Source organism: Bowmanella yangjiangensis, from assembly GCF_017255015.1.
In the GTDB taxonomy this organism is placed as follows: domain Bacteria; phylum Pseudomonadota; class Gammaproteobacteria; order Enterobacterales; family Alteromonadaceae; genus Bowmanella; species Bowmanella yangjiangensis.
In genome coordinates this window covers 1-43,141 of the sequence record NZ_JAFKCS010000027.1, presented here as the reverse complement: position 1 = coordinate 43,141, position 43,141 = coordinate 1, and the positions used below count along the sequence as shown (strand labels likewise).

At 48.2% G+C, this 43,141-nt stretch carries 47 protein-coding genes and 1 other RNA gene; 29 read left to right on the top strand and 19 right to left on the bottom strand.

Going from position 1 to position 43,141, the window contains the following annotated elements; translation table 11 throughout:
* Positions 1 to 425: 425 nt before the first annotated feature.
* The 7 genes from ychF to lolB form a co-directional block, all read right to left on the bottom strand.
* Positions 426 to 1,517 (bottom strand): redox-regulated ATPase YchF, encoded by a 1,092-nt coding sequence (gene ychF / locus J0A65_RS19310; protein ID WP_206595978.1) that lies wholly within the window; start codon positions 1,515 to 1,517, stop codon positions 426 to 428.
* Positions 1,518 to 1,531: 14 nt separating this feature from the next.
* Positions 1,532 to 2,116 (bottom strand): aminoacyl-tRNA hydrolase, encoded by a 585-nt coding sequence (gene pth / locus J0A65_RS19305; RefSeq protein ID WP_206595977.1) that lies wholly within the window; start codon positions 2,114 to 2,116, stop codon positions 1,532 to 1,534.
* Between the two features lie 5 nt (positions 2,117 to 2,121).
* Positions 2,122 to 2,748 (bottom strand): 50S ribosomal protein L25/general stress protein Ctc, encoded by a 627-nt coding sequence (locus J0A65_RS19300; RefSeq protein ID WP_206595976.1) that lies wholly within the window; start codon positions 2,746 to 2,748, stop codon positions 2,122 to 2,124.
* 162 nt (positions 2,749 to 2,910) lie between these two features.
* Positions 2,911 to 3,288 (bottom strand): hypothetical protein, encoded by a 378-nt coding sequence (locus tag J0A65_RS19295; protein WP_206595975.1) that lies wholly within the window; start codon positions 3,286 to 3,288, stop codon positions 2,911 to 2,913.
* Positions 3,289 to 3,425: 137 nt separating this feature from the next.
* Entirely contained in the window at positions 3,426 to 4,373 is a 948-nt protein-coding gene (locus J0A65_RS19290) for a ribose-phosphate pyrophosphokinase (protein WP_206595974.1), read from the bottom strand.
* Between the two features lie 152 nt (positions 4,374 to 4,525).
* Positions 4,526 to 5,383: a 4-(cytidine 5'-diphospho)-2-C-methyl-D-erythritol kinase gene (ispE, locus tag J0A65_RS19285; protein WP_206595973.1), complete on the bottom strand. Its 858-nt coding sequence runs from the start codon at positions 5,381 to 5,383 to the stop codon at positions 4,526 to 4,528.
* The gene (gene lolB, locus J0A65_RS19280) at positions 5,368 to 5,958 is read right to left on the bottom strand and encodes a lipoprotein insertase outer membrane protein LolB (RefSeq protein ID WP_206595972.1); all 591 of its coding nucleotides are present in this window, start codon (positions 5,956 to 5,958) and stop codon (positions 5,368 to 5,370) included. Before lolB ends, ispE begins: the two co-directional genes overlap by 16 nt.
* Before the next feature lie 127 nt (positions 5,959 to 6,085).
* Between lolB and hemA the strand changes: the two genes are divergently transcribed.
* From hemA to J0A65_RS19235, 9 genes are all read left to right on the top strand, one after another.
* Positions 6,086 to 7,342, top strand: a complete 1,257-nt coding sequence (gene hemA, locus J0A65_RS19275) for a glutamyl-tRNA reductase (RefSeq protein WP_206595971.1) — start codon at positions 6,086 to 6,088, stop codon at positions 7,340 to 7,342.
* 15 nt (positions 7,343 to 7,357) lie between these two features.
* On the top strand, positions 7,358 to 8,446 hold the full coding sequence (gene prfA, locus J0A65_RS19270) for a peptide chain release factor 1 (RefSeq protein ID WP_206595970.1): 1,089 nt from the start codon (positions 7,358 to 7,360) through the stop codon (positions 8,444 to 8,446).
* Positions 8,436 to 9,290 (top strand): peptide chain release factor N(5)-glutamine methyltransferase, encoded by an 855-nt coding sequence (prmC, locus tag J0A65_RS19265; protein ID WP_206595969.1) that lies wholly within the window; start codon positions 8,436 to 8,438, stop codon positions 9,288 to 9,290. The genes prfA and prmC overlap by 11 nt, the downstream gene beginning before the upstream one ends.
* A gap of 88 nt (positions 9,291 to 9,378) precedes the next feature.
* A complete protein-coding gene (locus tag J0A65_RS19260; protein WP_206595968.1) occupies positions 9,379 to 10,938 on the top strand; it encodes a DUF3369 domain-containing protein in 1,560 nt (519 codons plus the stop codon).
* A 156-nt stretch (positions 10,939 to 11,094) separates the two neighbouring features.
* Positions 11,095 to 11,472 (top strand): SirB2 family protein, encoded by a 378-nt coding sequence (locus J0A65_RS19255; protein ID WP_206595967.1) that lies wholly within the window; start codon positions 11,095 to 11,097, stop codon positions 11,470 to 11,472.
* Positions 11,473 to 11,520: 48 nt separating this feature from the next.
* Positions 11,521 to 12,333, top strand: coding sequence for a SirB1 family protein (locus tag J0A65_RS19250; protein WP_206595966.1), 813 nt, complete (start codon positions 11,521 to 11,523; stop codon positions 12,331 to 12,333).
* Between the two features lie 45 nt (positions 12,334 to 12,378).
* A complete protein-coding gene (locus tag J0A65_RS19245; protein WP_206595965.1) occupies positions 12,379 to 13,626 on the top strand; it encodes a DUF819 family protein in 1,248 nt (415 codons plus the stop codon).
* Positions 13,623 to 14,474 (top strand): 3-deoxy-8-phosphooctulonate synthase, encoded by an 852-nt coding sequence (gene kdsA, locus J0A65_RS19240; RefSeq protein WP_206595964.1) that lies wholly within the window; start codon positions 13,623 to 13,625, stop codon positions 14,472 to 14,474. Before J0A65_RS19245 ends, kdsA begins: the two co-directional genes overlap by 4 nt.
* A 110-nt stretch (positions 14,475 to 14,584) precedes the next feature.
* Positions 14,585 to 15,040, top strand: a complete 456-nt coding sequence (locus J0A65_RS19235) for a hypothetical protein (RefSeq protein ID WP_206595963.1) — start codon at positions 14,585 to 14,587, stop codon at positions 15,038 to 15,040.
* A 102-nt stretch (positions 15,041 to 15,142) separates the two neighbouring features.
* On the opposite strand, the gene J0A65_RS19230 is transcribed toward J0A65_RS19235, so the two are convergent.
* Positions 15,143 to 15,409: a hypothetical protein gene (locus J0A65_RS19230; protein WP_206595962.1), complete on the bottom strand. Its 267-nt coding sequence runs from the start codon at positions 15,407 to 15,409 to the stop codon at positions 15,143 to 15,145.
* Positions 15,410 to 15,613: 204 nt separating this feature from the next.
* On the opposite strand from J0A65_RS19230, the gene J0A65_RS19225 reads away from it, so the two are divergent.
* From J0A65_RS19225 to rlmM, 4 genes are read left to right on the top strand one after another with little or no spacing between them, the layout of a single operon-like run.
* A complete protein-coding gene (locus J0A65_RS19225) occupies positions 15,614 to 16,522 on the top strand; it encodes a transcriptional regulator GcvA (RefSeq protein ID WP_206595961.1) in 909 nt (302 codons plus the stop codon).
* Positions 16,509 to 17,123, top strand: coding sequence for an alpha/beta family hydrolase (locus J0A65_RS19220; RefSeq protein ID WP_206595979.1), 615 nt, complete (start codon positions 16,509 to 16,511; stop codon positions 17,121 to 17,123). The genes J0A65_RS19225 and J0A65_RS19220 overlap by 14 nt, the downstream gene beginning before the upstream one ends.
* Entirely contained in the window at positions 17,120 to 17,494 is a 375-nt protein-coding gene (locus J0A65_RS19215; protein ID WP_206595960.1) for a DUF423 domain-containing protein, read from the top strand. The genes J0A65_RS19220 and J0A65_RS19215 overlap by 4 nt, the downstream gene beginning before the upstream one ends.
* Positions 17,494 to 18,555 (top strand): 23S rRNA (cytidine(2498)-2'-O)-methyltransferase RlmM, encoded by a 1,062-nt coding sequence (gene rlmM / locus J0A65_RS19210; RefSeq protein WP_206595959.1) that lies wholly within the window; start codon positions 17,494 to 17,496, stop codon positions 18,553 to 18,555. The genes J0A65_RS19215 and rlmM overlap by 1 nt, the downstream gene beginning before the upstream one ends.
* Positions 18,556 to 18,557: 2 nt before the next feature.
* On the opposite strand, the gene J0A65_RS19205 is transcribed toward rlmM, so the two are convergent.
* The 4 genes from J0A65_RS19205 to J0A65_RS19190 all read right to left on the bottom strand — a co-directional run bounded on the left by J0A65_RS19205 (position 18,558) and on the right by J0A65_RS19190 (position 23,063).
* Positions 18,558 to 20,567, bottom strand: coding sequence for a transglutaminase TgpA family protein (locus J0A65_RS19205; protein ID WP_206595958.1), 2,010 nt, complete (start codon positions 20,565 to 20,567; stop codon positions 18,558 to 18,560).
* Position 20,568: 1 nt separating this feature from the next.
* Positions 20,569 to 21,507, bottom strand: a complete 939-nt coding sequence (locus J0A65_RS19200; RefSeq protein WP_206595957.1) for a DUF58 domain-containing protein — start codon at positions 21,505 to 21,507, stop codon at positions 20,569 to 20,571.
* A gap of 26 nt (positions 21,508 to 21,533) precedes the next feature.
* A complete protein-coding gene (locus J0A65_RS19195; RefSeq protein ID WP_206595956.1) occupies positions 21,534 to 22,451 on the bottom strand; it encodes an AAA family ATPase in 918 nt (305 codons plus the stop codon).
* 219 nt (positions 22,452 to 22,670) lie between these two features.
* Positions 22,671 to 23,063: an H-NS family histone-like protein gene (locus J0A65_RS19190; RefSeq protein WP_206595955.1), complete on the bottom strand. Its 393-nt coding sequence runs from the start codon at positions 23,061 to 23,063 to the stop codon at positions 22,671 to 22,673.
* A 640-nt stretch (positions 23,064 to 23,703) separates the two neighbouring features.
* Between J0A65_RS19190 and J0A65_RS19185 the strand changes: the two genes are divergently transcribed.
* The 11 genes from J0A65_RS19185 (at position 23,704) to J0A65_RS19135 (ending at position 33,990) form a co-directional block, all read left to right on the top strand.
* Positions 23,704 to 25,632 carry an ATP-dependent DNA helicase gene (locus tag J0A65_RS19185; protein WP_206595954.1) on the top strand — a complete coding sequence of 643 codons (1,929 nt, stop codon included), beginning with the start codon at positions 23,704 to 23,706 and terminating at the stop codon, positions 25,630 to 25,632.
* Complete coding sequence (gene tsaB / locus J0A65_RS19180) at positions 25,629 to 26,312, top strand: tRNA (adenosine(37)-N6)-threonylcarbamoyltransferase complex dimerization subunit type 1 TsaB (protein WP_206595953.1); 684 nt, start codon at positions 25,629 to 25,631, stop codon at positions 26,310 to 26,312. The genes J0A65_RS19185 and tsaB overlap by 4 nt, the downstream gene beginning before the upstream one ends.
* Positions 26,313 to 26,428: 116 nt before the next feature.
* Positions 26,429 to 26,746 (top strand): hypothetical protein, encoded by a 318-nt coding sequence (locus J0A65_RS19175; RefSeq protein WP_206595952.1) that lies wholly within the window; start codon positions 26,429 to 26,431, stop codon positions 26,744 to 26,746.
* A gap of 162 nt (positions 26,747 to 26,908) precedes the next feature.
* Complete coding sequence (locus tag J0A65_RS19170; protein ID WP_206595951.1) at positions 26,909 to 27,520, top strand: Slp family lipoprotein; 612 nt, start codon at positions 26,909 to 26,911, stop codon at positions 27,518 to 27,520.
* Between the two features lie 137 nt (positions 27,521 to 27,657).
* The gene (locus J0A65_RS19165) at positions 27,658 to 28,509 is read left to right on the top strand and encodes an alpha/beta fold hydrolase (protein ID WP_206595950.1); all 852 of its coding nucleotides are present in this window, start codon (positions 27,658 to 27,660) and stop codon (positions 28,507 to 28,509) included.
* A gap of 115 nt (positions 28,510 to 28,624) precedes the next feature.
* On the top strand, positions 28,625 to 30,280 hold the full coding sequence (gene fadD, locus J0A65_RS19160) for a long-chain-fatty-acid--CoA ligase FadD (RefSeq protein WP_206595949.1): 1,656 nt from the start codon (positions 28,625 to 28,627) through the stop codon (positions 30,278 to 30,280).
* A 109-nt stretch (positions 30,281 to 30,389) separates the two neighbouring features.
* Positions 30,390 to 31,520 carry a ribonuclease D gene (rnd, locus tag J0A65_RS19155; RefSeq protein WP_232850050.1) on the top strand — a complete coding sequence of 377 codons (1,131 nt, stop codon included), beginning with the start codon at positions 30,390 to 30,392 and terminating at the stop codon, positions 31,518 to 31,520.
* Between the two features lie 51 nt (positions 31,521 to 31,571).
* Positions 31,572 to 31,865, top strand: a complete 294-nt coding sequence (locus J0A65_RS19150) for a YcgL domain-containing protein (protein WP_206595947.1) — start codon at positions 31,572 to 31,574, stop codon at positions 31,863 to 31,865.
* Positions 31,855 to 32,856, top strand: coding sequence for a lytic murein transglycosylase (locus tag J0A65_RS19145; RefSeq protein ID WP_206595946.1), 1,002 nt, complete (start codon positions 31,855 to 31,857; stop codon positions 32,854 to 32,856). Before J0A65_RS19150 ends, J0A65_RS19145 begins: the two co-directional genes overlap by 11 nt.
* Positions 32,834 to 33,502 (top strand): fumarylacetoacetate hydrolase family protein, encoded by a 669-nt coding sequence (locus J0A65_RS19140; protein WP_206595945.1) that lies wholly within the window; start codon positions 32,834 to 32,836, stop codon positions 33,500 to 33,502. The genes J0A65_RS19145 and J0A65_RS19140 overlap by 23 nt, the downstream gene beginning before the upstream one ends.
* Positions 33,496 to 33,990: a YcgN family cysteine cluster protein gene (locus tag J0A65_RS19135; RefSeq protein ID WP_206595944.1), complete on the top strand. Its 495-nt coding sequence runs from the start codon at positions 33,496 to 33,498 to the stop codon at positions 33,988 to 33,990. The genes J0A65_RS19140 and J0A65_RS19135 overlap by 7 nt, the downstream gene beginning before the upstream one ends.
* Positions 33,991 to 34,077: 87 nt before the next feature.
* On the opposite strand, the gene J0A65_RS19130 is transcribed toward J0A65_RS19135, so the two are convergent.
* Both J0A65_RS19130 and J0A65_RS19125 read right to left on the bottom strand, forming a co-directional pair.
* Complete coding sequence (locus tag J0A65_RS19130; RefSeq protein WP_206595943.1) at positions 34,078 to 34,473, bottom strand: DUF3718 domain-containing protein; 396 nt, start codon at positions 34,471 to 34,473, stop codon at positions 34,078 to 34,080.
* 142 nt (positions 34,474 to 34,615) lie between these two features.
* Positions 34,616 to 35,674, bottom strand: coding sequence for a sulfite exporter TauE/SafE family protein (locus J0A65_RS19125; RefSeq protein WP_206595942.1), 1,059 nt, complete (start codon positions 35,672 to 35,674; stop codon positions 34,616 to 34,618).
* A 410-nt stretch (positions 35,675 to 36,084) separates the two neighbouring features.
* On the opposite strand from J0A65_RS19125, the gene J0A65_RS19120 reads away from it, so the two are divergent.
* Positions 36,085 to 36,549 carry a DUF6491 family protein gene (locus tag J0A65_RS19120; RefSeq protein ID WP_206595941.1) on the top strand — a complete coding sequence of 155 codons (465 nt, stop codon included), beginning with the start codon at positions 36,085 to 36,087 and terminating at the stop codon, positions 36,547 to 36,549.
* A 147-nt stretch (positions 36,550 to 36,696) separates the two neighbouring features.
* Here the strand turns inward: J0A65_RS19120 and ssrA are convergent.
* Both ssrA and smpB read right to left on the bottom strand, forming a co-directional pair.
* Positions 36,697 to 37,056: a transfer-messenger RNA gene (gene ssrA / locus J0A65_RS19115) on the bottom strand.
* 94 nt (positions 37,057 to 37,150) lie between these two features.
* A complete protein-coding gene (gene smpB, locus J0A65_RS19110) occupies positions 37,151 to 37,630 on the bottom strand; it encodes an SsrA-binding protein SmpB (protein WP_206595940.1) in 480 nt (159 codons plus the stop codon).
* A 104-nt stretch (positions 37,631 to 37,734) separates the two neighbouring features.
* Here smpB and J0A65_RS19105 point away from each other — a divergent pair, with 104 nt between their 5' ends.
* Positions 37,735 to 38,169 carry a type II toxin-antitoxin system RatA family toxin gene (locus J0A65_RS19105; RefSeq protein ID WP_206595939.1) on the top strand — a complete coding sequence of 145 codons (435 nt, stop codon included), beginning with the start codon at positions 37,735 to 37,737 and terminating at the stop codon, positions 38,167 to 38,169.
* Positions 38,162 to 38,512 carry an RnfH family protein gene (locus J0A65_RS19100; RefSeq protein ID WP_206595938.1) on the top strand — a complete coding sequence of 117 codons (351 nt, stop codon included), beginning with the start codon at positions 38,162 to 38,164 and terminating at the stop codon, positions 38,510 to 38,512. The genes J0A65_RS19105 and J0A65_RS19100 overlap by 8 nt, the downstream gene beginning before the upstream one ends.
* Positions 38,513 to 38,712: 200 nt before the next feature.
* On the opposite strand, the gene J0A65_RS19095 is transcribed toward J0A65_RS19100, so the two are convergent.
* The 3 genes from J0A65_RS19095 to nadK form a co-directional block, all read right to left on the bottom strand.
* On the bottom strand, positions 38,713 to 39,063 hold the full coding sequence (locus tag J0A65_RS19095) for an outer membrane protein assembly factor BamE (RefSeq protein ID WP_206595937.1): 351 nt from the start codon (positions 39,061 to 39,063) through the stop codon (positions 38,713 to 38,715).
* 228 nt (positions 39,064 to 39,291) lie between these two features.
* Positions 39,292 to 40,959, bottom strand: a complete 1,668-nt coding sequence (gene recN, locus J0A65_RS19090) for a DNA repair protein RecN (protein ID WP_206595936.1) — start codon at positions 40,957 to 40,959, stop codon at positions 39,292 to 39,294.
* A 100-nt stretch (positions 40,960 to 41,059) separates the two neighbouring features.
* Positions 41,060 to 41,941 (bottom strand): NAD(+) kinase, encoded by an 882-nt coding sequence (gene nadK / locus J0A65_RS19085; protein WP_206595935.1) that lies wholly within the window; start codon positions 41,939 to 41,941, stop codon positions 41,060 to 41,062.
* Between the two features lie 188 nt (positions 41,942 to 42,129).
* Between nadK and grpE the strand changes: the two genes are divergently transcribed.
* Positions 42,130 to 42,720, top strand: a complete 591-nt coding sequence (gene grpE / locus J0A65_RS19080; RefSeq protein ID WP_206595934.1) for a nucleotide exchange factor GrpE — start codon at positions 42,130 to 42,132, stop codon at positions 42,718 to 42,720.
* Positions 42,721 to 42,838: 118 nt separating this feature from the next.
* Positions 42,839 to 43,141: Hsp70 family protein (locus J0A65_RS19075; RefSeq protein ID WP_206595933.1), on the top strand; the 303-nt coding region annotated here is incomplete at its 3' end.

The window sequence follows — 43,141 nt, the reverse complement described above, 5'->3', positions numbered from 1 at the left end:
ATGAGTGCTGTGCTCTAACCAGCTGAGCTACGTAGCCATCTTCGGTACTCGTCTTGAGTGGCGCGTATTATGCTGATCCTCCCTTTTAGCGTCAACCCCTTTTTTGACAGCTTTGTATCGAATGCTCAGTATCTGTTCAGATTGATGGGAAATCACTGCATAACGATGAAAATATCAGCGAAATCAACAGAGTTTTAAGTAATTAAACAGGGGAATGGGTACCAATGGCCGGACATAATTATCCTGCAAGAGTAGGGCTGTTAATACTAAGTGGAGAAAAATTCGCCGGTTGGAACGCCCATATCTACTGTGCATCGGCTAAATTTATAAAAAAATAACGTCGCACATAGAGATCTGTGTCTGGATCCGGCACAACGTAAATTTGCGGCAATAAAAAAGCCCGGGTAAACCGGGCTCTTTTCGTCTTAAACGTTGAAACGGAAGTGGATAACATCACCGTCTTTGACGATGTAGTCCTTACCTTCCAAACGCCACTTACCGGCATCTTTGGCACCGGCTTCGCCTTTGAATTCAACAAAGTGATCAAAGCCAAAGACTTCGGCGCGAATAAAGCCTTTCTCAAAGTCGGTGTGGATTTTACCCGCTGCTTGAGGCGCGGTTGAACCGATAGGGAAGGTCCAGGCACGGACTTCTTTTACACCGGCAGTAAAGTAAGTGTTGAGGCTGAGCAAGCTGTAACCGGCACGGATCACACGGTTAAGCCCTGGCTCTTCCAGACCCATATCAGCCATAAACTCAGCGCGCTCATCGTCTTCCAGTTCGGCAATTTCGGACTCAATAGCCGCACATACTGCAACCACTACGGCATTCTCCGCCGCAGCAATGTCACGCACCTTGTCCAAGTAAGGGTTATTCTCAAAACCATCGTCATTCACATTGGCAATATACATGGTGGGTTTGAGGGTCAGGAAATTCATATAGGCAATGGCTGCCAGTTCTTCTTTTTCCAGCGCAACCATACGCAGCATTTTGCCTTCGTCCAGGTGGGGCTTAATTTTCTCCAGCACCTGCATCTCAAATTTGGCGTCTTTATCACCACCTTTGGCGCGCTTACCTACGCGCAACAGTGCTTTTTCACAGGTTTCCAGATCGGACAGGGCTAATTCGGTGTTGATCACATCAATATCACCGGCCGGGTCAACTTTACCGGCAACGTGCACGATATTGTCATTATCAAAACAACGCACGACATGGCCAATGGCATCGGTTTCACGGATGTTAGCCAGGAATTTGTTACCCAATCCTTCACCTTTGGACGCGCCTTCAACTAAACCGGCGATATCGACGAATTCCATGGTGGTCGGGATGACGCGCTGCGGATTGACTATTTTGGCCAAGTCGTCCAAACGTGTATCTGGTACAGGTACCACCCCAGTGTTGGGTTCGATGGTACAAAACGGGAAATTGGCCGCTTCAATGCCAGCTTTAGTCAGCGCATTGAACAGGGTAGATTTACCGACGTTGGGTAAGCCAACGATGCCACATTTAAAACCCATGGTGATTCCTCAAGTTATTCCGCTTTAAACGAATGCAGGCGATTCATCGCCTTAGTCATCCCGTCTTTTAATAGTATTTCCGTGCAACGAATGGCTTCGTCGATAGCCGCATCGATCAATTGCTGCTCTTCTGCACGTGCTTTACCCAGCACGTGCCCGGTGACCTTATTTTTGTCTCCCGGGTGACCAATACCAATCCGCAAACGGTGAAAATCTTTATTGTTGCCCATTTTGGCGACGATATCCCGAATACCGTTTTGACTAGAGCTGCCACCGGTTTTGAGTTTGACAATACCAGGAGGTAAATCCAATTCGTCAAACGCCACCAGTAGGTTGGCAGGTTCAATACGGTAGAAGTTCGTCATGGCTCCCACAGCTTGACCGCTGCGGTTCATAAATGTCATGGGAATAAGCAGGCGCACGTCGTGACCGGCAATGTTGCCGCGTCCGGTAAGGCCAGAGAATTTATTATCCAGACTCAGGGATATGCCATATTGGCGGGCGAGGGCAGTAACAAACCAGGCACCTGCATTGTGCCTGGTTTTTTCGTACTCGGGGCCCGGATTTCCCAGGCCCACGATCAGCTGGATATCAGCCAAGAGGATTATTCCTCAGACTTGGCTTCGTCCTCACCAGCAGCAGCGCCGCCTTTAGCAGCCTTGATGGTCACAACAGCTTGGTCGTGATCGGCACCTTTGGCCAGCTCTACCAGGGTTACACCCTTAGGCAGTTTCAGGTCAGACAAGTGCAGGGTTTGACCCAGTTCAACAGCAGTCAGATCTACCTCGATGAACTCAGGCAGGTTAGCTGGCAGACAGCTGATTGCTACGTCAGCAACGTGGTGCTCTGCGTGACCACCTTGGGTCTTGATAGCTGGAGCTGAATCTTCGTTGATGAAGTGCAAAGGTACGTGAGTAGTCAAAGCTTGCTTAGCATCAACGCGCAAAAAGTCGATGTGAGTCACTTTTGGCTTGAATGGGTGACGCTGCATGTCTTTAACCAGGGCTTCTACTTTTTTACCAGCGATGTTCAGAGTCAGAACGTGGCTGTAGAAAGCTTCGAATTCCTGAGCTTGCAGTACTTTGTTGTGCTCAAGAGTCAGAGATACTGGCTCTTCACCGGCACCGTACAGGATTGCAGGTACTTTGTCTTCACGACGCAGGCGGCGGCTCGCACCTTTCCCCAGGTCTGTGCGGACTTCTGCATCCAGATTAAAAATCGCTTCAGACATAATTTACTCCAAAATATTAAGTAGGTGAGATTTCGCGACCAAAATCCCACAAGAATTATCTACCCTTCAAAAAAGGGCGGCGAATTCTAACACCGGGGGCGGGGTGACACAAGACGTTAGCTATTGAGTCGCCGATGATTTATTGTCCGGTCTAACCTTGGATTACTGCTCGTTGCCTTTTTGGCTTACCTGAGTGTCGTCAATAATCCGAATAGACAGAATTTTAATCGGCGTACCATATTGTTGGATAGTCATTAGGTCTGTTATGGCTTGGGCTTCTACCGCGACAATCAGGCCATCACGACGGTATTCTTTAGCCAGTCCCATTGGGTGATACTTCTCACCATTTTGCGCATCAATAGCGTAAAAGCCGCCTTCAAAGCTTTTGTATTTGACCGTGCCCTGAAACACCAAACTGGTTTGTTTTTCATCTTTGGATGACATGGCTGGCTCCTGCTTGATAGTGGCGGCAGTGGTTTGACTTTCGGTCTGACAGCCTGCCATCAGGCCGATTAATAATAAAGCGGGTAGAGCGCGCATAAGCATCCTTGTAAAAGCTGTAGCATTATTGTCCAAGGTAGGGCTGAATCCAGTCTGAATCAAGTCGTTAGAATACGGGGCTACCCCTAAAATAAAAAAGCCGCTGTACTAGAGCGGCTTTTTGAAACGCATTCAGACTAGTATTCGAACATAGCCGAGATGGATTCTTCGTTGCTTACCCGACGAATCGCTTCTGCGAGCATGTTCGACAAGCTTAGTTGCTTAACCTTGTCTAATGCCTGAATTTCGGCAGACAGCGGGATACTGTCGGTTACAACAATCTCGTCAATGACAGACTCTTTAAGATTTTGCGCAGCATTCCCGGAGAAAATCGCGTGGGTAGCGTAAGCGAAAACTCGCTTAGCGCCGTGCTCTTTTAACGCCAGCGCTGCTTTACACAAAGTGCCGCCGGTATCAATCATGTCGTCTACAATGATGCAGTCGCGATCCTGCACGTCACCAATAATGTGCATAACCTGAGAGACGTTAGCCTTAGGGCGACGTTTGTCGATAATGGCCAAGTCCAGATCGTTCATTACTTTGGCCAGGGCGCGGGCACGGACTACACCACCGATATCAGGAGACACGACCACAGGGTTGTCAAACTGACGCTGGCGCATATCCTCCAACAGAATCGGCGTGCCGAAGGCATTATCCACTGGTACATCAAAGAAGCCCTGAATCTGCTCGGCGTGCAGGTCAACGGTCAGTACGCGGTCAACACCAACGTTAGACAGAAAATCCGCCACTACTTTTGCTGTGATAGGTACGCGGGCGCTGCGAACACGGCGGTCCTGACGGGCATAACCAAAGTAGGGCAGTACTGCCGTAATACGGCCTGCCGATGCACGACGTAGGGCATCGATCATCACGATCAATTCCATTAGATTGTCATTGGTCGGGGCGCAGGTCGACTGGATAATAAAGACATCAGAGCCGCGTACATTTTCATGAATTTCGACGCTGATTTCGCCGTCGCTGAATCGTCCTACACTGGCATGGCCCAGTTTGGTGTAGAGTCGATCGGCGACTTTCTGGGCGAGTTCTGGAATGGCGTTTCCAGCAAATAGCTTCATATCCGGCACAGTAGGATCCTCAGTAGGCTATCAATTACAAGGTTCAAAAAAATGGGGTCAGGGTAAAATTAACGCATTCACAGGTGTTTATTGAAAATCCCGGCTGTGTAATTTTACCCTGACCCCATTCTTCTGTATGGCAATAGGAACGTTTATCTAGTCTAGTCCGTTTTGCGCTGCTCAAGTTGACTGTGCAGAGGAGAGATGTTGACCCCTTGAGCGACAAACCCCATAAACTCATCAGGCAAGGTATCGAGCACCTTTAATGCCTGTGATTGGTCTGCAAAAACGGCAAAGACACTGGAACCCGTGCCCGTCATTCGCGACGGCGCGTATTCTAACAACCAGTGTAATAGCTTTGCAACTTTCGGATGGTATCGACAGACCAATTCCTGGCAGTCATTGGTTGTGTTGTCAAAAGTATAATCCTGCCAATTCATGACTGGTGTTTGTCTGGGCAGCTCAGGATGGCGAAAGATATCGGCGGTTGCGATATGTACACCCGGCGTGGCGACTAAGAACCAATGTTGTGGTTGCGGTGCATCGACAAACTGCTCGCCGACGCCACTGGCAAAGGTTGTGCGGCCATGCACAAACACTGGGACATCTGCGCCAAGTTGTAAGCCAAGTTGTTCAAGCTTTTGCAACGAGAGATTGCATTGCCACAGACTATTTAACACCAGCAAGGTGGTGGCCGCATTGGAGGAACCACCGCCAATACCGCCCCCCATAGGTAAGCGTTTATCCAACCAGATTTTGCAACCCGCATTGTCGGCAGCGAAGGGCTGCAGCAATCTGGCGGCCTTAACGATGAGATTATCTTCATCGGGCACACCGACCAAAGGCGTCATCAAGGCGATTTGATGATCTTCTGTGGGCTCGAAGGCCAGCCTGTCCCCGCAATCCAGTAATTGGAAAAGGCTCTGAAGATTATGATATCCGTCTTCCCGTCGTCCGGTGATATGCAAAAACAAGTTGAGTTTGGCCACGGACGGCCACCACGTTAGTTCACTAGCCATTTATCTACTCGAATTTTTATCAAATCACTGGGGGTTTTCAGTTCTAGCTGATAGGGCAGAATGTAGTTCTGGGTTTGCCGATAATCACTCAGATTCACTAGCCAGCCTTCCTTGGTGCGTATTTGTTGTAGTAAACCATTTTCAGCAAATATAGCCTGGTTATTAGCTGATACCTGACCCTTTAGCCAAGCCGGAATTTGCTCAACTGGAATGGACCAACCTGTCAGGTCATACAGCAAGGCACTGGCGTCATGGTGCTGATAAGTACGATCTTCGTACTCAAGGCTAATTTGCTCATCAGACCTTTGCAGCGTCAGTATACGGGTGCCGATAAAGCTGCTCAGACCCAGCGAATAGTCTTCACGCTGTTGTTGCCAGTTGAGTGTGGCGCTGAAGCGCTCTTTCTCACCCCGATAGGCGAGCTTGCCGTTGATACGCCAATTCTGAAGTTGTGCTAATTGTTGCTGGTGCTGACGGGCGTTAACCGAATATTCCACTGTGGGGGGGGTTGCGCAGGCGCTGAGTAAGCTAACGATCAACAGGTAGCCAAACAGGCGCATACGGGTGAAAGGCATGATGTGTATCCAAAGCTTGAATGGCGGCTATGGGAACACAAAATGCCGGACGCTTTCAATAGGTTTGGCTTTTGCGTACAATGCGACGCCGTAATCCTTGGCATATCTGAAATAACTCGACAACCACATGGCCTTACTCGCACTCGGTATCAATCACAACACGGCTCCTGTGGAAGTCCGAGAGAAAGTGGCGTTTTCGGCCGATGCGCAGCTGGAAGCTTTGTTGTCCTTACAAAGTGAACTGGGCAGCCAGGAATCCGTGATTCTCTCCACCTGCAACCGAACGGAAATCTATACCCAATCGGAAAATCTCACCCATCCGGCGTTAATGGCCTGGTTGGCGCAATTTCATAGCGTTGAGCAACATACCTTGCAATCCAACAGCTATATATATGAAGAGCAGGATGCCATTCGCCATTTGATGCGGGTAGCCAGTGGTCTGGATTCTCTGGTACTGGGGGAGCCTCAGATTCTGGGGCAGGTTAAGCAGGCTTTTGTTTGTGCCAAAGACAGTGGCATGGTGGGAAGCCGTTTTGAACGGTTGTTCCAGCAAACTTTCTCGGTAGCCAAGAAAGTTAGGTCTGATACGGACATCGGCGCCAATGCGGTGTCGGTGGCGTATGCCTCAGTGCAACTGGCCAAACACATATTCTCATCACTGGACAAAATCAATGTACTGTTGATTGGTGCAGGAGAAACCATCGAGTTGGTGGCCCGGCATCTTAGTGAGCAAAAGGTACAGAGCATGATGGTGGCCAACCGAACGTTGGCAAGAGCACAGGAACTGGCGGCCCCTCTTGGCGCAAAAGTGCTAACCCTGGCGCAGATCCCCGAGCATCTAGCCGAAGCCGATATGGTCATCAGTTCTACTGCCAGCCAATTGCCTATTTTGGGTAAAGGGGTGGTTGAACGGGCATTAAAAAATCGTCGTCATCAGCCCATGTTTTTAGTCGATTTGGCTGTTCCCCGGGATATAGAGGCTGAAGTCGCCGAATTGGACGATGCCTACCTTTATACCGTGGATGATTTGCAGCAAATCGTGCAGCAGAATTTGGCGTCCAGGCAAAGTGCGGCAGAAAAAGCCGAAGCCATGATTGATGTTGCCGTACGTGATTTTGTCCAGTGGCATGACGCACAGGCGTCCATGGATTTGGTGCGGGACTACCGTGCGCAAAGTGAAGCGAATAAGCAAAAGTTACAAGAGCGGGCGCTCAAACAGTTGGCGGATGGCAAGAACCCTGAGGAGGTAATTGTTGAGCTGGCCAATAAGCTGACCAACAGCTTGATCCATGCGCCTACCCAAGCCATTAAAGAGGCCGCCCTTAGTCAGGACAATAACAGCCTCAGCCTGTTGCAACGGGCCTTGGGATTGGAAAAGATCTAGGAAAATTAAAACATTATGAAACCATCCGTATTAGCAAAACTGGAATCCCTGATGGAGCGTTTTGAAGAAGTTCAAGCGCTGTTGGGCGAAGCCAGTATCATTTCCAATCAAGAAAAGTTCCGCAACTTGTCCAAGGAATACGCGCAACTGGAAGAATTAGTGAAATGCTTCCGTGCCTTCCGCCAGGCCCAGGACGATATGCAAAGCGCCCAGGAAATGCTTAAGGAAGATGACGCCGAGATGCGTGAGATGGCGGAGGAAGAAATTAAAGCGGCTAAGCAAAGTCTGGCCAGCCTGGAAACCGAATTACAACTGCTGCTGCTTCCCAAAGACCCCAACGATGAGCGTAACTGCTTTTTGGAAATTCGCGCCGGCGCCGGCGGTGATGAAGCGGCGATTTTTGCCGGTGACCTGTTCCGCATGTACTGCCGTTATGCCGAAGGGCGTCGCTGGCGGGTAGAGATTGTCAGTGCTAACGAAGGTGAGCATGGCGGTTACAAAGAAGTCATTGCTAATGTTATAGGCGACGGGGCATACGGTGTACTTAAGTTTGAGTCAGGTGGCCACCGTGTACAGCGTGTGCCTGAAACCGAATCTCAGGGGCGTATTCATACTTCGGCCTGTACGGTGGCTGTGTTGCCCGAGTTACCTGAGTCAGAAGCCATTACTATTAACCCGGCAGAGCTGAAGATTGATACCTTCAGAGCCAGCGGAGCCGGTGGTCAGCACGTTAACAAAACCGATTCGGCTATTCGTATTACCCACTTACCAACTGGCTTGGTGGTGGAGTGTCAGGATGAACGTTCGCAGCACAAGAACCGCGCTAAGGCTATGTCGGTATTACAGGCCAGACTTAACCAAATTGAGCAGGATAAACGTGCATCTGAAGAAGCCAGCACCCGGCGTAATTTGGTCGGCAGCGGCGATCGCTCTGAACGCATTCGCACCTACAATTTCCCGCAGGGCAGGGTAACGGATCACCGCATTAATTTAACCTTATACAAGCTAGATGAGATTGTAGAAGGTGACCTGAACGGTATTCTGGATCCTATTCGTCAGGAACATCAGGCTGATTTGTTGGCTTCTCTGTCAGATGAGGCTTGATTCTCCGACTATCCAGGATGCATTGCAGTGGGCCAGGTCAGAGCTGACCTGTTCCGACTCTGCCAGCCTGGATGCCAGAGTGTTACTCTGCCATTGTTTGCAGGTGTCGGCGGTTTACCTGCACACCTGGCCGGAAAAATTATTAGACGAAAACACCTGGCAACAATTCCAAGACCTGATTCGTAAGCGCGTTCAAGGTCTTCCTGTTGCCCACCTGACCGGAACCCGGGATTTTTGGACCTTAAGTCTGACGGTCAACGAGCATACCCTGATCCCACGTCCAGAGACCGAATTACTGGTTGAAACGGCGTTATCCTTGTTTGACGATACACCAATAGATGCGTTGGATCTTGGTACCGGCACCGGGGCCATTGCCCTGGCGCTGGCTAGTGAGAGGCAAAGCTGGACAGTAACCGGCGTTGACCGCATAGACCAAAGTGTCGAACTGGCCAGGTTGAATGCCAGGCAAAATAACCTCGAGCAGGTGCGCTTTTTTGCCAGTAATTGGTTCGACGCCATTGACCAACACCGCTATTCGCTGATTATTAGCAACCCTCCCTATGTTGAACCGCACAGCCCCTACCTAACACAAGGGGATGTCAGGTTTGAACCCCTCAGTGCACTTACCGCTGAAGATCAGGGTTTGGCTGACCTGCGCAAAATAATTTCCCAGGCAAGTCAATATCTTGTTGATTCTGGCTGGTTACTGCTGGAACATGGACACGCACAAGGGCAGGCGGTAAGAGACCTGATGCAACAAGCCGGTTTTATGGGGAGCAACACCCTAAAGGATCTGGCCGGTCTGGACAGGGTTACCCTGGGGCAATGGCCTGACATGGTATAACTTGCCGTCTTGCTCAGACAGACTATCCTGCTAACGGGTAGCGTTAAAAATATGAGCACAGCTAAAGGGTAGACGCGGAGGCGCCATGATGTCAGACGATCTGTTGTTCCTGGATGAGTCGGAAGAGGATGTTGTAGAGGAAAGAAGTACCTGGAAGGTGCTGATCGTTGATGATGAACCTGAAGTTCATGCCGTCACCAAACTGGCATTAAGCGACTTTGTTTTTCAGGATAAGGGCATAGAATTTATCAGTGCCTATACCGGTGCCGAAGCTAAACGTGTCTTCCTCGAACACGATGACATTGCCATTGTTTTATTGGATGTGGTGATGGAGACCGATGATGCCGGCCTGCAAGTGGCTGAGTTTATCCGCGGCGAAGCAAACAATCATTTTACGCGTATTATTCTCAGAACTGGCCAACCTGGTCAGGCGCCCGAAAAGCATGTCATCATCAACTATGATATCAACGATTATAAATCCAAGACTGAGCTGACGGCACAGAAACTTTTCACGGTTGTGATTGCTACCTTGCGCTCTTACCGCGACATTATGGTGATTGAAGAAAACCGCAAAGGGTTGGAAAAAATCATCGCTGCATCGGCGGATTTATTCAGTATTCACTCGTTGGAAAGCTTTATCGACGGCATAGTGCAACAGCTTTCCTCATTACTTGGGGGAACACAAGATGCAGCCTATATTACCTCCGCCGTGGCAGGCCCGCGTCCCATCGACAGTGACCCATCCTCTGAGTTTTACGTATTTACTGGTAAAGGCGACTTTGCTAATCAGGAAGGATTGCCGCTGGATAAAGTGCTAAGTGGTAACCAGTTGGAGTCTTGCCGACAAGCGCTACGCGAGCAGGAAATCGTTTATGCCGACGAATACCTGGTGGCTTACTGTAACAGTAAGAACATGCGCGGCTCGTTACTTTACCTTTCTGGCTTGCCACGAAGATTGACCGATACCGACAAGCACCTGTTGGAAATTTTCTCGCAAAATGTGCAGATCGCTTTTGACAATGTGCTGTTGACTAAGGATATCGAAGATACCCAGCGAGAAATAGTCGAGCGCCTTGGCCAAATCCTGGAAAAGGAGATGGGTGGTGGTAAGCATATTCAGCGTATGACCCTGATCAGTGAGATGTTGGGCAGGGAATATGGCTTAAGCCAGGACGATATTGATGTTTTAAAACTGGCGGTACCACTGCACGATGTCGGAAAGTTAAAAGTGCCTGAGTCAATCCTGCTCAAACCCGGCAAGTTGAACGAAGAAGAACAGGAAATTGTGCGTAGCCATGCTGAGTTTGGCTATGAATTGCTAAAGGACTCCCGCCGCCCTATTATCAAAGCGGCGGCATTACTTGCCCGCGATCACCATGAATACTGGGATGGAAATGGTTATCCCCGTGGATTGAAGGGGGAGGAAATCCATATATTTTGTCGCATTACGTCTCTTGCTGATGTGTTCGATGCCTTGCATGCAAAACGCTGCTACAAGGAAGCCTGGCCTTTGGATAAGGTCTTAGACTTGATTGAGTCCCAGCGTGGCAAACAGTTTGACCCCTTACTCGTGGATATATTGCTGGCAAACAGAGACAAATTGGAAGCTATCTGTTTCGCTTATCCGGATGACTTGCCCTGTCATTAGGTTAATGACCCCAATTAAAGGAAATTTACTCCTTGCTCATGGGCTTAGATTTGGCGCCGCACTTGGCGCTCGCTTTTCTTGGCAAGGCACAGTAAAGTTTACGCGCAGCGGGGCCCTGTGCCCCTGAGACTATAATTACAATAAGCGGAATGCGCTATGTACACTTTGGTAAAACACCTTCATCTCACCGCCATCGCAATTAGCATTGCGTTGTTCATCTTACGCTTTTTCTGGCTGCAACGAGGCTCCTCAATGTTGCAGAAGAAGTGGGTTAAAGTTGTTCCTCATGTCGTTGATACGGTTTTGCTGGCCAGTGCTATCACTTTGTGTGTGCTGATTGCCCAGTATCCTTTCGTTAATGCCTGGGTAACAGAAAAACTGATGGCTGTACTACTGTATATCCTGATGGGCTTGGTTGCCCTAAAACTGGGACGCACTAACAGTATACGCTGGATAGGTTTTGTCGGCGCGATTTGCTGGTTGTTATTTGCTGCCAAAGTAGCCGTATTTAAGCAACCCTTGTTGTTTTCCTGACAGTTGATCATCTGTCGACCTTGCAGTAGTTGCCGCCAGAGGTAGAGAGTGTCGTCTTTGTTATCGCGTATTGAGCAAGCGCAGCCACTTGAGGCTGCCTTGTTGGTGGGGCAAATGTTTGCGCCCATCGATGTCGAAATGCATCTTAGCCAGGTGCAAGAGTGGGTAGACATGGGCAAGCAACGGCTGGAAGGCGCTTTTGAGCCGTTTGTTGCTTATCAACGTTTCTTTTATACCGAGCTGGCATTTGGTCCGGGACATGACTTAATGGCGTCTGATATGGTCAGAATGGATAAAGTTATCGCCTATCGTACGGGGGGCTGTATTAGTCTGGCCCTGCTGTTCTGTCATATTGGCCGTGCATTGGGTTTTGACTTACAAGGCATCAACTTACCCGGCCATCATCTTGTTCGTCTGCGCTTAGCATCGGGAAGAATGCAGTTTTTTGATCCTCTAAATGGTATCGCATTGAAATGGTCTGAGCTTGAACATCAATGCCAGGCATTAATGTCAGATTTTGAAGAAGAGGATGCAGAGGAGTCTTCGCAATGGACCAGATGGCTGGAGCCTGCCAGTCACAGGGAAACAATATCCCGTCTGTTGTTGAACATGAAGAGTGCATTTATCCATGAGCTCAAGTTTGAACAAGCCTGGCAAGCCAGCGATATGTTGGTGCAATTGCATCCGGATGACCCTTATGAGCGTCGTGACCGGGGCTTTTTGTCGCAGCAACTTGATTGTCACAGTGGGGCGCTGGCAGACTACCGCTATTACATCAGCCAATGTCCGCAGGACCCTGCGGCCATGCTGTTGAAGCTCCAACTTAAGCATTATTATAGAGAGCCGGCCGTGCTGCACTAAAAAGTGCAAGCTTACCGACTTGCCAGAAATAATAAGGAGGTCTGAATGACCCATTCCGCATTGATCACCAACGACGCCGTGGTGATCGGCTTGCTGGCCCTGATCCTGGGGGGCGTATTTTACACGTCGCACAGCAACCAGCCATTTTTCAAAAAGTTTTACCGATATGTTCCCGCTTTGTTGCTTTGTTATTTCATTCCTTCACTGCTGAATACCTTCGGCATTGTGGATGGACATACGTCCAATGCGTATTACATGGCATCCCGATATTTATTACCAGCCTGTCTGGTATTACTGACATTGAGTATGGATCTTAAATCGATCATTGCGCTTGGCCCTAAAGCCCTGATTCTGTTTTTGACCGGTACTGTGGGTATTGTTATTGGCGGACCCATTGCGTTATTGATTATGTCGGCTGTCGCCCCTGATGCCATGAATGGGCAAGGGCCAGATGAAGTCTGGCGGGGACTGACCACCATTGCCGGCAGTTGGATAGGTGGTGGTGCTAACCAAGCTGCCATGAAAGAAATATTCGAAGTGGGTGGGGGAATTTTCTCTACCATGGTCACGGTCGATATCATTGTGGCTAATTTGTGGATGGCTGTTTTGCTGATCATGGCCGCCAATGCTAAACAATTGGATGCCAAAAGTGGCGCTGATACTTCGGCTATCCAGGATATCATCGTCAAAGTTGAAAAATACGAAGCTGAGAAACGCCGCATTCCACATTTGAATGACCTGGTTGCCATATTCGCCATCGGATTTGGTGCATGTGGTATTGCGCATTTCCTGGCTGATGCTATTCAGCCCTGGATGGTGGAACATGCTCCCTGGGGCGAGCAGTACAGCTTGCATAGTCAGTTTTTCTGGTTGGTGGTAATTGCGACCACTATCGGTATTGCTTTGTCTTTCAGCCCATTGCGTCATCTGGAACAAGTCGGGGCGTCAAAGGTGGGTAGTTTGTTTGTGTATATTCTGGTCACTACTATCGGTTTGCATATGGACGTGACCAAAATTGCTGAGACCCCGGTTTTCTTTGTGTTGGGTATCATTTGGATGTTGGTACATGCCTCCTTGATGTTGGCTGTGGCAAAACTTATTCGCGCCCCCATTTTCTATATGGCAGTTGGTAGCCAGGCTAACGTCGGCGGTGCAGCCTCTGCTCCTGTGGTGGCTGCCGCTTTCCACCCTTCACTGGCGCCGGTTGGAATATTACTGGCGGTGATGGGGTATGGCCTGGGTACCTATATGGCCTATCTTTGTGGTTTGATTATGAAAGGAGTAGCAGGATGAGTAACCTGCAGCAGGTAGAATTCGCTGGTGTACAAGTCGCGAATGACAAACCTTTTGTCTTGTTTGGTGGGATGAACGTACTGGAATCCCGAGAGCTGGCGCTACGTATTGCTGAGCATTACAAGGAAGTGACCACACGTTTGGGTATTCCTTACGTATTTAAAGCCTCTTTTGATAAGGCTAATCGCTCCTCGGTAACTTCATATCGAGGTCCTGGTATGGAAGAAGGGCTGCGAATCTTTGAAGAAATTAAGCGTCAGTTTGAGGTTCCGCTTATTACCGATGTGCATGAACCATACCAGGCCGCGCCCGTTGCACAAGTGGTTGACGTGATTCAATTACCGGCTTTTTTAGCCCGTCAGACCGACTTGGTGGTGGCCATGGCTAAAACCGGTGCGGTGATCAACGTCAAGAAACCGCAGTTTCTGGCACCGCATGAGATGCGTCATATCATCAACAAGTTCATGGAAGCGGGTAATGATAAGGTGATTTTATGTGAGCGGGGCACCAGCTTTGGTTACAACAACCTAGTGGTTGATATGTTGGGTATGGATGAAATGAAAGCCTTTGCGCCAGTGATTTTTGATGCGACGCACGCTTTGCAAAAACCCGGTGGTCGTGCAGATTCTGCTGATGGACGTCGTGCACAGGCCGCGCAGTTGGCGCGCAGTGGTATGGCACTAGGGTTGGCAGGGCTGTTTATTGAAGCCCATCCGGATCCTAATCAAGCTAAATGTGACGGCCCTTGTGCGCTGCAATTGGACAAATTGGAGCCTTACCTGCAGCAGATGAAGGCCTTGGATGATTTGATTAAAGGTTTTGCACCACTGGATACCAGCGCCAGTTAATGCAGCTATTGCTGATTACGGATATTTTTGGCGACGGCCCGTGGCTAAACCCAATTAGGGCCGTTTTTCCTGCTGGACAGATAAGATGCTTGTCGCCTTATACAGATAAAATGGATTTTATTGACGAGCAGCATGCCTATCAGTCTTTTATGCAACTCTGTGACCATGAGTGTTATCAGGATAGGGTTAGCGCATATATTCGTGACCTTACTGAGGAGACGCTGATCGTGGCCTTCAGCGCCGGGGCCTCTGCCTGCTGGCGGGCGCTGGCCGAATATCAGGGTAAACAGATTAGTCATTTTATTGGTTTTTATCCTGGACAGATTCGGCATGCTTTGCATCTCACGCCAAAGGTAGACACCACCTTAGTCTTTCCATGTCATGAAGCGCATTTTGCTCTGGCGCCGGTTATGCAGTCTTTAGCCGGGCGGGATCGTATTCAGCTCATGCAGATGGAGTGGATGCATGGTTTTATGAATCCATCTTCAATGGGGTATGCACCGGCTGGAGAGAAGACAGGATTGGCACTGATTGAGCGCAGATTGAGTTTATCAAGCGGGAAGTGAAAGACGGCGCAAGAAGACGGGGTAATGCACCCCGTCATCAGGGCGTAATTGTTAACACTGGGCAAAGGCTGCCTTATGTTTGGGGGAATTGCAGGGTAAGAATTAATCTGCCTTATTCAACAATTCCTGTTGCGAAGTTGCTTTAACGATAAGCTCCGCGTTGTTATCCTCGTTTGTCAGTGACAGTACGCTTTTGACTTCTTCGATAACGGGTTTGGCCAGAGGCAATTCGAGACTGGCAACGGCAGCTTGAACTTGGGCCAGTGTTTGTTGTGCCAGAAATTCTTTGTCGAGTAGTACGTTGGCACTAGCGCTTTGGCTACCTAGCAATACTAGGCCGAGGCTAAGAAATTTGATAGAGTTTTTCATCTGCAATACCTTAAGTAAAAATAATGTTAAAATTACGCTTTAGTGAGATTTTTGTTACAGAAATGTTTTGTTGAACGTCTGTAACTTGTTGCGTATAAAGTGATTTTTTATTTCACGGTTAAAATATAACCTAATTGTTGCAAGCGTTAAATTGACATTAATTTAGGTAAATAGATTAGAAAAACTAATGAAAGAGTCATATTGATGTCACGCCGTCTACCCCCTTTAAATTCCCTCAAGGCGTTTGAGGCTGCCGCGCGGCACTTGAGCTTTACGCGTGCGGCTGATGAGTTATTTGTTACTCAAGCCGCGGTCAGCCACCAAATTAAGGCCCTGGAGGAATTCCTCGGGATTAAATTGTTTCTGCGTAAGAACCGCTCGTTACTGCTGACTGAAGAAGGCCAGGGCTATTACCTGGATATCAAGGATATCTTCAGCTCTTTGCAAGATGCCACGCAGCGCTTGCTGGCACGCGGGGCAAAAGGCGCCATCACTGTTGCTCTACCACCGAGTTTTGCTATTCAGTGGTTGGTGCCACGTATTCATAAATTCAGTGCTCAGTACCCGGATATTGATGTGCGTATCAAGGCCGTGGATTTTGATGAAGGGCACCTGACCGACGATGTGGATGTGGCTATTTATTATGGCCGCGGTAAATGGCCTGGCCTGCAGGCGGATAAGCTGCATACCGAGTATCTGACGCCTATCTGTTCCCCCTTGCTTTTCCAGTCGGATAAGCCGCTGGATACCCTGGATGACCTGCGTTATCACCAGCTTTTGCATGATGCCTCTCGAGAGCCTTGGAAAAATTGGATCCGCGAGTTCAATGTATTGGGAGTCAATGTTAACCAAGGGCCCATTTTCAGCCACTCGATGTTGGTGTTGCAGGCAGCGGCACTGGGCCAGGGGATAGCGCTGGGGCATTCGGTTCTTGCTCGCCCTGAGATCCAGGCAGGGCGATTGATTTGTCCTTTTCCAGAAAAGTTGATTACCAAAAATGCTTACTATGTGGTGTGCCACGAATCGCAGGCCGAGCTAGGTAAAATTGCGACCTTTCGCGACTGGGTGTTAACACAAGTTAAAGAAGAACAAGAACTTGATGATTTTAGTTGATAAGGCCGAGCAGCCCATTGCCAGTTTGCTGCTTGCGCATGGTGCCGGTGCCGGCATGCACAGTGATTTTATGCAGCAAATAGCGCAAGGGTTGAGCCAGAAAGGTGTTGATGTCTATCGTTTCAATTTCCCTTACATGCAAAAAGCTGAGCAGGAAGGTAAAAGGCGCCCGCCTAATCCCATGCCAGTATTACAAAATGCTTTGTTAGAGGTGTTAGACAGTGTGCCGACTAACTTACCGCGTTTTATTGGCGGTAAATCCATGGGCGGCAGGGTGGCATCCATGATGGTCAATGATCTGTCTGTCTCAGGCTGTGTGTGTCTGGGGTATCCCTTTCATCCTCCTGGGAAACCCGAAAAACTTCGCATAGCGCATCTTCAGGACGAGGGGAAGCCTGTGCTTATTATACAAGGCCAGCGTGACACCTTTGGTCAGGAAACGGAAGTTACTGATTATCAGCTTAACCCCAGGGTAACCATAGCCTTTCTACACGACGGCGATCATAGTTTCAAACCCCGTAAGGCATCAGGTGTGAGCCTGAACGACAATATGCAAATTGCCTGTCAGCACATGGCAGCGTTTATCGGAGCACATTTATGAAGTGGATCCTGGCACTCGGGGCGTTTTACGGCATGACCGGCGTAATGCTCGGCGCCTTTGCCGCACATGGTTTGAAAGGTCGCTTGTCAGAACCTTTGCTCAGTGCCTTTCAAACTGCTGTGCAGTATCAGTTATGGCATGCATTGGCGCTGGTACTTTTGTTCGTACTTTATCGCCAGCAACCACTGGCCTTGATTAAATGGTCGGCGCTGAGTATGGGTGTTGGTGTATTGCTGTTCAGCGGTAGTTTGTATTTGTTGGCTGTGACAGGCATAAAGTGGTTTGGTCCGGTTACTCCCATTGGTGGCGTGGCCTTTATTCTTGGTTGGTTACTGCTGCTTATTGCCGCATTGAAGGGGGAGTCAGCCTGATGGCGGGACTATTAGCTTATTGCCGGGCCGGTTTTGAAGGTGATCTTGCCAATGAGTTGCAGGAAAAAGCCGCACAACTAGAAGTGTTTGGTTTTGCTCGTACCAAAGCAAACAGTGCCTTTGTTTTGTTTGATTGTTATCAACAAGATGATGCCGAACGTTTAGCTCGCCAGCTACCCCTTAGTCAGGTTATCTTTTCCCGTCAGCAGTTCGCCTGTCTGGCTGTATTGGAAGCGCTTGACCCAACAGACAGGATCAGTCCCATTTTGGCAGCCTGTGAAGAGTTTCCATTATGCGGTGACTTACGGGTTGAATATCCGGATACTACTGAAGGACGAGAGCTGTCTAAGTTTTGCCGTAAGTTCTCGGTGCCGCTCCGTCAGGCTTTACGTAAAGCTGGTAAGCTGACCCAAAAAGAAAACCCCAAAAAGCCGGTGCTATTTGCCTTTTTTACCAGTAGCCAACAGCTGTTCCTTGGCTTTGCGGAGCCTGCTTCTGTGAGCCCCCATGCGCTTGGCATTATGCGTCTGAAGACGCCGGCCGATGCGCCAAGTCGTTCAAGTTTGAAACTGGATGAAGCCATTCAAACCTTCCTGACGCCAACAGAGCAGGAGAGCCGTTTTCAACCCGGCATGCACGGCGTCGATCTCGGTGCTTGTCCTGGTGGCTGGACCTATCAGCTGGTGCGCCGTGGACTCTTTGTACAATCGGTGGACAATGGTGCTATGGCACCGAGCTTGATGGAAACCGGACAAGTTCGTCATTACGCAGAGGATGGGTTTAAATTCAGACCCAAGAAAAAGAATGTCCATTGGCTGGTCTGCGATATGGTTGAGCAGCCGGTCAGAGTGGCCAGATTGATGGCCGACTGGGTAACAGAAGGCTGGTGTAAGGAAGCCATTTTTAATCTTAAACTACCTATGAAAAGGCGGTTTGAGACAGTGCAGCAAGCCTTACAGGCGATTGAGGAAGCAATGGGCAGCCGTGCCTATCGGATTCAAGCCAAGCATTTGTATCATGATCGGGAAGAGATCACCCTGCATTTGCGCCTGAAAAGCTAAGGCTAAACATCCAAACGCAGGCTGCGCCTGAGTTTGGTCAGTAAATCACGCATCTGACGAAGTTGCAGTTTGTGTTGCTGAGGTGACAGCGGTCGGAAGCATAAATTGGTATAGCAGCGCGTCAGGGCAGTGAAATGCTGAGCGCTTAATGGCGGCACCTGTTTCTCCACCTGTGCACAGAAATCTGCTGGCCCCTGGTTCTTAGTGCGCTTTATGCCGCTGTGGGCAAGCAGTGCCAGTGCTTTTTGATAGTACCAGTTTGGCAGGTCGCGCTTTACCAATAACCAGCGTTTTATATGATAAAGCGCCAGCAACATGGCAATAGTTGCCAGGGCCCCCAGGCCAAATAAGGCGAGTTTGGCAGGGCTCAGATCACCCAGCAGGGCTTTAAGCAAATCCTGCTGGTTTTTGCGGTCGAAACCCAGGATCCAGCGACTCCACAGATAATCCATGTCGTCCAGCCACCCTCGTAATGCCTGAAAAACGGCCATGCCGCGCAGTCCAGAGAGAGGCATATCGGCAAGAAAGCTCTGCTCGTGGGCAACCGCTTGCTCGAGACCATATTGAATGCGCATTGGGGCTACCCAGGCCGTGGGATCCAAGCGCTGCCAGCCATCTTCCGACAACCACTCCACCCAGGCATGGGCGTCGTACTGATAAACACTCATATATTGGTCGGTACGCATTTCACCGCCAAGGTAGCCGGTTACCAGGCGCGCGGGGATCCCATTCAGTCTCAGCAAGTAGGCGACAGTGCTGGCATAGTGACTGCAAAAACCAGCCTGTTGCTCAAACAAAAAGGTGTCTATGGGGTCAACCGGCATCGGCTGAGGTTTCAGTGTGTAACTGAAACCCTGCTGGCGCATATGCGAGGCGATGGCACGGATGTATGCTTGGGGAGTTGGATTGTCCCGCCAAAGTTCAGTGGCCCAGGCTTGGGTTCGCTGATTTCCGCCTTCTGGGAGTTGCAGGTTTAAACGCCCATCTACTTGTGGCAGCGCAGGCGGCAATTGATTGTCATAATAGGATGTTACCCTATAGGCTAAAGCCGATTGCAGCGGAATCCTGCTTTGCAAGGTGTAATCATGGTTTTGCCAAAGGTGCTGATCCTGGCTGACCGCTGTATCTAACGCAAAAAGCCAGCGCTGTTGAGTCGGCTCGGCAATCACCTGATATTCGTAGTAGGCGCCACTCACCTGCGGAGTAAAAGGCAAACCAGCCCGCCAGAATCTGTCGGTAATGCGTTGCCGGTATGGATGCACCTGCCAACTGCGGCCATCAAATTCTTCCATTACCAATGCTCGCCAGTAACGCTGATTAGCTGGGGGGACATCCTGCTCGAAGGTTACTCTGAAGGCTAAGTCAGCGGAGCGGGCCAGTTCAGCAATATCTCCCGGTGTAACCTTATCTGACAAACCCGTATGGGCACCCTTTGCCGTGGGCATTTGCCACAGAGGGCCAAGTTTAGGTAGAACCAGTAGCATCAAAATGGCAATGGGCAGGGCCTGAAGACAAAGCGTCGCCACCCGTTTGGACAATATCAACCAGGAAGCGGATGGATTGATGTGAAATGCCAGACTCATTAGCAAAAGCAGACATAGAACGGCGTAGAACAGGCTAAATGCAATGTTCTGATTGAACACCAAAGCGGCACCTAGCAGGAAAAACTGCACGCCAATCAGTTGAAAGTAATCTCTGCGCGTGGCCAGTAACATGAGCTTAAGACTGCTTGCCATCACTAACAGGTTGAGCATGCCAAGCAATAACCCCAGCTCCCAGCCAAAGTAGGCCAGAACAATAGCGCATAGGACCGCCATTAGATTGAGGGTACGTACAGATAACTGATGCTTCTGCCAGTTCATATACAAACTAAAACGCATCACTGCTGCGCAGGTTACCAGGAGCAGTACCCAAAGTTGCAAAGGGGCATAGAGACTTATGCTCAGAGTAAATAGCACAAAGGTCAGTAGCAGGTGAGCGCGGTTTTCTGAGGATGGGTTTAGCCTTAACATGTCAGACTGCCCGGAACATCGCGAGTGCGGTCAGGCAGGCTTGCAGGTGGGCCTGGCCTTTCCCCGGCGGTATTTCTTTGCCGGGCAATTGGAGACCGAATACCCAACCTTTCGCATCCAGCTCTAAGCAGCTAAAGCATAGTCGGGACAAGTTTTCTTCCAGATCTTCTTCTGTCGTTGCTAATACTAGCCAACCGCTTTGTTGAACTTGTGCAGCAAACTTTTTGCTAAGTAAACCCTGGCCTTTGGCTGCTTGCTTCCAGGCCACGTGATAAAGGGGCTGGCCCTGTTGATACTCAGTTAAAGAATCAAAATCATCTTGACCTAATCCCTGGCTGGATTGCAGGGCAGCATGCTCGCCCTGAGTCTCGCTGTGCTTGGTAGTAAGAGGCCATGGCTTGGCTATAGGTGTGGGATAAACAACAACCTGAGCGTTAAAGGCAAGATGTGTCCAGCAGCGGAACAAACCCAAGGGGTAGTAGCTACTCAGGGTTAGCCTTGGAGGTGAAAACACTCCTCTTTTGTACGGTGTAATACTCAAGGTGACAGGATTGGTTAGGCTGTCCAGCTCTGCAGCGCTTTCGGCCTTGTTGCCATACCAGGCAAAGTGGATTTTACCTGCCTTTGACTGTTCCTGAGTGTCTAACCATATAGGGAAGAGTATAGGTGTATCTGCATAGCTGTTATTGAGTTTCCCCAGTTGCAGAATCAGTCCTGAAAAGTTCAGATAGCTGGCAAACAAACTGACTAGCATCAGGGCGAGTAGGAAAAATCCTAATAGCAGGATCAGGTTGTTCTGATAATTGGTGCCAAGCACGAACAAGGCCAGGCAGAGACTAAGATAGAGAAAGCCAAATCGGGAAGGGAAGATAAAAATGTTGCTGCGGTTGAGGAAAATTTGTTGAGCTGGCGGAATCCGTCTGCTCAGCCATTTATTCATCCTGCGCTGTATGTAGCCAGCTATCATTATGCCGCCATCGTATCAACGCATTCCAAGAGCTTTCGGCTCAGGCTGGCATGGGCTAATCCATCAGCTTGGGATGAACGTAATCTGTGTTCAGCCACGGCAGGTAATACCGCCTGGATATCCTCGGGGATAAGATAGTCCCTGTTATCTGTTACTGCCCAGGCTCTTGCTGCTAATAGCAGGGCTTTGCTGGCTCTGGGTGATAAAGCATTGGCGAAAAGTTCAGACTCTCGACTAAAGGTGACGAGGCGAAGTATGTACTCCAAAATGGCATCTGATGCATGCACGTCTTGGATTTGTTTTTGCAGGGACACTCTAAGTGTGCTGTCAATCATGGCTGGCAAGCTTTCACCTCGATCGTTATATGCTTGTTGCAACATGGCCTTCTCGGCTTGCCAGTTGGGGTAACCTAATTGGATGCGCATCAAAAATCTGTCCAGTTGCGATTCTGGCAGGGGATAGGTGCCAGCCTGATGCAGGGGATTCTGCGTACCTATAACAAAAAATGGTGATGGCAGAGCATGAGTTTGTCCGTCCAAGCTCACCTGGCGCTCTTCCATGGCTTCAAGCAATGCACTTTGGGTTTTGGGGCTGGCGCGATTTATCTCATCGGCCAGTACCACTTGGCTGAATATAGGGCCGGGATGAAAATGAAATTGTTGCTGTTGAGTATCGTAGATATTGACTCCCAACATATCGGCTGGCAGTAAATCAGAAGTGAACTGGATACGAGAAAAATCCAGACCAAACACTTGAGCTAAGGCGTGAGATAACGTGGTTTTGCCCATGCCAGGCAGATCTTCTATTAATAAATGGCCACCGGCCAGCATACAACTCAGGGCAAGGCGTATTTCCTGCTGTTTGCCAATAATGAGTTGTCCGATCTGATTAATGGCTTGTTGAATTTGTGGCTGCATGCCGGTGCTTCCTTTTTGTTACTGGTTACCAATAAGGTGTGACAGTGATGTATCTCAACTTTGCTCATTCTCATTATAGGCAAAGCATCCAATGTCTGACGTATGAAGCGATGAGTGCAGAATGCCACAGAAAACATGGGGATGGATTATCCGTGGAAATAATCAGGTATAAATAAAAAAGGCCGGAATACCGGCCTTTATTTTATGCTGCTGAGCAGATTAAACGGAATGCTTGTCCAGTTTACCTTGCTCTTTTAATTCAGCGAATACTTTGGGAATACGACCAATGCCCGTCCAGGTATGCTCTTTACCGGACTTATCAGTGAAACGGTATTTAACTGGACGCTTTTGGCCTGAGCGCTTGCTGGTGCTTGCTTCCGCACCTGCCAAATCTTCCAGACCTAAACCGGCTTCCTGCATTTGCTTCAAAATAGCGTCTTTCAGAGCCTGTTTCTTTTCCTGTTCACGCTCTTTCTCGGCTTCCTGTTCTTTCTTGTTTTCAATAACAGCGGCCAATTTTTCAGCAACCTGTTCCAGTTCGGTAACAGATAATTCTCTTACTGCAGCTTGCAATCTGCGGGCGTGCGTTAAAATATTGATGAAGTCGCTCATTCGTCCACCTTGTATAAATTCTGAGTCACAATGGTTGATAGGGTAGGCATACAAAAATAATGCTTAGTTAATATATTTGCAATACTAAATTAAATTATCAGGCCAAGTTTAGGCACGAATAAGACAATTTTTATAGAACACTTTGAAAGTGATTACTTGGATATATTACGTCAGCAATTTGAATTTAGCTTAACTTATTTAAAGTGCCAAAATATTGACGCTCCAACTTTGCTTAATTATTCCGTTGCGGGTTTGTCAATCCCACACAGGCACAGGGGAATATTACAAATTTTAACACTTTATTCATGATTGAATACGGCGGCGAAGTTGGGACGCAATTATGACCACAAGGTAATTTGGGGCGATGAACAACCTTGCAATGGTTATTTTAGGTTAGTCGTTGATTTCTGCAGTTGGGCTAATTCCTGTCTCGTAAAGTATGAGTTATATCATGACCAAATCCCACTATAGAAAGCGCCAGCCAAAAATCAAACAGGTAGAACATATTTCAATGGTTAATCGACTCTTGCTTTTTCGAGTATGAATCATAGGTCATTAAGCTGATGAATGCAGTTAGGCTCTATAAAGCACTGTATCCCTAGTGGCTTTTTGGCATAATTGCGCGCCTAGAGGAGACAGCATGCCGACAATCAAGCAAGTATTTGCCAAAGATGGTGCCTTATCTACAGTCATCAAAGGCTTTATTCCGCGAGCAGCGCAAACCAGTATGGCTGAAGCTGTGCAGCAAGCCATTAAGGATAAACAGCAACTCGTGGTTGAAGCTGGTACAGGAACGGGAAAAACCTTTGCCTATTTGGCCCCGGCCTTGTTAAGCAATAAAAAGGTGATTGTTTCTACAGGTACAAAAAACTTGCAGGAGCAGCTATTTCACCGGGATTTACCTTTGTTGAAAAAGGCGTTAGCCACTAATAAGCAAACAGTATTGCTGAAAGGGCGGGCAAATTATTTGTGTCTGCACCGATTGTCGCAACATTCTGCCGGCAGTGCCGTTACGGATAAGAGCTTACTGCACGAGTTTAGTGTCGTCAGGCAGTGGGCCAGCAGCACTAAGTCAGGTGATGTAGGCGAATTAAAGGAGCTGGCAGAAGATGCCAGGGTGCTGCCTTTTGTCACATCTACTCAAGATAATTGTCTGGGTAAGGATTGTCCTGACTATGAAGACTGTTATCTGGTTAAAGCCAGACGACAAGCGCTGGATGCCGATCTGGTAGTGGTAAATCACCATTTGTTCTTTGCCGATATGGCGCTAAAAGATACTGGTTTTGGTGAGCTTATCCCTGAAGCCGATGTCATTTTGTTTGATGAAGCACATCAGATCCCGGATATTGCCACTGAATACTTTGGCGAAGCTTTGTCCAGCCGTCAGTTACAAGAACTGGGTATGGACATGGAATTGGTTTACCGAACAAAACTTAAAGATGCGCAACAGCTGAGTAAAGTTGCTGAGAAGCTGAAATATGTGACCTCGGATCTGCGCCTGCTGTTCCCTGAAACTCCGGAGAAGGGTAATTGGCGTCAGGCATTGGAAGTTGAAGCAGTAACGCAGCAAGTTGATAAGCTGCGTGGAATTCTGGATGTGGTTTATGAGGTAGTAAAACTGCATTTGGGGCGCGATAAAGATCTGGATGCAATTTATGAGCGTTGCGCGCAGGCGCGAGGTGAACTGGAACGTCTCACCGATATTGACAAGAAAGGGGTAACCTTGTGGTATGAAACTACCCCTAAACATATCATTTTGCATTTAACCCCATTGTCTATTGCCCGAAAGTTTGCCGACTATATGGCCGAGCCTAAACGTACTTGGGTGTTTACTTCGGCCACGCTGATGGTAGGGGACGGATTTGAACACTTTACCCGGCAATTGGGGCTGGGTAACGCCAAAACACTGGCGTTGGACAGTCCTTTTGATTATGCCAATCAGGCCATGCTCTGCGTACCCAGATACTTGCCCGAACCCAGTGCTTTTGCCATGCGTGAAACTCTGGTGAAAGTAGCCAGGCAACTAATAAAGGCCAGTGATGGACGCTGTTTCTTGCTGTTTACCAGTCATGCAATGTTGAGAGAAGTTGCTCAGGCCCTTGAGGGAAGCATAGACAATCCAATATTAGTGCAGGGCACAACCAGCAAACGTGCCTTATTGGATAGTTATCTTGAAGCCAAAAATGCAGTGCTGTTGGGGACCGGAGCGTTTTGGGAAGGCGTTGATGTTCGTGGTGATGCGCTAACCTGCGTCATGATTGATAAATTGCCCTTTGCTGCCCCTGATGACCCTCTGCTCGAAGCTAGAATTGAAGATTGTCGTAAGCACGGCGGTAATCCGTTCGGGCAATTGCAGATTCCTCAGGCGGTTATTGCTTTGAAACAGGGGGCTGGGCGTCTTATAAGGGACTACGCCGATCGTGGTGTGTTAGTGATATGCGACAATCGCCTGGTTACCCGAGACTATGGCAAGATCTTCCTGGCCAGTTTGCCCGCTATGCGCCGCACTAGAACTTTGCAGGATGCGTTGGCCTTTTTAACCGAAATACAAGAGAACCTGGTTGCATGAATATATTGGTTATTGATACTGCCACTGAGGCATGCTCGGCTGCCCTTAGCTATCAAGGGCAAACCTTGTCGCGCTTTGAGGTCTGTCCTCAACAACATAGCCAACGACTGTTGCCTATGGTTGATGAGCTGTTGGCCGACGCTGGCATTGGCCTGACACATTTAGATGCCCTGGCCTTTGGTCGTGGGCCGGGTAGTTTTACCGGGGTGCGCATTGCTACGGGTATGATTCAAGGATTGGCCATGGGCGCTGACTTACCTGTTGTTCCAATCTCTACCTTGGCCACTATGGCTCAACAAGCATTGGACATATATGGACATGATAGGGTCATTGCGGCCATTGATGCCAGAATGGACGAAGTGTACGTCGGCCGTTATAAAAGTTATCAGGGCATTATGCAGCTTGTAGACACAGAACAAGTGATTGCACCTGAACTGGCAGTGCCTGGAGCGGAACTATCTGGGTGGTATGGCGTGGGAACGGGGTGGCAGGCATATCCGCAACTTGATCCCAATAAAGATATCCGCCCTCTAACGGATATTCTTTACCCAACTGCCGAGTACATGCTGCCGTTGGCTCAACAAGCCATGAGGTTGGGGCAAGCATTAGCCGTTGAGCAAGTGGAACCTGTCTATCTGCGCGACAAAGTCACTTGGAAAAAATTACCGGGTAGAGAATAGTGTGCTCTACGGTACGATTTTTGCCTATTGATAGGCTGGATATAAGCAAAGCTGTTCACTAATCTAGTGTTTTATTCAGCAATGTTAGGGTTAACTAAATAGTCCATGGTAGTTAAGTGGAAATAGAATCCTCAATTATTGCCCAGCAGCAAGGGCTAGTGGTAAATCCTGCGATCAGGGGACCTGCGCGGGAGGAGTCCGCGCGTAAGCCGCAAGATGATGCACCTACTGAATATCCACGCAGTCAGGTCGTAGTGCGTCAGGGTAATGAAGATGCGCGAGTACAGGCAGACAAATACCGTTACCAGCAACAACAATTCTACGAACAGCCCAATTCACGGGGGCAGCAGGCTATTGAGGCTTACCAGAGTTTGGCGCGCAACCAACTGAAAGATGAAATTCAGCAGTCTATGGGTATAGATACCTACGTGTAATGCAGTAGTTCTGGAACAAAGAGCCAGCTTGAGAGTCAATTCATCTAAATCGACAACATCAAACTAATTACAGCCAGGGTTGACCTTTGTCATGCAAGTTCAGTAGCTGTTCAGTTTACTGACAGATAATGAAGTAAAGCCCGAACTAGAACAGAGGTAGTTATGAAAAAATTGATACTCGCCGGCATGGTATTGTTAATGGCCGGATGCTCTTCATTACCAAAAGAGTTGCAGGTGGCAGAGGGTGCCAAATTACTCAGTTATCAGGATGTGACAGGGAATCCTGAACAAAGTACCGGGCAACAGGTCATGTGGGGTGGGGTAATTGCCGATATTAAAAATCAGAAAAGTGCCACCTTAATTGAGATGGTTCACTATCCCATTCGCAGCTACGGTCGTCCTACTTCTGGCGATGAGAGTGTTGGACGCTTCCGTGTAAGAGTTAATGGCTTTCTTGATCCTATGGTGTACAAGCCAGGCAGAAGCTTGACCGTAACTGGCACGGTAACAGGTATCGAACAGGGACAGGTTGGTGAGTTTGAATACCAGTTTCCTGCAATACAGGCCAGTGGCTATCATCTATGGAAAGAAATTCAGGAAGTAGAAGTCACAACTCTTGGCTACGGCTTTCATGGTCCCTATCCTTACGGCTGGTACAATTGGCATATGTGGCCATATCATGAAAGGGTGATTATCAGAGATAAATCACCTTCTCGTGCTGACAGTCCCCAGCCGGTTAAACCCACGTCGGTGCCTAAAAAAATCTCTCGTTAGTGGCAAATTATTGCCTCATTGAGTGGTGAGGCGGTAAAGTCAGGCATGGTAAGCGGCAAAGTATTGCCGCTTTTTTGTGTCTATTCAGCTCGAATGCGTCTTTACCTCAGGTCTTCGACAGTGCTCAGGAGTAAAATGTGCAGGAAATAAATCTAGTCTTAAAACATCTGCGGTTATCGGCCCTGAGATTTGGTAATCCTGACGGCCCGAAAGTATTAGCGCTGCATGGTTGGCTGGACAATGCCGCCAGTTTTATGCCTTTAGCTGAGCCTTTGTGTGAATGGGATGTGGTTGCATTGGACTTGGCTGGCCATGGTCATTCTGAGCATCGAAGTGCAGATGCACATTACCATTTGTTGGATTGGGTGCAGGATATTCACGAAGTGTTGAACGTATTGGGATGGTCATCCTGTCATATGCTCGGCCATTCCCTCGGCGGAATAATTTCGTCTTTGTATGCCGCTACGTTCCCTAAGCAGGTGCTGTCATTGACCATGATAGAAGCCTTTGGTCCATTAGCGATGGATCCCGAGTCTAGTGTTGACCAACTACGCGAGTCTGTTTTAAGTCGTTTGGCTATTGATGAAAAGCCTGCCCGACATCCACCCAATACAGCCAAGGCTGTTACTGCAAGGTTGTTAGCCGGAGACTTAAGTAAGTCTTCAGCGCAAACCTTGGTGGAGCGAAACTTGGTTCAGAATGACGGTGTCTTGATGTGGCGAACCGACAGACGCTTGCGGACTATTTCATCATTGCGTCTGACTGAACCCCAAGCTCAGGCGTTTCTTGGGGCGATAAGCTGTCCTGTGCTGGCTGTTACGGGGGAGCAGGGGTTTGAGAAAGTCCGTAATAATATTTTGAAGCGGCGGGGACTGGTTGCCCAGCTTGTGGAGGCTAGCAGCCCGGGCGGACATCATGTTCATATGGACAATCCTGTGGCTGTAGCTGAGCATATTCGCTGCTTTTGGCAGCAAGTCGCGTCCCTTTAGCCGCAACTTTTATCATTTATCTTTTTCCGGGGTTTGGCTACTATTGGGGCTAATTGGTTCCGGGGGCGTCCCGGAGATGAATATAATAAATAAAAAGAATGCCTCAGGAGGCAAAGTGGATAAGATTTGGCTAGAACACTACCCTGACAATATACCCTCTGAAATCGATCCGGATCATTACGCTTCATTGGTGGATATTTTTGAGCAGTCTGTTCAGAAGTACGCTGACCGGGTTGCCTTTATCAACATGGGCAAGGAGATGACTTTCAGGGAGCTGGATCAGTACTCCAGGCAGTTTGCTGCCTATTTGCAACATCAAGGGCTGAGCAAAGGCGATGCAGTTGCCATTATGATGCCCAACTTGTTGCAAAATCCTGTGGTGATTTTTGGTGTGCTAAGGGCTGGCTTAACCGTCGTTAATGTTAACCCGCTATACACCGCCCGCGAGTTAAAACATCAGCTAAATGATTCCAGTGCCAAAGCCATTATTATTGTTGAGAACTTTGCGCATACATTGGAAAAAGTTATTCAGGATACGCAGGTTAAGCAGGTTTATTTGACCCAGTTGGGTGACATGCTGTCTGTGCCTAAAAAGTGGATAGTCAATCTTGTCGTTAAGCATGTGAAAAAAATGGTACCGGCATTTTCACTGCCAGGCAGTCAGAGTTTGATGGCGGCCATTCACAGCGGCGCAAACCTGAGCTATCAGCGCCCTGAGCTAAGTGGCGAGGATATTGCCTTCTTACAGTATACGGGCGGCACTACCGGCGTATCTAAAGGCGCCATGCTGACACACCGTAATTTAGTGGCAAACCTAGAACAAATTTCGGTGATATTAGAACCCGTGATTAAAGACGGAGAAGAGTTGGTCGTGACTGCCTTACCGCTCTACCACATCTTCGCCTTGGTCGCCAATTGCCTGACCTTCGTTAAGTACGGTTGCCGCAACCTTTTGATTACCAATCCCAGGGATATGCCTGGCTTTGTGAAAGAACTTGGGCGCTATCCTTTTACTGTCTTGACCGGTGTCAACACCTTGTTTAATGGTCTGCTCAACACGCCAGGGTTCAAAGAGTTAGATTTTGCCAATCTGAAGTTTGCGTTGGGTGGCGGTATGGCTGTGCAGCGCCCGGTCGCCGAGAAATGGGCCAAGGTTACCGGACATGTGCTACTGGAAGGCTACGGATTGACTGAGTGTTCACCTGTAGTCAGCATTAATTATCCGACTATTACCAATGAGTACAATGGTTCAATTGGCATGCCAATTCCATCCACAGAAGTGAAACTGCTTGATGACAGTGGTAATGAAGTTGGATTCGGTGAGCCTGGTGAAATGTATGTGCGTGGTCCACAGGTTATGAAAGGCTATCTGAACAGGGAAGAAGCTACCCTAGAAGTACTCAATGACGGTTGGTTAGCAACTGGAGACATCGCCAAAGCTGATGAGATGGGGCGTTTTTACATTGTTGATCGCAAGAAAGACATGATTCTGGTGTCTGGTTTTAACGTGTTCCCTAATGAAATTGAGGAAGTCGCGGCCATGCATGATGGTGTCGCCGAAGTCGCGGCGTTGGGAGTTCCCAATGAAGCGACCGGTGAAATGGTCAAGCTGTTTGTGGTGAAAAAAGATCCAAACTTGACGGAAGAGGAGCTTATCAGTCATTGCCGTAAGCACCTGACGGCATACAAAGTGCCACGCAAAGTTGAGTTTCGGACTGAATTGCCGAAAACTAATGTTGGTAAGATTTTGCGCAGAGAGCTTAAAGAGTAGCTTTTGTTGTATGATCTATCTGCGCTGGACAGGGTTGATTCCATCCAGCGCGGTGTAAGCCTGTTTTCTACCTTGACCGAGGCACCTCTTTTCGCTGATGAGTTATCAAATGATTACCCAATCGTCGCAGTTGGCAGAGTATTGTCGGCGTGCGACGACTAAACCTTTTATCGCCGTTGACACAGAATTTGTTCGCACCCGCACTCTTTATCCGCAGTTGGGTTTGATTCAGCTTTATGATGGTGAACAGCTGGCATTAGTCGATCCTCTGGCTGTTGAGGACTTGTCCAAATTGACGGAGCTGCTTGTTAACCCTTCGGTTGTCAAGGTATTGCATTCCTGCTCTGAGGATTTGGAAACCTTTTGGACGGCCATGCAGGTCATTCCAACCCCTTTGTTTGATACGCAGTTTGCCGCCGGGCTTTTAAATCTGGGAACTTCGCTTGGATACGCTAAGATAGTGGAGCAGCGCCTAGGTGTGAGTCTGGACAAAGGCGAATCTCGCACCGACTGGCTGGCACGCCCGCTTAGCGAACAACAACTGGACTACGCTGCTAACGATGTTTTGTATTTGCATGGTCTGTATCCGGAGTTGGCCAAAGAGGTCGATGCACTGGGGCGCACCCAGTGGATCTATGATGAAATGAATCAGTTGGCGAATAAGAAGCGAAGCGAGTTACCTGACGAGTACGCCTATCTGAACATCAAGAATAATTGGCAACTGAAAGGAAAGGCGCTGCTGGTGCTTAAAGAATTGGCTAGTTGGCGTCAGCAAAAAGCCAAAAGCAAAAATCTGGCACTGAACTTTGTGTTTAAAGAACAGTTTTTGGTTGAGCTGGCTAAGCGTCAGCCCTCGCAGAAGAATGCGTTGTTTGCTACGCCTGGGATACCGCCTCAGGATGTGCGTCGTCATGGAGATGAATTATTGGCGATTATTCAACGCTGCCAGGTTATCGACTCGGAACATTATCCTGCCAAAATTGAACGCCTTGTTGATTTTTCCGCGTATAAGCGAGTGTCTCAGTCGATTAGACAGCTATGTGAAGAGATTGCTGGCGGTTTGTCATTGCCGGTTGAGATGTTGGGTTCAAAAAAACAGATCAATCAATTGTTAAAATGGCTGTGGTTCGACCTTGAAGAGGGTAAACTGACCAGCCTGAAACCTGATTTGCTGTGTGGCTGGCGAGGTCCTCTGTTGAAGGATGGCCTGAGCCAAATTGTCGGTGCTATTGAGCCGTAAAAGTTATAGTACCAAGCCTATACAGTCGTTACCGGAGTGTATGTCGCCGCTATGTTGTGCGCCATTTATCGTAGTAGTAGAAAAGACGAAACTTATCTTTTTGTTCGCAATCGAGACGATTTTTCTGATGTCCCGCAAGCTTTGATGGAGCATTTTGGTGCGCCCTCCCTCGTCATGGTTATGTCCATTACACCAACCACCAAACTGGCGATTAGTGACGCCGGAAAAGTTTGCCAAGCTTTGATGGATACTGGCTTTTATTTGCAGTTACCCCCTCCCAAAGAAAATTTGCTGGATGAACATCGTCGTCAAATTCATCAGTCAAAGGAGCAAGATGATGCTTAGACGTTTATCTGTCGCAGCGCTTGCGTTATGCAGCCTGAGTGCTGTTGCCAAGCCGGATTTTAATCAATATGTGACAACACTTAAGCAGGAAGCGGTAGAGCAGGGGTTTAGTACTGAGTTTGTTGAACAGGCTTTTGCCAATGTAGAGTTTTATGAGCGAGCCGTCAGCTCAGACAAAAATCAACCGGAATTTAAACTGACTTTAGATAAGTATTTGTCTACCCGCGTGCCTGATTGGAAAGTGAAACAAGCCGTTGATAAGTACAATGAAAATAAAGAAGTGTTGGAAGCCGTTGGCAAAAAGTTTGGTGTTCAGCCGCGCTTTATTATTGCCCTGTGGGGTAATGAAAGTAATTTCGGTCGAATTCAGGGCAAGTTTCCCGTTGTTTCCGCGCTAACCACGCTGGCGTATGAAGGGCGTCGTGAAGCCATGTTTAAAAAGCAGCTCTTTGCCGCACTCAAGATTCTTAGTGAAGGCCATATTGAGCAAGAGAAGTTTGTTGGTTCCTGGGCTGGTGCTATGGGACAAAGTCAGTTTATGCCAACCTCCTTTTTAGCCTATGCCTATGATTTTGATGGTGATGGTAAGAAAGATATTTGGGGCAATCAGGCAGACGTATTTGCTTCTATTGCCAACTACCTTAAGACCGTTGGCTGGGATGACTCTCAGACCTGGGGGCGACAGGTTAAGATTCCCGAAGGTTTCGATACCAAACTCAGTGGCTTAGACAAAAGTAAAATGCGAACCTTGAGTGAGTGGCAAGAATTAGGCGTGCGTCGCTATGATGGCAATGACTTACCAAGCCGTGAGTTGAAAGCCAGTCTTATTATGCCTGATGACGCAAAAGGCCGAATTTATCTGGTTTATGAAAATTTCCATACATTGATGAATTGGAACCGTTCAACCTATTTTGGCAGTGCGGTGGGGTATTTATCGGATCGGATTAAAGCGGAGCTAAGAGATAGTCATGTATCAGCACCAGGACAATAGAGGTAAGCCTATCGACCTACCGGTAGGTAAAGCAGTTTGTGTTGGCAGGAATTATCTGGATCATATCCACGAGTTGAACAATGAAGTGCCGGAACAAGCGCTGCTATTTATTAAGCCGAGCTCGGCGCTGGTTCCTTTTGAGGGTGAAATTACCATTCCCACTGAACTCGGAGCTTGCCACAATGAGCTGGAAATTGCCGTACTGATGGCGAGCACTGTACGTAAGGTTTCTCCCGAGCAAGCCATGGCGGCCGTATGGGGCTATGGCTTGGGGTTGGACCTGACACTGAGAGAAGTACAGGACAAAATGAAGGCCAAGGGGCAACCTTGGGAACGGGCTAAAGCCTTTGATGGAAGTTGCCCTTTGACTGGATTTGTTGCAGCGTCGGAAATTAGCGATCCACAGGCTCTCGAATTCAGATTATCTGTCAATGGTGTGGAGCGTCAGCGTGGCGATGCAGCGCTTATGATTCATCGCATTGCGGATTTGATTAGTGAAATTTCCCAGCACTTTACCCTGTTACCTGGCGATGTGGTGCTGACGGGTACGCCCAAAGGGGTGGGGCCTTTATCCGCTGGCGATGAGCTCAATGCCGAGCTAATTGATTACTTTAAGGTGAATGCGCAAGTGGTGGCGGATTGTTAACCCCTAACTTTTGGCAACAGAAGTCGCTTGAAGACATGACTGATACAGAATGGGAAGCCATTTGTGATGGTTGTGCTAAGTGTTGTTTGCACAAAATTATTGATGATGATGAAGGCGACGGCGGTTCTACCGACGAGTTGCATCCTGGCGAGCAGTTGCATTACACCCGGGTTGCCTGCCACTTGCTCAATACCAAAAGCTGTGAATGCACTCAGTATGCAAAGCGTTCTGAACTGGTGCCAGATTGTGTAAAACTGACAAAAGACAATCTGCAGGATATTTTCTTTATGCCGCCGAGTTGCAGTTATCGGCGCCTGTATGAAGGGAGGGGATTACCTTCCTGGCATCCGCTCCTTAACAAAGGCAAGAAAACGGCAATGCACAAGGCGGGCATGTCTGTCAGAGGAAAGACCATCTCCGATGACGGAATGTCGGTGGATGAATTGGAAGACTATATTGCTATTTGGCCATTAGCTGACCTTGATTAGTGGCAATGTAGTCAGTAATGCCAGCCATTACTTTAGGTTAAGCCATAAAAAATCCCGCGTTAAGCGGGATTTTTTATGGGAACTCAATTAGCTGATTCGGTCTAACAGCTCTTTGCCGATGTCTGAAGCCAAGTGACCATTACTTTCAGCCCATTGCTGAAGTGGCATGCCGTCTTTTTCAGCCTGGCTCAGATCCGATTTGCTCATTTTCTTAATCATAAACACACCGACTTCAACGGCATTATTTTCCATTGAATAACGGATCAGGCTATTGCCGCCACAACTGATACCTGCGTAGTAATCACCAAGGCGCAGGTTGTAATCATCTTGTACTTTTTTCAGTTTTTTACGCAATTCTGACTTGTCATCGTTTTTAACGATGGTGCAAATATTCTGCAGATCTTCGTTAATGTCAGCAAAGCTGGCAGGTGCAAATGCTAAGGTGCTCAGGGTGGTCAGAATAGCTAAAGTTGACTTTTTCATAGTAGTTGCCTCTAAGTTAAAAAATAGTTAACGGTCTTGACTAGAGGCAGTGTATGAAAATTGATCTGGCGCAAAAAGACCGTAAAATCGTACCTGGGTATGGAGACTTATACCTATTTGCACCAAGTCTATAATTTGGGGATCAGCGCTCCTTGAGTTCAGAAAGAACCGCAGTGCCTGACGGTAATTGTTGGGGAGGCGGTTGTTCCCCGACAAGTTCGCTACCCCAGCGCCGCAGTTTTTCAAAGCCGGCTAGGCAGGCAAGTACCGCAATAATTGCAAACAGCATACCGGCAATGCCGAGGAGATTGCGCTCTGCGTACAAGGTCCAGATAAACTGTCCGACACATAAGGTCGCTACCACTAATAAAGTGGGTTTGCGGCCGATTTTGGCGACGATAAATACCCCTAATGGGGCTCCTAATGCTACAACCGGAGCTGCGGCTAACCAGTTCTCAAATACCCCGCCTTGTAACCCTTGTCCGGAAAGAAATTTGACGGCCACACCCAGGACTGAGGTATAGGCCATAATTAATACCGAGGTAGGGATGGCTATTTTTAAATCTGCACGACATAGCAATACCAGCGCAGAATACACCACCATATCTATTCCAACCCCCGTAACGGCCGCTACCGTAGCCCCTGAGAGAAAGCCTAGCCAAAGACCAAGACGAAAATCCCAGTTTTCGTCAAACTCTGTCATACCGCTGTGGCCGGCTATTTCATCCAGACGATAAAGATGTAATAGACCGAAGCTGGCCCAGATCACAGCAAACACCAGTTTGATCCAAAGCTCAGGAATGTAGGGGGCGATAAAAAATATGCCTAGCGGTGTGCCAACCAGTGCGCCGAGCATGGCGCCTTGCAAAATAGCCCAAGCGATAGGTTGTCGTCTGGCCAGGATAAATATACTGGCACTGGTCATACCGATGCTTTGAATCGCAAAACTAAAATCCCGGCCTAAACTGGCGGGTAACTCAAAAAGTAAAACCAATACTGGGAAGCCAACTGTACCGCCCCCCATAGGGGTGGAGCCTGCTGCATAGCTGCCGATTGCCATGGCCAAGGCCATAGGCCAATGAGCAACTGCCTCTGACCATAGCCCTTTACCTGCGACCAGCCATAGCCACACCGCATAAAAGCCTGCCAGCCACAGAAACCAAACCCATAGTCTTTGTTTAGGGAGGGGATGCATCGACATCAACTCAAACTTCTCAAGGCGTTTTTGCCGATTCTACCAGTTAATACCTGTTCGCATAGGTTAATTGTGGTTGTGCCATGGGGAATGCCGGTGTGTTGCTTGCCAGGCAAAAGAAAACAGCGTCATTTTCATTCGGCTGACAAATATCTAGGTTTTTGCTCTACTTAGCCAGACCAATTACAGTTTTAACACACTTCAAGCAGAACTTATGGACAAGGTATACAGACAAGCCGTCTTAGCACATCATGTCTTTGAGCCGTTCTTCAAGACTAAGGTCATTAATTAACATATAGTTACATTTTTGTCTGTTTATTGAGCTTTGCCAGTAACATAGTATGGATTGAATGCAACTAAATCCAATATGGTGTAGAAAGCAGATTCTGGAACTTATTCAATAAAAAGGAAATATGATGAAATTCAAAATTCTAATGGGTTGCTGTGTACTGGTGCTGAGTGGATGCGCATCTACCGATAGCCGTTCAACTAACGACATTAACAGTGAAACACTGTATGAGGACTTTATTGCCAATCAAGAACTTAAAAGTATTGAAAAGGCAGACCCTTTCATCCTCGCTGACTATATGATTTTAGATAAGCAGCATGTTGCATTAACGGCAAGGAACCGTAAATACTTCCTAGCCTCATTATCAAACGCCCCTTGCGCCGATCTTGAGTTTTCCGAGCGGATCGGACTACTGCAGCTCGAGAAGGAAGCTGTTACGGCCGGAGATCAAATTGTCAGAATCGGTTTCGAGCAACAGGGTTGTACAATTGAAACGCTTTATAAGTTAAACCGCGTGCAATATGAGGAGTTATCAAACCTGAATATTAAGCGCCGCTACAATGCTGATATTAACGCCCCAGCCCGGTTTTAAAGAATCCAGCTCACGTTAAGGGATACTCACTGTACAGTTAAAAGCCGCCTGTTTAGGTGGCTCTGTGCTGGCCGCAAACTTCAGGGGCTTAGTTACAAAACTCTATTCAATAAAAAACCCCGCACCTTTCGGTGCAGGGTTTGTTATTGGTGGAGCTGGCGGGACTTGAACCCGCGTCCAGAAAGCGTCAACCGTTGGTACTACATGCTTAGTCTGTCTTTTATTTAACTACGTTGGACCCCGGCAGACAGGGTTCCTTGTAGCTGTCCTGATACTATTTCGCGGTTCAACCTCAGGAAGTTTCCCTCGCTAGTCCATGATGATGACCTTCCGAACCTCTACCCATGGACGAGGCCAGAGTGGAAGGGCTCTAAACCGGTTATTAAGCGGCTAGAGCGTAGTTTTCGTCGTTTGCGACTACTTTAAAGTGGCTTTTTTAAGAGGCCAGCCACAACCTCTGCATGCACCTCGGGCGTCCAGAATCCTGTCGAATCCAAAATCAGCCCCGAAAAGCGTATTGCCCTTTAAGGACAAGTGCTGACATCATAGCACAAGCAAATCATGTTTGTCTCTCAACTTATCGCAAGTGATTGATTGCTAATCAGCTTTTGTGTTTCATCAGGCGTTCTTTCTGACGCGCCCAGTCTCTGTCCTTAATGCTGTCGCGCTTATCCTGACTTTGTTTACCCTTCGCCAGATAAATCTCAACTTTTACCCAGCATTTCTTCCAGTACATGGCGGTCGCCACTATGGAATAACCTTTTTGTTCCCTGGCACCCAACAGACGATTTAATTCGCGCTTATTCAGCAGTAACTTACGGCTGCGATCCGGGTCACAAATTACGTGGGAGGACGCTTCCTTCAAGGGCTGGATTTTACAGCCCAGCAGAAAGGCCTCTCCGTTCTGAATAATCACGTAAGCGTCGGAGAGATTAGCCTTACCGGCACGGATACTCTTAACTTCCCAGCCCTGCAAGGAAACACCTGCCTCGAATTTGTCTTCAAGGAAGTATTCATGCCTGGCTTTTCTGTTCAGCGCTATGGTGCTGCTTTGATTTGATTTGGTGTTCTTCTTTTTCATGGGCGCGTATTATACTGCAACGAATTTTTTTGTCTGCGACAGCGCATAAAATATTTCTTTGCAGACATTGGCATACCTGAGAAAAGGTAGACAGAGGAGAATCGATGCCAAACGTGAATCGTAGTGCACTGGTTGGTTACAGTGCCGAATCCATGTTTGATCTGGTTAATGATGTGAATGCTTATCCCCGTTTCCTACCCGGTTGTGCTGATACCCGCATCTTAGAAGCAGATAGTGACTTTATGAAAGCCTCGTTGCTTGTTAGCAAAGGCGGGCTGAAGCAATGGTTTACTACCCAGAATCACCTAAAACGTGGCGAGTTTATACAGATGCAACTTGTGGACGGTCCATTTACGCATTTGCGCGGAGGATGGCGTTTTATCCCTCTGTCTGAGCAAGCCTGCAAGATTGAACTTAACCTGGAGTTTGAGTTTTCCAGCAAACTTGCAGAAATGGCTTTTGGCAAAGCTTTTTCGGCTATTGCGAGTAATATGGTGGCTGCATTTACCGAACGCGCCAAGGAGGTTTACCGTGACTGAAAAGCAGATTCGTCTGGAAGTAACCTACGCATTGCCTGATAAGCAAGCCCTACTGGAAGTGATAGTAGAGAGAGGATGCACAGTTGATGAAGCTATTAAGGCTTCTGGAATACTAAAGCGCTTTCCTGATATCAATCTGGATGAAGCTAAGGTTGGCATATGGTACCGGACTTGTAAGCTCACTGACGAACCAAAGGATGGCGATAGAATCGCCATTTACCGTCCATTAATCGCAGATCCCAAAGATGCCAGACGCCGCCGGGCAGAGAAGGCTAAAGACGAGGGCAGGGCAGATAAAGTAACAGGTGGGAGGGTTAATTCGCTTCGCTCTGGACAAGAATAAGTTCTCATACGATGCGTTTAGTGTTGCGCTCACAATCAAAGACAAGGAAGAGTATGGACGTATCGTTACGTACTGGCACCACAAAGGCATAGTCGATGGAGTGAAAGAATATGAAATGTGGCAAAAGCTGGAATAGCGTTATTAGCTGAATAGCAACACATCTTCCTGCCAACATTGGCGGGAAGATGTGCTATTGATGATCATTGATCTAGGGGCGTATTAAACGTCTCAGGTAAGTCAAAGTCGCCTTCAACTTTACTTATCTTACCCGCATCAAAATAGATGATGAGCTCTTTGCGAATATGTTCATCACTCATGCCACGTTTCATTGTATAGACGTAGTACCATTTATCCTGATTGAAGGGATCATTCACCACAGGTTGACCAAGAATGTAAATTACCTGTTCTTTGGTCATCTGAATACGCAGCTTATCTACGTCTTTTTGATCCAGGTAGTTACCCTGAGGAATATCAATACGGTAAATCCAACTACTGCAAGCCTGCAGGCTGGCCAACACTATAAGGCTGATGGCGAGTTTTTTGTACTTCATGTTGTTCTGGTTCTCTGAGGAAGGCTGCATCCTAACGTAGTTGGCTTGTAGCTGTCCAATTCCATACATCAAAGTTAGTCGGTTTTATGCTCAGTCTTACACTGAAATACCGGATAAAGAAGCGCCCGAAACAGCATCAACCTGTTCCAGGCTCCTCCACGCACTAAACTGATAATTCACTGGTTGATAAATGGGGATCATCAGCAAATTTTCAATGCATTGGAAAAACTACAGACCCAAAAGTTCCCTGGCATTAGCCAACGCGGTGTCGGTTAGCTTATCACCTGCCAATAGCCTTGCCAGCTCCTCTATACGTTGCTGCTGCTCTAGTGGAATCATGTGTGTTTCAGTGGTTTTGCCATCACTAAATTTTGTCACCAACATTTGATGATGAGCACAAGCGGCTACCTGAGGTAGATGAGTCACACACATCACTTGTGCATCCTTGCCCAGTTTTCTGAGTAGCTGGCCCACTACCGATGCTGTTGGTCCGCTAATGCCCGTATCTACTTCGTCGAATATCATGGTGGGCACTTTATGGTTAGTGCTGGCAATAACCTGCACCGCCAGCCCAATACGGGATAACTCCCCACCGGAGGCGACTTTTTCCAGGGCATCTGCTGGCTGCCCGGGGTTTGTGGCAACCATAAACTCTATGACATCCTGCCCGTGACGACTGATCGCTAACTGCGAGTCAAAGCGTACTTGAATGGAAAAACACGCCTGACTCATGTTCATTTGGCGGATTTCCCGCTGTACTTTATCAGCAAGCTTTGTCGCCGCTTTTTGTCGTGATTGGCTTAAGGTTTCTGCTGCTTGAAGGTAATCCTGCCTAAGTTGCTCCAGGGTAGCCGCTAATGCCTCTAATTGATTGTCATCTTGCTGTAATTGTGAGAATTCCTGCGCCAGTGACTGATGATATTCATACAATCCTTCTGGCATAACCTGGTGTTTTCTGGCCAGTTCCATGGCTCTTGAAAAACGTGCTTCTACTTGCTGCATTCTGAAAGGATCAACTTCCAGGTCATCTATATAGTCGCGAAGTTGTTGGGACGCTTCATCCACCTGGATATTGGCTTCAGAAAGCAACTCAATAATAGGTGTCAGACTGGCATCGTGAGCTTGTAGTTCTGACAACCTGTCGATAGCGTGTTGGATAATAGATAAGGCATTAATATCGTCAGCATCATAGAGCTGATGGAAGCTAAGCTGAGATTGCTCCAGCAGAGATTGGCTATGGCTTAAACGCTTGTGCTCGATTTCGAGCTGTTCAAACTCACCATCTTCAATGGCAAATTCGTCCAGTTCCTGAACCTGGTATTCCAACAGCTGTCGCCGAGCTTCCCGATGCTGCTGATTATCCTGCAATTGCTGATATTGTTTGCGGGTATCCAGCAATAGTTGGTAACGCTTGGTCAGCTCTTGCTGCAAGTTAGGGTGGTTGGCATAACTATCCAGCAATTCTCTTTGCACGTCTGCCTTTAGCAATTGCTGGTGGGCATGTTGGCCATGAATACTTACCAGATATTGCCCCAGATTCTTGAGCTGCTGTAAGGAAACTGGTGCGCCATTGATATAAGCCTTGGAGCGGCCTTCCGCAGAGATGACCCGGCGAATTACGCATTCTGGCTCATCTTCTTGTAGCTCTTGCGTGGCAAGCCATTGCTGCGCTAAGGGGAGATTGTGCAAGCCAAAACAGGCGGTAATTTCAGCTTTATCGGCGCCTTTTCTTACCATGCTGGCTTCTGCTCGATCGCCGAGACACAGACTTAATGCATCAATGGCAATAGATTTACCTGCACCGGTTTCGCCTGTAATGGCGGTCATTCCGCTTTGTAGTTCTATATCCAGCGACTGGACAATAGCAAAGTTGCGTATAGAGAGTTGAAGCAGCATATAGTCACCTGTTTATCCATACAGTTTGCTGTAACTATATACAGTAATTTTGGCTTGTCCAGATGGTGAAGGAAAAATATTCCGCATACCATCTCTCGGCCTAATAGAGCTTACTTCCCCAACCGAGTTTGGTACGTAGAACGTTAAAATAGTTATAACTTTTAGGGTGGATTAAACGCAGCGTATAGGGGTTTTTACGCAGTTGAATTTCGTCCCCTGGCAATACACTGAGTACTACGTGGCCATCACAACTGACTTGCAATGCTTCGCTGTTGTCGTGGGAAACCACCAGGCGTACCACACTGTTTGCATCCACTACAATGGGACGGCTGCTAAGAGTATGAGGAAACATAGGAACCAAGGACAGCGCATCCAGATTGGGCGTCATAATAGGGCCGCCACCTGACAGAGAGTAGGCGGTTGACCCTGTAGGAGTTGCCACAATTAAACCGTCAGAACGCTGACTGAATACGAACTGTTCATCAATATGCACCTCAAATTCCATCATATGCGCCACTTTGCCGTGGTGGAGCACGGCTTCATTCACGGCGGCATTGCTGCTTTTTAGCTGCCCATGACGGAATACTTCCACTTCCAGTAAAAAGCGTTGCTCGGTGGCATAGTCTCCGGCAAATATGCCATCTAATTCTGTGGTGATGTCATCGGGGTGAATATCGGTCAAAAAACCCAGATTACCGCGGTTAACACCGACCACCCCGATATTAAAGCGCGATAATACGCGTGCCGCACCCAGCATATTGCCATCGCCACCCACAACTATAGCTAAATCGGCATGCTCGCCAATAGCAACCAAGTCCATCACTTCCGGTGTTTGCACATTCAATTCGCTGGCAACACGTTCTTCCACTAGTACACGTTTGCCTTTGCTGCGCAAATACGCATAGAGGGCTTGGAGGGTCTCACTCGTGCCCTGATGGTGGGGTTTGCCGATAAGGCCGACACAGTCGAAATGTTGGTGCATGCTTGGAAGTTCTAAAATGGGATGCTATCTACTTGAAAATAATAAGGGTTAGCCAGCAAAAAGTCGCTGTTTAAAGTGCATAACCGGATAATTTGCATGGAAATGTTGAATTACCCCTTGAATCACAACCTGCCACCCCCATTTACCCAATCGTTTTTGGCATTCTTTTAGGTATTACGGAGAGGCGAATGAGCACCGAGCAGCAGCCACAACAAGAACAGCAGGCGCAAGAAGAGGTTATTCAAGAGCAAGTTCAGTCAGAACAAACTCCTGAGCAACAGCGCATTGTTGAATTGGAAAATGCCCTGGCACAAGCAGAATCGAATCTGGCAGAGCAGAAAGATTCTGCACTGCGAGCCAGAGCGGACATGGAAAATGCCCGTAAGCGCGCTGAGGCTGAAGTGGACAAAGCCAGAAAGTTTGCGCTTGAGCGATTTGCCGGTGAACTGTTAACCGTTATTGATAATCTGGAGCGCGCGCTGCAAGTTGCTGATGCCTCCAATGATGCGGTTAAGTCACTGGTTGAAGGGGTCGCCATTACCCACAAGTCCTTTATTGCGACCATTGAAAAATTCGGCATGACGGTAATTGATCCGCAAGGACAGCCGTTCAACCCGGAATTGCATCAAGCCATGGGCATGCAGGAAAGCGCCGAGCTTGAGCCTAATTCAGTTATAGCGGTCATGCAGAAAGGTTATGAAATTAATGGTCGCTTGTTACGTCCGGCTATGGTCATGGTGTCTCGTGCACCTGAAGGTGGCGTGGACGTACAAGCGTAATTATCTACGAATAAACACATTTTATTTGGGGATTTTTTTTCGCCCGCTTGTTGAAAACAATCGAGCCAAACCCCACAAAGAAAGCATAAGTTTTTAAACGAATTTTCGGAGTAACGTCATGGGCAGAATCATTGGTATTGACTTGGGTACAACCAACTCTTGTGTTGCCGTGTTAGATGGTGACAAACCTCGTGTAATTGAAAATGCGGAAGGGGATCGTACTACCCCCTCCATCATCGCCTTCACTAAAGATGGTGAAACCTTGGTTGGTCAGCCAGCCAAGCGTCAGGCGGTCACTAACCCTAAGAACACCTTGTTCGCTATTAAGCGTTTGATTGGTCGTCGTTGGGAAGATAAAGAAGTTCAGCGCGATATCGACATCATGCCATTTGGCATTATCAAGGCCGACAACGGTGACGCC

Bases quoted from the DNA above. Each gene is read 5' to 3' on its own strand.
- J0A65_RS19205 (WP_206595958.1), bottom strand. From the start codon at position 20,567: ATGTTAAGGCTAAACCCATCCTCAGAAAACCGCGCTCACCTGCTACTG.
- ychF (WP_206595978.1), bottom strand. From the start codon at position 1,517: ATGGGTTTTAAATGTGGCATCGTTGGCTTACCCAACGTCGGTAAATCT.
- recN (WP_206595936.1), bottom strand. From the start codon at position 40,959: ATGCTGCTTCAACTCTCTATACGCAACTTTGCTATTGTCCAGTCGCTG.
- nadK (WP_206595935.1), bottom strand. From the start codon at position 41,941: ATGCACCAACATTTCGACTGTGTCGGCCTTATCGGCAAACCCCACCAT.
- prmC (WP_206595969.1), top strand. From the start codon at position 8,436: ATGAGGCTTGATTCTCCGACTATCCAGGATGCATTGCAGTGGGCCAGG.
- lolB (WP_206595972.1), bottom strand. From the start codon at position 5,958: ATGCCTTTCACCCGTATGCGCCTGTTTGGCTACCTGTTGATCGTTAGC.
- J0A65_RS19200 (WP_206595957.1), bottom strand. From the start codon at position 21,507: ATGAATAAATGGCTGAGCAGACGGATTCCGCCAGCTCAACAAATTTTC.
- J0A65_RS19095 (WP_206595937.1), bottom strand. From the start codon at position 39,063: ATGAAGTACAAAAAACTCGCCATCAGCCTTATAGTGTTGGCCAGCCTG.
- J0A65_RS19170 (WP_206595951.1), top strand. From the start codon at position 26,909: ATGAAAAAATTGATACTCGCCGGCATGGTATTGTTAATGGCCGGATGC.
- ispE (WP_206595973.1), bottom strand. From the start codon at position 5,383: ATGGCTAGTGAACTAACGTGGTGGCCGTCCGTGGCCAAACTCAACTTG.
- J0A65_RS19225 (WP_206595961.1), top strand. From the start codon at position 15,614: ATGTCACGCCGTCTACCCCCTTTAAATTCCCTCAAGGCGTTTGAGGCT.
- J0A65_RS19255 (WP_206595967.1), top strand. From the start codon at position 11,095: ATGTACACTTTGGTAAAACACCTTCATCTCACCGCCATCGCAATTAGC.
- J0A65_RS19245 (WP_206595965.1), top strand. From the start codon at position 12,379: ATGACCCATTCCGCATTGATCACCAACGACGCCGTGGTGATCGGCTTG.
- kdsA (WP_206595964.1), top strand. From the start codon at position 13,623: ATGAGTAACCTGCAGCAGGTAGAATTCGCTGGTGTACAAGTCGCGAAT.
- J0A65_RS19140 (WP_206595945.1), top strand. From the start codon at position 32,834: ATGTATCAGCACCAGGACAATAGAGGTAAGCCTATCGACCTACCGGTA.
- J0A65_RS19185 (WP_206595954.1), top strand. From the start codon at position 23,704: ATGCCGACAATCAAGCAAGTATTTGCCAAAGATGGTGCCTTATCTACA.
- J0A65_RS19295 (WP_206595975.1), bottom strand. From the start codon at position 3,288: ATGCGCGCTCTACCCGCTTTATTATTAATCGGCCTGATGGCAGGCTGT.
- hemA (WP_206595971.1), top strand. From the start codon at position 6,086: ATGGCCTTACTCGCACTCGGTATCAATCACAACACGGCTCCTGTGGAA.
- smpB (WP_206595940.1), bottom strand. From the start codon at position 37,630: ATGAAAAAGAAGAACACCAAATCAAATCAAAGCAGCACCATAGCGCTG.
- J0A65_RS19190 (WP_206595955.1), bottom strand. From the start codon at position 23,063: ATGAGCGACTTCATCAATATTTTAACGCACGCCCGCAGATTGCAAGCT.
- rlmM (WP_206595959.1), top strand. From the start codon at position 17,494: ATGGCGGGACTATTAGCTTATTGCCGGGCCGGTTTTGAAGGTGATCTT.
- rnd (WP_232850050.1), top strand. From the start codon at position 30,390: ATGATTACCCAATCGTCGCAGTTGGCAGAGTATTGTCGGCGTGCGACG.
- J0A65_RS19105 (WP_206595939.1), top strand. From the start codon at position 37,735: ATGCCAAACGTGAATCGTAGTGCACTGGTTGGTTACAGTGCCGAATCC.
- J0A65_RS19125 (WP_206595942.1), bottom strand. From the start codon at position 35,674: ATGTCGATGCATCCCCTCCCTAAACAAAGACTATGGGTTTGGTTTCTG.
- J0A65_RS19235 (WP_206595963.1), top strand. From the start codon at position 14,585: ATGGATTTTATTGACGAGCAGCATGCCTATCAGTCTTTTATGCAACTC.
- J0A65_RS19230 (WP_206595962.1), bottom strand. From the start codon at position 15,409: ATGAAAAACTCTATCAAATTTCTTAGCCTCGGCCTAGTATTGCTAGGT.
- prfA (WP_206595970.1), top strand. From the start codon at position 7,358: ATGAAACCATCCGTATTAGCAAAACTGGAATCCCTGATGGAGCGTTTT.
- J0A65_RS19260 (WP_206595968.1), top strand. From the start codon at position 9,379: ATGTCAGACGATCTGTTGTTCCTGGATGAGTCGGAAGAGGATGTTGTA.
- J0A65_RS19220 (WP_206595979.1), top strand. From the start codon at position 16,509: ATGATTTTAGTTGATAAGGCCGAGCAGCCCATTGCCAGTTTGCTGCTT.
- J0A65_RS19130 (WP_206595943.1), bottom strand. From the start codon at position 34,473: ATGAAAAAGTCAACTTTAGCTATTCTGACCACCCTGAGCACCTTAGCA.
- J0A65_RS19150 (WP_206595947.1), top strand. From the start codon at position 31,572: ATGTTGTGCGCCATTTATCGTAGTAGTAGAAAAGACGAAACTTATCTT.
- tsaB (WP_206595953.1), top strand. From the start codon at position 25,629: ATGAATATATTGGTTATTGATACTGCCACTGAGGCATGCTCGGCTGCC.
- J0A65_RS19215 (WP_206595960.1), top strand. From the start codon at position 17,120: ATGAAGTGGATCCTGGCACTCGGGGCGTTTTACGGCATGACCGGCGTA.
- J0A65_RS19195 (WP_206595956.1), bottom strand. From the start codon at position 22,451: ATGCAGCCACAAATTCAACAAGCCATTAATCAGATCGGACAACTCATT.
- J0A65_RS19300 (WP_206595976.1), bottom strand. From the start codon at position 2,748: ATGTCTGAAGCGATTTTTAATCTGGATGCAGAAGTCCGCACAGACCTG.
- J0A65_RS19145 (WP_206595946.1), top strand. From the start codon at position 31,855: ATGATGCTTAGACGTTTATCTGTCGCAGCGCTTGCGTTATGCAGCCTG.
- J0A65_RS19120 (WP_206595941.1), top strand. From the start codon at position 36,085: ATGAAATTCAAAATTCTAATGGGTTGCTGTGTACTGGTGCTGAGTGGA.
- grpE (WP_206595934.1), top strand. From the start codon at position 42,130: ATGAGCACCGAGCAGCAGCCACAACAAGAACAGCAGGCGCAAGAAGAG.